Origin of the sequence: Bacillus sp. AFS040349 (assembly GCF_002577655.1) — a bacterium.
Taxonomy (GTDB): Bacteria; Bacillota; Bacilli; order Bacillales; family Bacillaceae; genus Metabacillus.
On sequence record NZ_NUMC01000029.1, the window covers coordinates 1 to 57,304 of the forward strand.

The following is a 57,304-nucleotide window of genomic DNA, read 5'->3' on the forward strand; positions in this document are numbered from 1 at the left end:
AGACTTTTGGGTCAGCCCCTAAAATTTTAATATTATATAGCCTCTTTCACGTCAGTTACATTCTTTAGTAACTTTTGAATTCCTTTTAGTTCTAAATCCTTAATAATAGAAAATGCCTTTTCTTCGTCAATTTGAAAAATAGCATCTTCAAGTAAACATTCAAGAGGTGCTTGACAATTAATTTCGGCCAATTTTCTTGATAAAAGTAACATATCCAAATCATTTTCTATTTTTGTTTTTTGACCTTTGGTTAACTCTGAAACATTTTGCAACAGCACATCAATTGATCGATATTGAGTAATTAATTTAAATGCTGTTTTCTCTCCTATTCCTTTTACACCAGGATAATTATCACTCGGATCGCCCATTAACGCCTTAACATCAATTAACATTCGAGGTTCGATTTGAAACTCTTCTATATATGAATTCTTTGTATAATGTTTGTAATTACCGATTCCTTTTTGAAGGATCAATACGTCTACAGAATCATTTAAAAGCTGGAGGATATCTTTGTCACCGGTTATAATCGATACTTTCATATCATTTTCATATGTTTTTGCAAGTGTTCCAATGCAATCATCAGCTTCATAACCTTCTATTCCCACGTTCGGAATATTTAATGCCGCTACAACTTCTTTTGCAAGGTCAAATTGTGGTTGAAGCTCTATTGGTGCCTCAGGTCTATTTGCTTTATAATCTGAAAAAATGTCATTTCTATAAGTTTTACTTCCCATATCCCAGCAACAGATAACATGTGTTGGTTTTGTATATTCTATAACAGAAATCAAGTGCTTTAATAATCCTGAGATTGCATTTGTAGGTGTTCCTTTACTATTAATCATAAATTGCCCGTAAACAGATGTCGCAAAAAAAGAACGGAATAAAAGCGCCATCCCATCGACAATTAATAAGTGTTGTTTGTTGTTTTCCATTGAAATCTCCTTTCAAGCATATAAAAATAAATCGCTAGTTTCATCAGATTCATAGGTAAGTATAACATATATCTTTAAAGTAGGAGTTGGTACTTAGAGTTAATTTTGAGTGAGGTTAAGTAGGGGAAGTGGAAGTTAACACCACAAAGAAGCCAGTTGAAACTAAAAGTTCCACACTGGCTTCTTAGGTTAATCTTCTTTATTATCTCTACTAAGTTTTAATGCTTCGTGTTGAGCGTATGATTCAAACTCAGTATTAAAATCATTTTTCTTCTTTTTATTATTGTTGCGTTGTGCGTTTGCATTTCCTAATTTTGTGCGTCCCATTTCATTCACACCTTTCAATTTAATCAATCGAGATTAGTTTTCCACTTGAAAGGCATTTCAATCGGGTTTGCTCAAAATGGTAGTTGGAAATGCTAGGAAGCACCTTTATTTACCATATTTCTTTACAACAAATTCTTCAACCATTTTCTTAGTCACAAGCTTACGTGTTGGAACGATTCCCTTTGAAGCAAGCTCATTCATTTCTTTTGTTACAGTATTAATTTGCTCAACCTCAAAAGGCTTCGCATTCACACATAAGAAGATCGCTTCCTCAATTAGTGCTTCCCTTTTTTCTTCAAGCTTTAAAAATGCTTGAATATGGTGATGTTGGTTTTTACTATGCTGTGAAATGGCTTCATGTACATTACTCAATATTCTCACCTCGTTTTTCCATTAACCTCTTAACATGTTCCTTGGGAGTCCAGCAATTAAACGAATAAGTTGGCTTTGTCTCATATTTTAATCGAGTGCAGGTATAAAGCATAGTGTTGTTTTTTCGTACTGCCTCAAAATGAATGCATGTAGCACAAACTTGATACGTTTTATAATCCATGCTCCTTCCCCCTACATGTTTTTGTTTATATCAATAGATTGTATCATAAAATTCCCAAGATGAAGCATACTTAAGCTAAAAGTCCAATAACTTGACTAAGATTGGATTGCTCTTGTTTTAAGTAGCCTGTGTCTTCGAATTGAATGTCAAGAAGTGCCTCAAAGCTTTCTTCAGTTTGAACCGTAATTTGCTGAATTAAGCTTGATTGCATCTTCATCACTGTATGTTGATAATAGTCAGAAAACTTCTGATTATAGTTATCTAATACCATTGTAATAGGCTCATTAAATCTTTCTGTTAGGTCTTCCCCCATGAATTTCTTTTCATTTTTCTCAAAGAAAGATTTTGTATTCTTAAATAATTTTAACGAAGGTTTTAACTGAGCTATCATATCCTGAGAAAACTCAACCGAGATATCAGGTGTTAACATTTCTTCGAATTCAACACTAGACAATGTGATGGATTGCGATTGTTTCTTTATGAGTTGAGAAATTCTTATATATTCATCTTCAAAAGTCTTCTTGATTACATTTTCAATTCGTAAAGAAGTTGCTTGTAATTCTTGAACTAACTCAAACTCAACTGTACGAACTAAATCGTTTAAGCAAGTCTGTAAAGCCTGCTGTGTATCACTTGTTTGGTGAAAAACACTTGGATGAAAGCTTTCTTTAAAAAATTCATTAAAACGGAAGAACAATCTTTGCTTTAAATAAAAGACAAGTTCCTCAATTTCCTGTGTGACAGTTTTCTTTAGATGCTGATTTGTTACGTGTGTTAATTCTTCTTTTACTTTTTGTTTTTCATTTAGCAGATTGTTGCGTATTTGTTCTTTTTCAATTCCACTCTTTTCAGCAGCATCGATTAACGATTCGATTCGTTCCTTAGAGCGTTTTAAATCTTCCCTAATTGAAATGATTGTAGTGTTTGTAAGCTCTTCTTTAATAAAAGTATCAAATTGCTGTTTAAAAGTGGAATAGTCTTTTTCATTACTAAGGTTCTCAGAAAGAATATTTAAACTTGAAACTCCATAAAGACGAACATTTCGTATTTCATGCTTTAAGAATTGATCTTGAATATACGCTTTAACTAATTCAACTTCTTCTTCATCTTTCGCTAAATCAACTGCATTTATAATGAAGAACATTTTGTCTAATGTAAAAGAATCCTTTACCCTGCCTAGTTGCCTTAAAAATTCACGATCTCCTTTTGAAAAAGGATGGTTATAATATGTCACATAAAGAATGGCGTCTGCCTTTTTAATATACTGAAAGGCAACATCTGTATGACGTTTATGCAGAGAATCAGCACCAGGAGTATCAACTAATGTAATACCTGCTCTTGTGATTGGACAATCAAAGTAAACAATTACCTCCTCAACCAAACACGCTTTATTTTCATTCGCAACAAAATCTTTAAAGGTTTCTTTTGAAGAAGTAATTAGCAAACCTGATGTTGTTAAATTTTGATAATCAGGAAGAGCCGTTTTATATTTAGTTAACTGATCTTTTTCATGTTGATCTTTTCCTTGAAGATTTAGCACACTGTTTACAAATACATCAAATGTAGAAGTGTTCTTCTCACTTAAGGAAGGAATACTTTCTATTACTTCCTTTTGTAATGCTTCTTTAGACTTTAGTTTTACTTCCACTAAACCATGTTGCTTTTCATTTGTAACTGGTGCAATTTTATTTATTGTTGCAGTAGTTGGATTAGGAGAGGAAGGTAAAAGCCTCTCGCCAATTAATGCATTTGCAAAAGAAGATTTACCTGCACTAAAAGCCCCAAACAACGCAACTGTGAATGATCTGTTTTTATAGCTCTTAATTTTTCCTTCTAAGGAGTCAGTAAATTGCTTGAAGCCTCGAATATTTTCGAGTGCTTTTAACATATTCTCTGCCTGTTGAATAAATTCATCTCGATTCCCTAAAGACTGCTCTGCCTTTTGGACTTCTAAAACTGTCTCACTATCCTGAACTATACCATCAACAACTTCCTCAAGCTCAAGAGTTCTTACACTTTTCTTATAAAATTGGTTTTCTTCCAACCATTTTTGATCATCTAATGATTCAACAAGTTTTCCATGTCTAATCTTCAAGATATTTTCTTCATAGTTTGCCAGATTCTCAAATCTACATACTAAATCTTCAACTTTAGCCATCTCTGCTTTACAGTTAGTTAAATCCTTATAGACTGTGTCTAACTCACTTTGTCGACTATCTCTTACATAATCAATAATTTTCTGAAACAAGCTCATGACTTGTTGTTTACTATGTTTTTTTATTAATTCACTAACATCAGATGAATAAGTTAATACGTATTGGTTATTGTAAGAAGCCCCTGCTTTCATTGCATCCGTTATTATTTGCTCTGTTACTTTAACTGCAAATGATTGTACTTGTTGAATGACCTCTGGATCATGGATTTCATAAGTTTTTAGATAGTCTTTTAGTAATGACTGAAAATGCCAAGATATTTGAGTTTCGATGTTTTGTTTTAAACTTTCATACAACTCATTCTTTCTTCGTTCACGTTCTTGATCTGTTTTGGATTTTGAGAATAAAAACCCTACCTTAAATGCAGGGTCAACCGACTCTATATAGGCCGCTGCTTTCTCTCTTGTTTCATAAGGAATTAAATTTGCACTTTTTAATATAGCTGACACTTTATCATTTGTTTCAACAGATAATTTTTCAATTATTTTTTCTTCTTCATTTACTTTTTTCTCGATCGTTTGTTTTTGCTCTTGAAGTGTGTTTAAACTATCACGAATTTCCTTTTCATCTACATCAGTTAAATTTAACTGATCTTCATACTTCTCTAAATGTTCTTTTATGACTTGTGTAACAGAATCATGAACATTTTGATCAATATAGCGCTTTTTATCCTCAACAATAACCTTAATAAGATCTTTTACTTGTTCCAATTGATTTGCTGGATGTTGGTCATCTTTTAACGTTGTAAAAAAGACATCTTGCGGATGTAATCCAACTTCAGCAAATGACTCTTCAATATGCTTTTTAAAGTGTTTAAATTCTATTTCCTTTTCAACATGCTTATCAATTTGGTTTACAATAAGGAAAATCATCTTATTTCGGTCTTTCATTTCTTTTATGAATGAAAGGTTTTCCTCAGATTGAACATGGTTATAGTCTGTTACATAAAAAATAGTGTCGGCAATATGAAGCATGGATTCGGTCGATAATTTATGGGCAGCATCTGTAGAATCGATTCCAGGCGAATCCATAATTACAATATCTTCTTCAATGTTTTGGTAAAGTCTTTTAATGGAAATTCTTTCTATTTCGTCACCCTGCTTACAATATTCTTTCACTTGCTCAATAGAATAGTCTCCCGCTAATTCGATACTTTCTTTTGCGGATGAATAAAGCGTTACTTGCTCTTGGCCTTTTTCTAATAGAACTAAATTAGCACTAGTTGGAATAGGGCTTGTTGGGAGTATTTGTTCATCTAAAAGCTTATTAATCATAGATGACTTTCCCGCGGAAAAATGGCCAGCAAAGGCAACATATAGCTTTTGATGATAAAGCTTGTTGGCAAGCTCAACTAACTTATGAGCATTTTCAGTATCATGCTTTTTTATTTCATTATGAAGATTTATAACGATTTGCATTAAGTCTTTTGATTTCACAGCCGTTGTCATGATAATCCCCTTTGTCTCTATGCATTTAATACTTTTTATTTTACAGAATTTTATTATATTTTTCTATGCAAACTCATTTGTGTTTCTTACAAATTAATATTTTGGCTTTTCGAAATACATTAGCAAAAAAATAAAGCCCACAATTCTGTGGACTTTAAGCTTTTTGGGCATCTATATTCTTTAATATGTAACCAATCAATACACTATAAGTAACAACGGTACAACCGACAAATAACATAGTCATATTCTCAGCAGACCTCCAAATTTTGAGAATGATTTTCATTATAAATTTATTCTATCATCAATGATAATCATTTTCAATATCTCCTCTAAAGTTTTTTGAAAAATCTGCTGATTATCTTTTTCTAGGTAAAAACCTTGATTTTACTGTGAATACTTCTTGATAATTCGTATATGTTTGAAGCGCTTTTTCTTCAGCGGGGATTCTAATTGTCATCATGAATATATTGAGCATGGTAAACACTAATGATGTGATATATGCATCAAACAACAGAGGGATTATCAGAATTTCTACTGCTACTACAACATAATTCGGATGTTTGATAAATTGATATGGACCTTTTGAAACAACTATATCATTTGGAACGATAATGATTTTTGTATTCCAATAATTCCCGAGAGAAATAACCGACCAATACCTCATCAATTGTGTTAAAAGTAACATTGGAACTAACACAAACCATAGCTCAGTTAATTCTTTTCGAAAAAAAATTACCTCTGATAAAAGCGAGATAAGAAACAGCACATGAAGAGATACGATAAATGGGTAATGCTCATTCCCATGCTCTACTCCCCCCCTATTCATCATCCACTTTTCATTCTTTTTCGCAATAAATAGCTCGGTTAGTCGTTGAAAAATCAATAATGAAAATAAAAGATAAAACAACAATTATTTTCCCTCCCAATTAACGAGTAACATTTCAGAACTGAACCCTGGACCAAGTGCACCAATTAAGCCATAGTCACCTGGTTTACCAATTTCACGTTTTAAATATTGTTCTAAAACATACATAACCGTTACCGATGACATATTTCCGTGCTTGACTAAGACTTCTTTTGAAATATGCAAATGATGCTCATTGAACCCTAGACCATCCATATACGCATCAAGCACCTTTTTACCACCAGGATGAGCGATAAAATGATTAATATCTTCTACTTCAAGGTCGTATTCTTGTAAAAAATCTAATACTTGCGGTTTCAACCATTTTTTAATAATAGATGGAATGTCACGAGAAAAAACAACATACAAACCATTATTTTTAATATCCCATCCCATTACATCTTCAGAATCTCTCATAAATGTCGATCTTGTCCCCAATAATTTGGGCAGTGAAGATAAATTTGATCGTCTCTTCCAGTTCACATGACTTCCTGTGATACATGTACAGGCAACTCCATCAGCAAACAATGACGTTCCAATTAAATTACTTTTCGTCTTATCGTCATGCTGAAAAGTAAGACTACAAAGCTCAACAGATATAACAAGTACCATTGCTTCTGGAAACGCCAGACAATATTCATATGCTCTGGACAATCCTGCGGCACCCCCAGCACATCCTAACCCCCAAATAGGAATGCGTTTAGTTGTTTCTTTAAAGGGTAAGCAATTCATAATTTTAGCATCAATACTGGGTGTCGAGATTCCTGTTGTACTAATGAAGAAAATCGCGTCTATTTCGTTATAGTCAATGTCCTGCTGTAATAATGTACGATTAGTTAAGCAATTTTTCACTGCTTCAACTCCATATGTTACAGCTCTATCTATATACAGTTCATTCTTTTCTTCAAATGAATGTGTTTGCTTATACCATTTGAGTGGTTCTACAAATTGTCTTTTTTCTATTTCACCGTTTTTAAACACGGGTAGAAGCCGTTCTATATCTTTAAAAGAATCATGAAATATCTCTTTTGCAAACTCCACAGTAGTATCCTGACTCATTTCATATTGTGGAATTGCCTTTCCTACTGATAACGCATAGACCATATTGGTTTTCACCTCATTTTCATTAAGGTTACTATGACCAACTTTGACTAAAATTATCCATTAATATAGGTTTATATGTAAATTATTTGGAAGTTTGTTACATAATTGCCAACACATTCTACATAATAAAAAAAGCCTTTCCCAATTAAAGGGGAAAAGCTAACGTTTTAAAGGAGTTGTTGTTGTTGTGCATCTTTATTATATCTCATTTTTAGCTGTCACTCATTGAGAATTGTTGGTAATTACTTAAAGAAATAAGCCATAAAAACCTCGTCATCATATTTTCCGTTAATTTTGACTTGATCCTTTTGTATACCTTCTTGTACAAATCCAAATCTCTCGTAAAGTTTATGAGCTAATCCATTTGATGCAAAAACGGTCAAACATAGTTTATGTAATTTATGGGTCTTACACCATTTAATCGTATAATTTAAAAGTTCTGTTCCAATTCCTTTTCCTTGAGCTGCCTCAACTAACCATGTACGAAAAAGTCCAGTGTGGCTTTTCATTTCCAATTCTCCCCTAATAACTCGTGCAATACCTACTATTTGATGATTTATCTCTACCGCAACATACATATTATCTTGGAGAGCCATATGCTCTATAAATTTGATTTCATCCTGTATAGATCTAGCCGCTTCCTTTTGGATATAGGAACCAGACTTAATAATCTGTTCCACTGCATTAACAATTGATTCTGCATCTCTCTCTTCTACAGGTCGAAGGATAACTGACTCGCCTGTTTTGGAGGTAAACTCTATTTTTAATGCTTTCTTATCCACAGTAATGCCACCTTTGCTTTCTCCTACTTTAGAAAGGCTGACAACATTTGTCAGCCTCTTTTCTTTCAACTCGAGAAGTAATTAAGTACATTTAAGCTACCCTTATCGCCTTTCCAAATGGTACTTTTGGGACAAATTCATCGGGAACCAACCAAAAAACTTCATTGTTTACCTGAAGTTCATCATAGAAATATCCAGTTACATCCGTTATATAAAAGAGGGTGTCTATTTCTTCTTTTTCAGCCCACTCAAGCACTTCTGTATACGAGGACTTTCCATGAGTATAATAAGTTATTTTATCTTCCTTAATTGGAGTAATGCTTCTTATCTTAAAGTCAGCTTGCACTAGTAATGCATTAGGGGTTACTTCTCCAAATAACTTAACAATATTTTGTATTAACAGTGTGTTCGTTTGATTTGTAGAAGTATCAATCGCTAGAGCTATTTTCTTTCCGTCTCGTTCCTTTAATTTAGAAAGTAATTGCTTTTGCCATTTCATTTCATATCTCCCCCTCACATTTTTTGTGAAGCCAAATCTATTTTTGCTCAAAAATCAGTTTACTATCCATTCTTAACAACTCATTTACTGATATTGGTCATTATTACCATTCCAGTCTGCATATTGTCCAGTACCATTGCAACCTGGACAATCAAACACAGCATCATATGTTGGTGTATAAACACTTGTTAAGGATGATGTAAAACCTCTTCCCCTACAATCAGGGCACCTTCCTAAAGATTCCATATCAGCGCGAACCTTCTCGATTCTCGCTTGCTTCCATTCTGATAATCCACGAAGAAAATTCAATGGGCTCACCTCTTTTTCCTTAATATTCCTTACTATTCATCAAGAGGTGACATTTTAAACCTTTTTTCCCATAAATTTTTAAAGAATCTGTTCAGAATCAATTTTAGTCTCTAACATTGGTGTAATTGGTAGCATACTTTTGCTAAATACAACATAAAGTTGATCCGAAAGTGTAAAATATACGAAAAATGATCTATAAAAATATCTACATACATAACCGATTTCTTATTAACATTTGTCGATTTTTTTTGTAAAATAAAAGAGTTTATTAATTCAATCTGTAGGAATAGAAGAGGGGATTATCGTGGCTGAATTAGCATTTAAAGAATATATGTTTAAAAAAGGAAGTAAAACAACGATCTATATGTACCAAAACAGTATCGAAATGATACATGGTGGGTTTTTAGGGAAATTTAACAAAATAAAATTAGTACAATATAAAAATATTGTAAATGTGTCAATGAAAGAACCGGGATTTGCTTCAAATGGTTACATTATCCTTGATTGTGGTAAAAATGATCATAAAAGTGAAAGACTTGAAAACACAATTGAGTTTTCCAAGCAAGAAAAAGAAATGGCAATTGAATTAAAGCAATTAATTGAAGAAAAGGTTGTTGAAGTAAAAAATCAAAGAGTTGATTCTGCTGTTGATAATTTTGAAAAATTAAAGAAAATTAAAGAATTGTATGATTTAGACATTCTTTCAGAAGATGAATATCTTGACCAGAAGGAACGTCTTTTAGAAAAAAATTAATTTATATGTAAAAGAGTGCCTGACCTCTCCTACAATACAATTGTTGGAGGGGTTGACACATTCTTTTATACTTAAGTTATCTATTATTTTCCCATACTGCGTACTCTCCTGTACCTTTACACGTATAACACTCTATATTACTCCCAATATAATGCATCGGAACAATAACAACTCCATATCCACGGCAATCAGGACATTTACCAAGATCCTTCATTTTTTCAATATGATTTTGTCTTCTTTTCTCCATCCACCTAAACATCATGAACTTTTTCACCAAATGTATTCACCATCCTTGATGTTTCCGTTTTTATAGAGTATTCAAGTTCTACGGACAAGGTGAATAAAAAAAGGTGTTTCCCTATTCAAGAATTTAATAATTACACTTATAAGAAAAGCTTTATGCATTCCTTTATGGCTTCTTCTTCATCCTCTCCAGCTGCTACAATTCTAATATTTGTTCCTGTTTGAATGGTTGCTAATAATCCTAATAAACTTTTAGCATCCGTTTTAAAGTTTGGACCTACAATAAAGATATCTGATTCAAATTTATTTGCATGATTTGCCACTTCAATAAATGTGTTAATTGTGAAAAGACGTGTTATTGTTAGATCTTTAACTCGCATGATTGTCTCCTTTTTTTAGTTTATTAAATATTATTTTTCAGTTTAAATATCCATGACAGGATTTTGCATAAAAAGGCCTCCCTCTATAGTTAATGGGAGACCTGAATGAACTATTAATAATAGATTATTTTGCTACATAAGATGCTAACGCTTTTTGTACATCATATATGCTTTTATCTTTTTTAAATTGCTTCGAGACTGGATTTGCTGTACCAGAAATCCAAATTTTTAATTCTGCGTCTAAATCAAAGCTGCCAGCGGTTTCTACGCTAAAATGGGTGATACTTTTGTATGGAATAGAATGGTATTCCACTTTTTTCCCTGTTACTCCTTGCTTGTCAATAAGTATTAATCGCGTATTTGTAAAAACAATTAAATCACGAATTAATTTATAAGCTTTTTCAATATTTTCGTTGTCAGTAACAATTACTTCTAATTCTTTTTCAACTGAACTGATATCAACTTCTGAGACATTACCCATTAAACCATCTAATAAACCCATAATATCCCTCCAATATTTTGTAACTGAATGTAATATTCTTTACAGCCTAAATAGTTTCCTGCAATTTAAAGGAATTTTTTCCAAGAGAAAAACACTCCAATCTAAAGAGTGTTAATCCATTAAGCCTTCATCAATGTATACTTCCATTCCCTCTTCTTCTAAGCATTCACCAAAATATTTTACAGCTTTTTTGAATTTATAGTTGAGGATATTTAAATCTTGATCTTCTGTATCATACACAGCAATTACAGCATCACCTGCGTATAAGTTTATATAATCTTCTCTACCAGTTATGTGTGCCTCTACACTGAATTCCTGGCCTTTTATAACCTGTTTATTTGTTTTTAATGCCTTGGATAACAAATGTTGTATTTCTTCCATTGTGTAACCTCCTGAAATTAACCCTTACTAGGTTGTAACATATATATTATTTAAGCACAATTCATTAATAATCTAACCTAATTAAGATTTTATTTTTTCCTTATTTGCTTTTCCAAAAATTATCTGTTATTATAAAGAAGAATTATTTTTGTTCGGTCTGTAAGGAAAGAATAAGTGTTTAAACTTTTCGCCTTTGATATCTAATTGAGCAAGGATAGTAATAAATTGTGGTATTTCCACACAGGAGGCAACAATTATGCAACAAGGTACAGTAAAATGGTTTAACGCAGAAAAAGGTTTCGGTTTCATCGAAGTTGAAGGTGGAGACGATGTATTCGTACATTTCTCAGCTATCCAAGGCGAAGGATTTAAATCTTTAGACGAAGGTCAAAAAGTGACTTTTGAAGTTGAACAAGGTCAACGTGGACCACAAGCAACTAACGTAAACAAAGCATAATTTCAAATAAAAAAGGATCCTTTATTAGGGTCCTTTTTTTATTTGATCTGTTTTACTTTATATAAAAAATCCCCATTCAAAAATGAATGGGGAGCTAAAATTGCTAAAAGGTATTTCAATGGTTAACTTAAGCATAGCATACTATTTGTATAATACCTAATTAAATTAATAAAATAATACAAATTTTCTTATGTTCCTAGCATTACTCTCTACCTTACTTTCTAAATTACTAAATCTTGATTACATAAATACATACTTGAAAAATAAATTATCAAAAGTATCAATTTATTTAGTATTGTGCTATGCTTGACTAAGAAGCGAGGTGTCAAATTTGGCAGCATATAAAGCAAAGAAAAGTAACCTTAAAGAACTTTTAACCAAAAATAACACTAAGCTCGATGTTCTGGCGGATAAAACAAATATTCCAATAGAACAACTACATGACTATCTAGATAAAAAAGTCATGAACCTTAATAATGCAATGACAATTTCTAAAGAACTAAACTGTACAGTTGAAGATCTTTACGTTTGGAAAGTTTCCGGAGAGTGATTAATAATCGCTCTCTTTTTATTTGTATTTGTTTAAGATGTTAGTTAAGTAAAAATATTGCCTGCATTTTCATATCTATGTTACAAAAGTGCAGGCAACGTTTTATAGTTCTTTTCAGAATATATTTATAGCATGGTTGTTTACTATTATTTTAAGAAGCTTGACTTTGTAACACAGCCTCTTGTTCTTGCTTTTGTTTTTGACTTGAAGGAATAATATTAAAAATGATATTCAATAATATAGCTGTAACACTACCTGCTACAATGCCACTATTCGTTAAAATTTTCACAGACTCTGGCAGTCCTGCAAATATTTCTGGAACAACTGTAACACCAAGCCCTAATCCAACCGAACAAGCCACAATCAGTAAATTTTCTTGCGATGCAAATGAGACTTGCCCTAACATTTTAATTCCATAAGCAACAACCATCCCAAACATCGCGACCATTGCACCACCTAGTACAGACGAAGGAATGATTGTAGCTAATGCAGCAATTTTGGGAACAAGTCCTAATCCGACTAGCATAGCAGCTGTAATATAAATCACGCGATTGGTTTTGATTCCTGACATTTGAACAAGCCCAACATTTTGGGAAAATGCTGTATAAGGAAAAGCGTTAAAGATCGCTCCTAGCATATAAGCGATACCTTCTGCCCGATAACCACGTGCTAAATCTTTCTCATCAATCTTTTTCTTACAGATATCTGATAATGCAAAATACACTCCTGTTGACTCAACCATGCTAACGATGGCAACGATTGTCATTGTTAAGATTGGAGCTAGTTCAAATGTTGGTGTTCCAAAATAAAAAGGTTTTCCTATATTAAACCAAGATGCTTCTGAGACAGGCTGAAGATCGACCATTCCCATTAATCCCGCTGCAACAGTACCTGCAATTATTCCTATTAAGATTGAAATTGCTCTAATAAAACCTGTAAAAAAACGATTCAAGAGAATGATTAAGATCAAAACACCAAAAGCTAAAAGAAGATTTTCAGTAGACCCAAAGTCAACACTACCCTCTCCTCCAGCCATATTATTCATCGCAACTGGTATTAACGTAATGCCAATTATTGTTACAACTGATCCAGTTACAACAGGTGGAAAAAATCTTACTAGTTTACCAAATATAGAAGATATTAAAATAACGATAAGTCCTGACATGAGTATCGCACCATATATAGATGAAACACCGTACTCTGTTCCGATTGCTATCATTGGCCCTACAGCTGTAAAGGTACAACCAAGTACAACAGGTAATCCGATTCCAAAAAAGCGATTCTTCCACACTTGTAAAAATGTTGCGATACCACACATAAAAATATCAATGGCAACTAAATAGGTTAACTGTGCTCCCGTTAAACCTATTGCACTTCCAACAATTAATGGTACAACAACTGCTCCTGCATACATCGCTAGAACATGTTGAATTCCTAAAGATAGATCCTTTAATGAATGCTTCAAGATGTAACCTCCTCAAGTTCTACAACAAAACTTACTTTTCCTTCTGTTAATGATGCTATTCTTGCTAATGATTCTACTCGGTAACCTAATTCTTTTAATTCATCTGCTCCTTTTTGGAATGACTTTTCAATTACAATTCCAATTCCCTTTACAGATGCACCTGATTGTTTCACGATGTTAATTAATCCTTTTGCAGCTTCACCATTCGCTAGAAAATCATCAATAATTAACACATTATCGTTTTCATTTAAAAATTGATGTGATACAGAGATTGTATTTTCTTCTTGTTTTGTAAAAGAATAAACAGTTGAAACCAATAGATTATCTGTTAACGTAAGTGACTTCTTTTTTCTAGCAAATATCACTTTCACACCAAGTTCCAACGCTGCCATAACAGCTGGAGGAATTCCCGATGATTCTATAGTAACAATCTTTGTAATTCCTTCGTTTTTAAAGCGCCTGGCTAACTCTAAACCTATTTCTTTCATAAGCTCTGGATCAATTTGATGATTAAGAAATGAATCAACTTTTAATACACCGTCAGAAAGAACAATACCTTCATTTTCGATTTTTCTTCTAAGCAGCTCCAATTATTTTCCTCCTAACGTCTTTCCATCCATAGACTCTTTTTCAAGATAACGATCATAAATTTGGCTCCATACATCTTACCTAAGATTACTGAAAGCAAAATAAAAAAGCGGCATTGCCTTCACTATAAGTGAAGCAATGCCGCTTTCATTACATACTAATACATCAAATGAAATGTGCAACAAGAAACTTCACTCATAGTCGAACAATTTACGGTTATTCGGTAGAAACTTGCAAGCCATATCCCTGCGATTATATGAGTGCTATGTAATTAATTCAAATTATAACAATATATCATTATTTTGCAAACACTTTTTAATTAAAACACGAACTTTTTTAAGTATTATTATAAAAATATTCGTAAAACGAACAAAGGAGCGGTAATCTCCGCTCCTCTTTTTTATCATGGCAACTTATAAATTGTAGATTCCTCTATATTTTTGTTCAAGATAGTCAATTAAATATTGAGCATTTAGTTCTTCACCAGTAACATCTTTTAGGATTTCCAAAGGTTGTTTTGTACGTCCGTATTGATGAATTCGCTTTGTTAACCAACCTTTAATAACTTCAAACTGACCTGTTTCAATTAACTCATCGTAATTTGGCAGATCTTTTAACATTGCGTTTTTAATTTGTGCAGCATACATATATCCTAATGCATAGGATGGGAAATAACCAAAGCTTCCTCCAGCCCAATGTACATCTTGCAAAACCCCTTTTGCGTCATTTGGCGGGACAATGCCAAGGTATTCTTCATATTTTTCGTTCCAAATCTTAGGCAATTCTTCAACACTTATTTCATCATTAAACAATGCCTTTTCGATTTCATAACGAACCATTACATGTAACGCATAGGTTAATTCATCAGCTTCTATACGAATCAATGATGGCTTTGATTCATTTATCGCCTCATAAAATTCATCTAGACTTATTCCTTCGAATTGCTCAGGTGAAAAATCTTTGAGACTTTGATAGTAACGTTGCCAAAAACGTTTATTTCTTCCTACAAAATTTTCATAAAATAGAGATTGAGATTCATGAATACCCATAGAAGTACCACTACACAATAAAGTACCTTCTAATTCTTCTGAAATATTTTGCTCATATATAGCATGACCACATTCGTGAATCGTTCCAAAGATCGCTGTACGAAAATCTTTTTCATCATACTTTGTTGTTACCCGTACATCATTTCGATTAAGGGTAATTTCAAAAGGATGAACAGTTTCATCTAATCTACCAGCTTCAAAATCATATCCAATTTCTTTTAATAAAAATTCACTTAATCTTCTTTGATTTTCTTTCGGAAAATGATTAAAGAGAAAATCTGTCCTAGGCTTATATTCAGAATCAGAAATAGCTTTTACTAAAGGGACGATACTTTCTCTCACTTGCGAGAACACTCGGTCCAATACTTCAACCGTTACCCCTGGTTCATATTCATTTAGTAGCGTATTGTACTTATGTCCTTCATAGCCCCAATACTCAATTAGTTTTTTGTTGTAATCAATTAGCTTTTGTAAGTAAGGTGCAAACATTTGGAAGTCTGATTGTTCCTTTGCTTGTTCCCAAACAGATTCAGCCTTTGAGCAAAGAATAACATATTCTTGGTATTCCTTAGGTGGTATTACTTTATTTTTCTTATATTCCTTTTTTAATAACTCTACTGCCTTTTTTGTTACAAACTGAAGGTTTTCATAAACATCTTCCTGTGACAGTGTTGTGAGATACTCGTTCATTTTATCTGAAACAAGCATTTCAAATGCTTCAGAAGAAAGCATACCAATTACTTCTGAACGCTGTTCAACACCTTTTTTAGGTGCACCCGTGCGCATATCCCAATACATAACACTGATTGCTTCATCGTATGCTTTCATTTTTTTTATGTATTCCAAAAACTCTTTTTCTATTTGTATCATTCCGCCACACTCCCTTTGTTTATGTACTATTTAAGCGTATAAAGCAGTTGAATGGTTGTCAACGAATTTTAATTTAAGGTTACACTTTAACTTTAATAGATAGGAAGAAGCTATAGCTCCCACCTATCCAAGTGCTGGAGGAACAGGTAAAACTGATTTTATATTATTCAAAATATCCTGATCTTGATCGTTATAGAATATTGTAATAGAGCCTTTATCATCACTAGTTCGAATTAATCTACCGATGCCCTGTCTCAGCCTTAATATCATGTATGGAAGATCAACTTCTTTATATGGATCTTGTTTATCTGATTTTTTAGCCTCAAATACAGGATCGTCCGGAGGATATGGTAACGACCAGATAATAACATTAGAGAGTGATGGTCCGGGAATGTCTAGTCCTTCCCATAAATGAACAGCACATAATACAGAGTGTTCGTTTTGCTGGAATTCTTTCACTAAAGAACTAATTTCCTGATCTCCTTCAAACAATAACGGATACGAAAAGCTATAATCAGCCACTCTTTCCTTAAACCATTTTATTTCTTTTTGAGATGTAAAGAGAATAAGACCTCTACCTTCTGTTTTATTCAATTCCTCTAAAGTTTTTTCCAATTTTTTCTCAAGTTGATTTTCCTTCAACATTTGGATGCTCATTTGCTCGTCATAATCAAAAGGAGAATCAACAGAAAGTGATAAATAATCGTGTACACCTATGCTGCTAGCTATAAAGTCAAATGATTTATTTTCAGATAATGTTGCTGAAGAAAAAACAATTGGCATTTTTTTAGAGAAGACTTTTTCCTTTAACACTTCTTCAACTTTTTTAGGCATAATGACTAAAGTATATTCATCACCTTTTACTTCCACCCAGCTTACTGCATTTGAGTTTCTATTATATAAAGATAATGAATACTCCATTTGATCAATAAACTCTTCAACAATTTTCAATTCATATTCCCCGATTGTGTACATCTCACCTTCAAAAACAAGGGCTTCACTAATCTCGGATAACTTAGCTTGTAATTGTTTAGAAGTTTTTTGAAGCTTTTCTTTTTGCTCAATCCGTAATCGGTTAGAGCCTTCAACAACACTTGTACATTGTTGTAAATCATCAAAAAACATATCATTTACAGCAAGTGCATCTTCTACTAAATAAGCTAATTCTTCACGAATTTCATTTTGCAGTAATCTCTCGAGAAAGATTTGTAATGTACTTTGCTTTACTCGATATGTTAATGCTTTTTGTGCAGCATACTCTAGTAAGTGACCTTCATCGAATACAACACTACTATAATCCGGAAGTAAAGGAATTTGACCTTCTCTTTTTCGGGAATCATACGTCCAAATATGTTCCATAAAATAATCATGTGAACATACAATTATGTCAGTTGCTTTTCGATAATAATCACGAGACAATGTTAACCCACAACGATGTCTCTGTGAACAAGTAGAACAATCTTGAAAAGGGTCCCAACCAACATTTTCCCATTCTTCATCAGAGAAATGACCAAACTCTTTTCGATCTCCGTAAGCCGAGAACTGCTGCATCCCTGCTTTTTCATGAACGAAGTCCGGCAGTGTTTGATATAAATTTAGATACTTTTCTTCTCCAGTACGTTGAATAACATTGTCCAATTTATTTAAGCATAGATATTGACTATGAGTTTTACTTAGCCTTACATCCATATTCAATCCTAGATGCTTAGATAACTTCGCAATGTCACCTTCTTGTTTAACAAGCTGTTCAATTAATGTTTCATCTGCACATGCTATAATCGCCGGTTTACCAGTATATCTAGCATAAGATAGGGCATAAAGCAGGTAGACAATTGTTTTTCCAGTCCCAACACCAGCTTCAGCAAACATGACTTTCTTCTCTTGAAATGCTTTTTCAAGCTGAAAAGCCATGAAAATTTGTTCATCTCTTAACTCAAAACCTTGATCCGGAAGAATATCATAAAAAACATCTCCTATCCAATTATTCAAGGCTTGGTAAAAGCTCTCATCCTTTGATATGGTAAAAGGCAAACGTGATGTTACCATAAACGCTACCTCCACATTCAGTTTCAAATTTATCGCAAATAATAATTATCATATTATACCGTTAAAAAGTCAATTCATATGATTATAATAGTATGTGAAAAAGAGGTAAAAAAAAGAGGCAGCCACTATGGCTACACAATGTTCCACTTTTTATGACTCTTTGTCAAAAAGCGATTCAATAATTATTTGATGATCAATTGATGTAGCAATTGAGAGCGCTCTAATCATATCTTCTTTCGCTTGACCTAACTGAAAAATCACATCTGAATGATCACTTACTTGGTTCTCCAGCGACTTTTCAGTTGAAGTAAGCGCCTTTGAAATTAACTCAAATTCTTGTTGGTCATACATTTCTTTTCCACCTCTCATTTTTAAATGAACTTTATTATATTTCACAATACTGAGAGGATTTATTCGGTTTCATATTTACTGTGGCATTTGTAAACCTTAAAAAGAAAAAACGAAGAGCCTTTTACTCTTCGTTTTCTACCTTTTTAAACCCCTGTTGAATTAATTCATTCGTTAATTCATCATGATTTACAATAAAGTATGTACTACCATCGTTAGTAATAATAATTTCTGTCGGACTTGCGTCAACACGAGCCGCCTCTATGTCAAAATACTTCTGACCTAGATTATCTGATATTGATGACAATTTGTCCACCTCCTTATAATCCCATTATAACAGGATCATTCAATTGAGTTATATCATTTTTCTATCCTTTTCTCGGTGGACGAACATTTGACCAATATTGATAAAAATCTGTTTTAATGAAGCCATTAAAAAGCTTACGTTTTTTTGTTGCAGGCTTACCATAAAGCTGTTCAAAGCCTTCATTGGACGTAAGCATATATATGCTCCAAGTATCTAAAGCTGCGAACGCTTGTCCCATTTCTTTATACATTTGTTCAACTTCTCTTTTTTCTCCAAGTCGTTCTCCATAAGGAGGATTTCCAACGATTACCCCAAATTCTTTAGTTGTTGTGAAATCTTTGACCTGCATCTGCTTAAATGAAATTATATCTGCAAATCCAGCTTCTTCCGCATTTCCCTTTGCAATGTTTACCATCCTGTGATCTATATCACTAGCTTGTATATCTAACGGTTGATCATAATTAGCTTTATCCTCTACTTCTTGTCTTGCAAGATCCCACTTGTCTTTTCCGATCCAATCCCAAGCCTCAGAAACAAATCCCCGGTTAAATCCTGGTGCAATATTTTGTCCGATAAGAGCTGCTTCAATTGGTATTGTACCTGAACCACAAAACGGATCTACAAACGGGCGATCTGGAGTCCACCTTGTTAATAGGACAAGAGCAGCAGCAAGAGTTTCCTTTAACGGAGCCCCCCCTTGGTCAATGCGAAAGCCTCGTTTATGAAGTCCTGTACCACTAGCATCTATCGTAATTGTTGCAACATCTTTTAACAGCGCAACTTCAACTCGATAAAAAGGGCCATCTTCGCTAAGCCACCCTTCTTTTTTATAATGTGATTTTAGCTTTTCAACAATCGCTTTTTTCACAATTCCTTGGCAATCGGGTACACTCGCTAATGTCGATTTAACTGATTTCCCAATAACAGGAAACTCAGCGTTTTCCGGAAGATAATCTCCCCAATTTAATGCTTTTGTTTTTTCAAAAAGCTCATCAAATGTTTTTGCTTTAAATTCTCCAACCTTAATTTTAATTCGGTCAGCAGTTCTAAGCCATAAGTTGGAGCGACAAATCGCTAATTCATCTGCCTCAAACGTTACCTTACCATTCTCAACAGAACAATCATACCCTAAGTCTTTTACTTCTTTACCAACAATCGCTTCAAGACCCATTGCCGATGTTGCAATAAGAGTTAATTTACTCATCTTTTGACACCCTACCTTATATCTATCTATTTATTCGTTTTTAACAATAACTACTATGTATATCCTGAACAATTTCATCCAATTATATCCAACAAAGTTATGTAAATAAAAAGGGACTGATATCATCAGTCCCTGTTGTTTACTGTTGTTATACTGATTTCCAATAACGTTCGATAAGCCATGTTTTGTTCCATCGTACTACAAACGGCATGAGCCTCGTACTCAGGTGGTAATCATCTATCTACAAAAGCAAATTGCTTTTGTCCTTCTCTTCGTTCAATTCCTCCAAGAAGGTGCCCCTACCATAATTTGGGTTTCTCGCTCGTGGGGTTTACCTCGTTCCACTCTTACGATTTCTCGCAAGACTCCGTCACTGTGGCACTTTCAAGGTATTCAAGCCATATCCATAAGGACTTAGGCTTTTTCCCTGCCGTCAGCCAAGTAAACTTGACTGCCCTAGCTTATGAATTCGCTAGGCACGAACACTACGGGCATCTCAGCACCGTGCGAGCATGGACTTTCCTCTACAATCCTAAAGACTGCAGCGATTACCTAAACGTTATTAACGAAACAGTAAACTCAGTATACCTAATATTCGAAGATAATACAAGTGGAAATAACTAGGAGAATTAATCGTATAGTTTACTTCCAAACACATGTTTTTCAAGGTTAGATAAACGTTTTAAAATATCGAAGTTTGTTGTATTTGTTTGTACTGGTGTTTGCTTCTTATATGTATCATCAAGCTGCTTTTTCAAACGCAAATTTTCTTGTTGTAGATCTTCATACTCTTGATGAAAAGTTTCATAATCTTTAATAACCAAATCCAAAAATTTATCAACTTCTTCTTGTTTATAACCTCGTACACCTGTTTTAAATTCTTTTTCTAAAATTTCTTTTGCTGTCAATTTCATTTTATCTGAAAGCATATCTTCACCTCATTATAACGAAGTAATCCACTTATATTTTTTCAGAAATCCTGTTACTTGTCAATTTCAATTATATTTTCCTTTAAAAATCATATGTATTCTTTCACCAAAAATCTTGTTTTTTTGAATTTTCCTCTTCTACTATTGTTTGTAGTTCAGAAAAATCAATCAGGCTTATTGTATAGGAAGTTGTTTGTTGCTTTTTACGGGCTGCTTCTAACAAGTATTTAGGAGAACCTTCTTTTTCTTCATCATAAACTAAAAGTACTCCATCACTTTTATGTACAAGAAATTCATTTTTCTGGCGAAACTGAAAAGGACTTTCATATTCTCTTTTTGTTATACTGTCAACAATATCTGCTTGTGAAAGAATAAACTCATAGTATTCCTGATTTGCTTCATTCCACTTTGATTCCTGATTTAAAAAAGGAGTTAATACAGCCAACTTGAGGTCAGAATAGTGAAGTTGCAAATCAAACACAACTTCCGCAGCCCACAACTCTACACCCATTTGTCCACTGATGATAACCCACTCTAATCCTTCCTCGACAAAACCTGTTAACGTTTTTTCTATTGCCTTTTTAATATAACCAACGGCTTGGTCATCATTTTTAAAAATACCGAGTTCAAATGACTTGTAACCTGATATTGTTAAGACCTTCATTTTTACCACCTAATCATTATATAAATTAATAACCTTCATTATACTTATATTTCAGATTGAAATGAATAAAAGATGCTATTAACCTTATATTGTAAAAATAAATCTTTTGTTAAGTAAAAAGGGAGCTGAATACAGCTCCCTAAAGCTTCAAATTATTATCCAAAGAATGGACCAGGGCCAAATCCTGGACGTGGACGTGGACCAAATCCTGGTGTTGGACCATAAACGTTAAAGTGTTGGTGTGATACCTCATTCTCAAAAGATTGAGTTTGTGGGAAATAGTGCTGATGCTTATAGAATTCATGATTTACATTTGTTGTGTGTTGTGGATGAATGTGTGGTACGATCGTTTCAGAATAACTATTATTTACACAATGTTTTGTCGGGTGTACAATTGGTGCCATAACTTTTGGTTTGCAATGCATGTAGCATTTCTCCTTTCATCATTTATCATGTCTTACACTTTTAACCTATGATGAAAGTTACCTACATGTACTAAGGCAAGCACCTAATTTTTATAGAAAAGTATAGAAACTGTCTCTAAAATTCGTAAAAATAACAATTGTTAAGACGATTACAATGAAAAATAAGTATAAAACGCTTTTGTACAAGTTGCTCTTCTCCCTTGTTAAGAACTAATTACAATCACTTATTTTACATGGTTCACCATAATCCTACAATTGTTATTTAATAATTTAGGTAAAATTCATATCTTTGTCAAAAAAATGGCGAAATTACTCAGTTTCTGCGCTTGCCCGGGGAATATTTTTAGAAAATTTCCTCTTTAAGCGATTTAGTCTGTTTAAGATGTCGTTTTCATCGATAAACGACAGCGTATCTTTACATTCTTTGAATAGAATATACATATCTTCAGTATGTTTTGTTGCTTTTTGCAAGTCTTTTTCTTTATGTTCATAATACTTCGCAAGTTCTTCAAAAGCCTTTATTGCCATTTTCCCTCTTGATTCTACTACAACTTCATTCCACAGGTTGATTGCCCGATTCCAATCCTTTTGCTTTTTATAAATCAAGGCTAATGCATATTTTGCTTCCACATCTTGGTTTGTGGATTTTTCCATAAGACTGGTATAAGCATTTAATGCTGAAGATTGATCCCCTACATAATCTAACCATCTAGCAATTTCATAATGCTCTGAATCTGTAGCCTTATCATTTGTGCTCAACAGTTTATAAGATAAGTGGATATATAATGTGATAAGAGAAAGCACATCTATTTCATTATGCTTTAATACTCCCATTATAATTTCAGGATTCTGCTTTTTTACAAACTCGAAATAAATCATTGGAGCTAAAAAACCGGGAATGTCATTTTCTCGATAAATCCCAAGAATCTCGTTTTCAACCTTTGCTAGTCTTACTGATTCGAGTTCATTTTTCCAAAGCCTCCGTGCAGCATGAAATAAATCAAAATGACCAAATGCGGGAAGTTTTGGTACCAACTCTCTAATTAAAGTATGACGGGTCTTCACCTGAGGCCAATCAAAGGCTTTTCCATTATAGGTGACAAGTGTTTTGCTATTAATCCCCTGCAAAAAGCTTTGATAAAGTGCTACTTCATTTCCTGGCTTTGGTAACAAATATTGTTTCACAACCACCCGGTCCTCCAAAACTTGAGCTTGCCCTAACAAAAAAATGGTGTTTCCCGCTCCCCCACCAAGTCCAGTTGTTTCCGTATCAAAGAAAAACAAATCACTTGCCAGGTGATTTCTAGAGGAAAGCGGATGCTTTAAATCGCTTTGATTCCACATAGAAACAACCTGTTGAAATTCTTTTAACTGATATTTTCCGTGTTGATAATCTAGTGGATAAACAACTTCTCGAATGAAACAAGCTTGTCCATCATAATGAATGATTTGTGTGTTATGTTCATTCCATAATAATTGTTCTTGGTCATGAGATTGCTGTTGAGCATTTTCAGAATTTTGCTCAGTTTCATCTCGGATGACATGCTTCTTTAATCGATTTAGTTTATTTTTTAACGACATTTGCCTCATCCTTTAATTTCCTTAAAAGAAAATGGGTATCTTTTTTTATAGATTCAGTTGAACTTTCAACACCTATACACGAAGGGCATCCAGCATAACATGGACAAGTTTCTATTAATTTAATTGCTTCTTTCAAAACATCATTCATCGTTTCAAAAATTTTTTTAGATAACCCTACTCCACCAGGATATCGATCATATAGAAAAATTGTTGGTTGATTATTATGAACTGCTTTTATTTGAGCGATCACATGCAAGTCACTTGGATCACACATTACTTTTAACGGTGCCACGTGTTGGAGAACATGTGCTGCAGAAACTAAAGCCTCCTCCAACCTTTTTTCTGATAACTTGTCTACAATATTCGAATGAAGGCTCATCCAAGCTGAATTTGTATGAAGCTCTTCTTCTGGTAGATGAATAGGGCCTGATCCAATATTTTCATGAGTATCAAATTTGATTTTTTTGAATATGGTTGCCATAGCTTGAACTGTCACATCACCATAGCCATAGTCGACATCCTCCAGGTGTTCATGCATGTCTTCTTCTAGTACTTTTAATTGAACCGCAAGATTGGCATCAGTGAAGTAATCAACATCCACTTCTCGTACAAATGCCTTTTTTTCCTCCCAATCAAGTTTTTCCACTTGAAATTGAACACCTTGATGTAAATAAATTGCTTCATCATGCAGTAATGTCATTGCGCTAAATCGATCCATCTCTCCAATTACCTTCACTTTCGCAATATCAGATTGATCGATGATAATCACGTTTTCTTGTGAAGCAGACCTGAGACTTATATTGTGAGCTGGGAATGAATCGTTCATCCAATGATAGGTTTCATTATTATAATAAAGAACTCTTTCTTCAGCTAAGAACTGCAGGATATCTTCTAACTCTAACCCATCGAATGTATCACCTTCTCTAAACGGAAGCTCAAATGCTGCACATTTTAAATGATCTACAAGCACAACTAGATTATCAGGGTTAATAATGGCTGTTTCTGGATTTTGTTCAAAAAAGTATCGTGGATTTTGAATTATATATTGATCAAGTGGACTGGAGCTTGCAACCATGATAATAACTGCTTCTCCTTGCCTTCTTCCAGCTCTTCCAGCCTGTTGCCATGCACTTGCAATAGTTCCAGGATATCCAGTCATTATACAAACCTGTAAACTACCTATATCTACTCCTAATTCAAGGGCATTGGTGCTAACTACACCTAAAATTTCGCCATCCCGCAGTCCTCTTTCAATTTCCCTCCGCTGTTTTGGTAAATAACCTCCACGATAACCGCGAATTGATTTTTTTGTCAGTTCATTTTTTATCAGTTCTTTTAAATAAGTTAAGATGATTTCAACTCGTACTCGGCTACGAGCAAATACGATTGTCTGAATCTTATTTTCAAGAAATTCTCCTGCTAATCTTCTAACCTCTAAAGTTGCACTTCTTCTAATATTAAGAGGCTTATTGACAATAGGAGGGTTATAAAAAATAAAATGCTTTTTACTGGCTGGAGCACCATTTTTTGATATAAGTTGCATAGTTGTTCCAGTTAGTGTTTCAGCTAATTCTTTTGGATTAGCAATTGTTGCAGATGTACATATGAACTGAGGGTTACTTCCATAAAATTCACAAATTCTCTTAAGTCGTCTAATGACATTCGCAACATGGCTGCCAAAAATTCCTCTATAAATATGAAGCTCATCAATGACTATATATTTTAGATTTTCAAACAGAGATACCCATTTTGTATGATGCGGTAAAATGGCTGAATGAAGCATATCTGGGTTTGTAATGACAATATGACCTGCTTTTCTTACCTTTTGACGTATTGCCGGTGAAGTGTCTCCATCGTATGTATAAGAATTCAACTGAACTCCCATTTCTTCGATGATTTCATTGATCTCAGACTTTTGATCTTGAGCCAGTGCTTTCGTAGGAAAAAGATATAATGCCCGACTATTTTCATCTTTCAATATGTTTTGTATTACAGGCAAGTTATAGCATAATGTTTTTCCTGAAGCAGTTGGAGTAACGGCTACAAAGTTTTCGCCTCCACTTGCAAATTTATAGGCTTCACTTTGATGTGTATACAATTGTGAAATCCCTCTATTTTCTAATGCTGTTTTTAAGCGGTGATCTAGATCAACCGGCATATCAACAAGTTCCCCTTCTTTAGGGGGAATCGTATGCCAATGAACAATTTGATCTTGAAAATCGTCATTTGTTTTTAAAACATTTAAAATAGTTTCTAATGATTTTCTAAATTCCATTTTATTCACTACCTTCTACATTCTGTAGCTTCACTTCTATTTTAGCGAATAAATGTTCGGAATTAAAGTGGTATTGATTTGAAATTTTTATATCTAGCTTTTAGCTAATATCTTGCGTAGTTTCAAAAGGAAAATAATCCCACTTCTAAATAACGTTTCTAATCACCTTTTCATATAATACTCTGTCATCACATGTGTAAGGAGGAGTATAGATGAAAAAGAAAAATGAATTAAATAATAATGAAAATGAACAGACCTTAGAACAGCTGGATTTTTTCCAAATTGTAGATCATTTTTTTTGTTCGGAACCATTAAAGCAATTTATGAGTGAGTTTGATTCTATGTTTGAGGGGGCTTTTCCGCATAAAGCTATTCATGTAAACACTTATGAAACAGATAATAAATGTGTTATTGATTTAAAAATTCCTCCTGTTAAAAAAGAACAGATAAAACTTGAGCTTTATGATCAATATTTAACTATTTCTGTTACAAATCGTGAGGAAATTAAAGAATATAATGAACACGCTTCAACTTTCAGAAACTATACATCGTTAGATAGCTTGTCAAAAACCATTCTCCTACCATACCCTGTTAAAGAACATGAAATAAAAACTACTTATAAAAATGGTTCATTACTTGTTACTATACCTAAAAAATCAAAGCAAATCTTAATAGAAGATGATACACAATCATAACAAAGTTAAGGTCTTGATGACCTTAACTATTTTTGTGTGATTTACTTCCATACTTCGGATTCTCTTCAGGTGTAGGATCCTTTGCTAAATCTTTTGCTGATGCAGTAACTTCCGCTTTACTTCCATTTTTATTTTGCTTCAACTTTATCACCTCTCTTTTATGATGACTTAATTTTTTATAATTTACGCGAAAAAAAACCAAAAATTTACGAGAAATTATTGTGTTTGATAAGAAACAATAAGAATGGAGGTGTTTTTAATGACAAAGAAAAATCAACGACTTCCTGATTTTAAAGAGTTAAACGATCGCATTATCGCCGAAGCATCGTCTTCTCCTTCGATTGTAATTAAAACTAATTTGGATGAAGAAGATGTGTCAATAGACAATCCATATTCAAATAAGAACACTGGAAACTCTGATGAATTTAAAAACTTTTTTAAGGAATGATGAAAATGGATTTTACGTTAGGATATTTGCGAGAAGCTTTATCAAATTATGACAGAAGTTCAGTATGCCATAGGATTTATCAAAAGTTGGAAAAAGGTTCGTATGTGAGTGAAAAAGATTTTGTATTAGCGCTTGAGGATGATGAGGTTCAATTCTTAAATAACATCCTACCCGATGAAATAAAATATGCCTTTGACGAACAAGACTTTATACGTGGAAATCAATTAAATGAGGTTTACGAACAGTTAATATAAAAGATCACTGGGGGCTATTATGAACAGAAACAGCAATCATTACATCAACATTAAATTTCAAACAGGTGCCATTGATCGTGAAGGCGTAAATGGTTGCCAAGTTGAAGATGTTATAAGTGTTCTTGTTGACAAACTTAAATCTCATCAAAATGGTGAATTTGCTTGTCCAGAAAACTCGATGGCCATTTCAAATCTTCAAACTGCTAATTATGCATTAAGAGTAAGAAAAGAAAGACTGGAAAATAATGAAAGAGGAACTGAAATCCATGATACCTTTTAACACAAAAAAATATTCTAACACAGATGTTAAAGAGGTCAAGCGCTTAAATGCTCAGTCTGGTTTATCATATAATGAAGTAAAGCAGCTTTTAGCACAACAATATCAGAAAGAGAACAAATTAACATAAAGCAGAAATGACCCAGTTTGTTTTCATACAACTGGGTCTTTTTTTGATTATTTAAACATAGATGTTACTCCCTTAAAAAGCCCACCCATTTGATTGACAGCGTTCATCATTTGTCCTGCTGTATCCATCATTTTGTTAAAGTCTAATTGTCCGTCAGATTTTTTGAATTGTGAAAGTACATTTTGAAAACCTGATGGTTGCTGCTGTTTAAAATGTGGCATAGGCTTTGGATACGGAGTTGGATATGGATTATTCATATATCCGCCACCATTCACGCTTCCTCCGTAACCACCTCCATAGGGTTGGTATGATTGTTGAAAGCCAGGTTGAAACCCTTGAAAATACGGATTTACTGATTGATTTGAATACGGGCTATTGTTATAAACATTTTGGTAACCAGGCATTTGCTGTCCATAAGGTGGATAGGATTGGAAATACTCATTATCTCTTCTTTGAGATCTTCTGTTGAAATATGGATATTGTTGTTGCATCCAAGAAACCTCCTCCCAGTGATTTCCTTAAAGTTATTACATCATATGATGCAAATGCCTATTAGGTGATAATTTCTAATGCATTCTATATCAGTTAAAAGGATTCATACATGAAGAGTTACAATTTTGCTCATATTAGAAATGAGACATTAAAGGAGGTTTTGACTTTGGCTAGAGGAAAACATTTTAATCATAAAGAAAAAGGACATGAGCCAACTATTCCAAAACATGGTCAAGAAGTGGTTGGAAAAGATACTGAACGTGTTGGCTATGATATTGAAATCGTTGGAACTGACACTGAACGTCCTGTTAGTATAAAAGTCGAGGAGTAAGGCTTCTAACTAATAAAAATTCATTATAAACGTAAAAGGACGTCTCTATTTTGAGTCGTCCTTTCTATCTATTTGCTCAATCATTCCATTTAGAATATATTCAACAGAATGATGTAGGTTATGAAAACGCTGCTTATTAACGTCTTTGTAAAATGATTGAAGAACAACTTGTTCAATATTTTCCATGGCTGAGTCAATTTGAGTAAGATGTATATACTTAGGTTTATAATCTGAGACCCATTTAACAGCTAATGGTTTCCATTCGTTCGCTATATTCATAACCAACTCAAAATTTGGCTTAACATCCTGATAAAAATATTCTTCTGTTTTTTCCGGTTTTTCATTTAATTGTTCAAATCGCTTTTTGCATTTCTCTAAATGCTGAAGAAGTTGTTGAGAAGATATTAATAGTAGTTCCAAAGCTTTCACCTCGAACTTATCATATCAAAACTCTCAAGATAAAGCACATAAGCACCCCTTATAAATTTGTCGCGACGATAGGGAATGGATAATGCTGATATTTATCATTTTTCAAAGGTGTCTCTTGTTTTGTAGGGACTTTTGACATTATATTTGATAATTGACAATCAATCTTAACCGCTTGTTTCATCAAATCTTCTTCAATATTTTTAGATAAAAGCCGGTTATCCATTTCTTGTTCCAATTTCATAAGCTCTTGTTCTAACTCCTCTAACTTCTCTTCGATCACACTTTTTTCAATGATATTTTTCATTATTCTCCCTCCTCATAATGCTAATATTCTCTCTCATTCCCCCATCCCCTTCAAACCTGACAAAACTAGTTTTCATTCGGCAAAGAAAGTGAAAAAATACAGTTTTCGACAACTTCCTGTGTGTTGAATGGAAATACGGGGTTTCGCACAAAATAAAAGTAGGAGGTGCTGATAATGGCTAAAAAACCAAAAGGTAAACAACAATCTGCTGAAGAAAAAGCAAACATTCCTAGTGATAAAAAACTTGATGGACCTAATCGCCCTTCAACATAATCGATCACAGGAAACAATAATGTCTAAATACTTAAGTTAGCAAGGACAAAAGGTCCTTGCTCTTTTTCATCCATTTCTCCAATATTCCTGCAAAACTGTAAATAGGTGAAGTTGATCCTGCTTATGCTTAAACCAATCTGTTATTTCATAGTTTTTCGGTATTTTTCTTCTCTTAAACAAATGTTTTGTACTTTGTCCATGAAACCAATCCTTTCTTAATCCGTCTAATGTATGGGGGATAATCGGATAAGCTGTTCGTAATAATGGTGTTTCTCTTTTTCTTTTATCGGCAAAGTATTTTTCATAATCATGTCTGGATCCTGTGTGTGGAACTGTTTTTGCAAAGGTTTCAAAATGTTGATACATTCCCGAATCAAATAAAAGCCATCCTAATCGTTTTCCTAATTCAATTCGGTTTGTAAGTTTTTCAAAGTTGTAAACTGAAAATCCAAATAACTTTCCATGTAAAGTTGGGAAAATTACTGTACTAAAATGAAAAAGATCTTGAAATTTATAGGGGGCAGATTTAAAAACATGACGTCTATATGTTTCGTTCATAATGACAGGCTGATGAATAACATTTTGTTCATTAATGATTAAAGCAGTCATTAACCGATCTTTTTGACGCTTTTCCCAAAAAAGCCACCATTCTTTTTCCATAAATTCTGAAACCTGAAATTGTGATAAAAGGTGAAAAAGTGGTTTGTTTACTTTCTTAGAAAATTGGTAAATAAGTAATTGGGGAAATGCATCATAAAATATTGTCCAATTTGCTCTTTCATATGTCATAAAGAGCAGGCTTCTTTTTTCTTGATTTAATGCTTTTCGAAACCATCTACCCTGTAAGTCTGTCATACTCCAACCTGCGTTTCTGGAAACCATGCTAGCTAAAAATGACCACTTTATCTCAGGGTGTTTAAAATAAAATTCTTCGTAAGCTTTAGTTCTGGAAATATTATCAATATTTTTTGCTTTTGTTATTTGTAAAATTTCCGAAACTAATTTTTGTTCATCAAGATTCATATGCAAATTATTTGTTCTAGACTTATTAAACATTGGTACACCTCATATTTATAGCGTAACCTAAATAACTGAAAGTACACACATTAACAAAATTGAAACTTTTTAATCATTCCTTTTCAAATTTTTTTGGTATGATAAGAAGTAGTTTTGAAGAGGAGGTAAAATATGATTTTTCGTTATCCTAACGGAAAGCCCTATCAGCCTAAGAATACACCTAAGAAAAAGCAACAACCTTCTATCGTATATAGCAACAGAGGTATGACTCTTGAAGAAGATTTAAATGAAACAAATAAATACTACTTAGAAAACCAGCTAGCTGTCATACATAAAAAACCAACACCTGTTCAGATTGTAAACGTAGATTATCCAAGACGTAGTGCAGCTGTTATAAAAGAAGCGTACTTTAAACAAAGCTCAACAACTGACTATAATGGAATTTACAGAGGGAAATATATAGATTTTGAAGCGAAGGAAACAAAGAACAAAACTTCTTTTCCATTACAAAATTTTCATTCACATCAAATTGATCATATGAAAAGTGTATTAAAACAAGATGGAGTTTGTTTTGTCATTTTATCCGCTTTTAATGATTTTTATTACCTTGATGCAAAGCATTTGCTGGTTTTTTGGGAGCGACAGGAAAATGGTGGTCGAAAGTCGATTACTATGGAGGAAATTAAAGATAAAGGTCATATTATTCCTATTGGATATCAAGCAAGGATTGACTATCTTAAGATTATAGATAAACTATATTTTTAAGATACTTTAATTTTAAAATAGTTTATTTTAGCAGGAAGCTTTTTCTAAAAGCTTAAGATGAAAGGTTGGAATTACATGACTGAACAATATAAGAGTCGTGAAGAACGAAGAAAAAAACAGTCTCAAAATAATACTAAGAAAAAAACAAAGAAAAATAAACCAGGGCTATGGAAGAAAATTTTATTAAGTCTTTTGGCAATAGGAATTGTAGGAATGGTTGCTGGAGGAATTACATTTGCAGTTATAGTATCTGATGCTCCACCACTTGATGATAAAAAATTAAAAGATTCATTTTCATCAAAAATATATGATATGAATGGTGAGGAAATTACCGAGTTTGGCCAAGTAAAAAGAACTTACGTCCCATATGATGATATACCTAAAGTACTCGAAAATGCAGTGTTAGCAACTGAGGATGCACGGTTTTATGAACACAGCGGTGTTGATTTTATTCGTATAGGTGGCGCATTTGTTGCAAACGTTCAAGAAGGCTTTGGTGCCGAGGGTGGTAGTACTATCACACAACAAGTAATCAAAAACTCTTTATTAACGAGAGATAAAACAGTTACTCGTAAAGTACAAGAATTATGGCTTGCATTTCAATTAGAACAAAAATATTCAAAACAAGAAATTCTTGAGATGTATCTTAACAAAATTTACTTTCCTGGTAATATATACGGCGTAGCTCAAGCAGCTGAATCATTCTATGGTAAAGAATTAAGTGAATTAGAGCTTCATGAAGCTGCTATGATTGCCGGAATTCCACAGAGTCCAAATAACTATAATCCGAGAACAAATCCGGAAAAAGCTGAAAAGCGACGCAATATTGTTTTAACATTAATGGCAAAACATGGATTTATTACAGAAGCTGAGGCAGAGGAAGCGAAACAGGTTCCTGTCCAATCCACTGTAGTTGAACCTACAGAAAAAGCAAATCCTTATCACGCCTTTGTGGAAGAAGTAATAGAAGAAGTAAAAGAAAAAACAGACCTTGATGCTGGTTCTGCAGGATTGGAAATCTATACAACACTTGATCCAAAAGCACAAGATGCTGTAGAAAATGTCTTAAACGGTGATGTGATGGACTTTCCTGATGAGGAACTTCAAGCAGGTATCACACTTCTAGATACTCAGACAGGAGAAATTCGGGCAATCGGCGGCGGACGCGATCAACCAGTTGGCGGTTATAATTATGCTACAGATACAAGACGTCAGCCTGGTTCTACAATTAAGCCGGTACTTGATTATGGACCAGTTATTGAAGATAAGAAATGGTCTACCCATCATCAAATCGTAGATGAACCATACACATATAGTGACGGAACAAAAATTAATAACTGGGATCGATCCTACAAAGGGCAGATGTCAATTCGACAAGCATTAGCTGATTCAAGAAATATCCCAGCTTTAAAAGCATTACAAGAAGTTGGATTAGATAAAGCGAAGGAATTTGCTCAAGGCCTTGGCATTCCACTTGATGAGATTTATGAGCCTTATGCAATTGGAGGATTCCGAGATGGAGTCTCCCCTCTTCAAATGGCAGGTGCTTTTAGTGCATTCGGGAATAATGGAATTTATATTGAACCACATGCTGTTAAGAAAATTGTTTTAAGTGATGGAACTGAAATCAGCTTAGAACCTGAGCCTGAGGCAGCAATGAGTGATTATACAGCATTTATGGTCACAGATATGATGAAGTCTGTTGTTGAATACGGAACTGGTAAGTCTGTTCAAATATCTGGTGTAAATATTGCTGGAAAAACAGGTACAACTAATTTTAGTGAAGATGACAAAGCAAAATATAATGTGCCTTCTGGTGCAGCAAAGGATGCATGGTTTGTAGGTTATAATCCTAATTACACAGCAGCTGTTTGGACCGGATACAATATATCAGCAGATAGCGAAAAGGTTTATTTAGATTCAAGTGATCAAAAACTAGCAAGAGCAATGTTTAGAGAGGTCTTTTTAGAAGTTGCTAAAGGTGATACTTCTGATTTCGAACAACCTAACAGCGTTGTTCGAGTAGCAGTTGAAAAAGGCTCAATGGACGAAGTTCTTGCAAGTGATTATACTCCTTCTAATCAGATTGCTTATGAATATTATGTAAAAGGCTTCGAACCTAAAAAAGTCTCTAAAAAATATGAAAAGCTCGATAAGCCTTCTGATTTAAACATTAATTATGACCAGGTAACAAATTCAATAAGCATAAACTGGGGTTATAATGAAGATGCATTAGATGATGTATCCTTTGAAGTAAGACAGTCTATTGACGGAGGAGCATATGTAGTTGTTAGTCAATCAGCATCTACTTCATATCAGATAGCAGATGTTTCACCAGGATCTACTTATGCTTTCCAAGTAGTTGCAGTTAGTGGTAATAATCGAAGTGATGCCGCTGCCACTCAACTACAGGTACCAGAACCTGATGTTGACGTACCTGAACTTCCAGGAGATGACGAGGAAGGCCAAAACGAGGATGAACAACAAGAAGATGAAGATTCTGAAGAAGGTAATGGAAATGGGAATGGCAACGGGGGGCAAAACGGTAATGGAAATGGGAATGGTAACGGAAATGGGAATGGGAATGGCAATGGAAATAATAACGATGATGAGAGTGAAGATGACTCTGATCAGGATATAGAAGGCGAACAAACCAATCCTGATGTAGAAACAACTGTACCTCCTACTGAAAACACTGGACAATAATTGTATAGACTATATCGAAAGAACCGATCATTGGGTCGGTTCTTTTCTTATGTAATAAAAAAGGAATTATCCGTTTTCATAGCGAATAATTCCTACAGTTTATTCATTGCAAGAGCCTTGTAAAATGATTTTTCCAGTTCCGCAAAAAGTTGCTCTAACTGAACAAAAGCATGATATTGATATGGGTTATCGATTATAAATTGAAGTCTCTCCTCACAATTTACCGGTTTAAATAGCATAGTATTTATACTCATCGCATTAACTTTAATTGCTTGAACTGATCTTTTGTTCATCCAATGTAAACAAACAATATAAAGTGATAAACATTTTAAAAGTGATTTCTTTTGCAAATCACTTTTATCTCGTTTCATAAATCCTTCCCTAGCCTTTAACATCATTTGTTTCCAAACATTAAACAAAACCGGAACAGATTCTTTCGGATGTTTCCAAGGCAAATTCTCTACTTCTTGTGCTTGTTGTATGGAGAGCATGTCAAAATAAAATGGTTCTTCTAACAAAATTTTTTCATTTACTTCATTGTATAGCTCATAAAAGTGTGTTTGATTTTGAAAAAAAGGTTTACCTCGAAAAACATCAGGTATCTTGTACATTTTATTTTGCATGTGTAGCTTTTCCTTTTTTCATTCTTTTTTGCCCTTCTCTACATAAATGGAGCAGTGGACAAATTTCACATTGTGGAGATTGAGCCTTACAATGGTACCTTCCGAAGAAAATTAATCGATGATGTGTATCTGACCATTCTTCTTTTGGTATTTTTCTCATCAAAGTCTTCTCCACTTCTAATACTGAATCCTTCCATCTGCAAATGCCCAGGCGTTTACTCACCCTTTCTACATGTGTATCAACAGCAATTGCAGGAACACCAAATGCAACTGACATTACAACATTTGCTGTTTTTCTTCCAACTCCAGCTAACTTGGTTAATTCTGTGTGATCATTTGGCACTTCTCCATTATAATGTTCTAACAAGGTTTCACAAAGTTTACGAATGTTCTTAGCTTTATTTCGATATAAACCAATTGACCTGATGTCTGACTGTAATTCCTCTAGTGAGACAGCAAGGTAATCTTCAGGTTTTTTATATTTTTGAAATAAATTTTTTGTTACTTTATTTACTAAAGCATCAGTACATTGAGCAGATAATGCTACCGCTATGACTAATTCAAAAGGATTGTCATGAATTAGTTCACAATGGGCGTCAGGGAACATCTCTGTCATCGTATCTAGACATTCACGTATTTGAACTTTTGTTAACATCTTCTCACCTACTTTTTTACTTGAATTTTTTCATTCAAAAACACTAGAACGTAAGAAAAAGAGCTAAAATTTTAGCTCTCAAGCCAGTTATAAAAGGGAACTTTTCTTTCATAATTTTCTGGATTACTTTGAGTTTTTGACGAAGTGCCCTGATTTTGACGGAACTTTTTAGCATAGTTTCGTGCTTGCTCAATTGTACGAATTCCGTTCTTTTTCCACTCAAACAGAATTCGATCAATATATCTAAAGTTCAATTTTCCTGACATAACTGATTCTCTTAATGCGGCTTTAATAATAACAGGGTCATAATCGTCTTGATCAATCCAGATAGCTAGAGTTTCACACTCAAATGGAGATAGAGGTCGTCCGAATTCATTTTCGAAGATTGTATATAAACTCTCATCCTCTTTTTGATTTTGTTCCTGAGCTTTTTTCTGGCTTTCATTAATTAAATATGTGTATAACTTATCCCATAGTGGTTTAAGCGAATAATATTCAAATAAAATTGTATCTTGTTCACTCTCTTCAATCATTAAGAAGCCTTTTTGTATTAATGTTCTTAAGATAGAAGTACATTCAGATGTTGAAATAGACATATTCTGAGATAGTTCTGTTGGAGTAGGAAATTGGTTCCCGTTCTCCTTATATTTTTTCACTTGTAGAATAAGCATAAATTCAAGTTCATTTAAGCCTAATTTTGCATAATAATTAAAAAGCATAGCCGGAATGCTAACATGTCCTGCTTCTTGGAGAAAAATGAATTGTTCTTTATTCATATTCACACCCCTTACCTTAGTGTAGTATACCATGACAAGTTACTACATTGTATAAAATCAGCTTCGGTTGTTTTTGCCATATAAGGGAATCAACAGCTTTCTTTATTTTATTGTATTTATTCAATAAGAATGAAAAAACCGACTCAGATAGAGTCAGTTTTTTATCTTCTTATGGATAAAGTCTGTTTAATAAGCGAGGGAATGGAATTGTTTCACGAACATGTTCAACTCCACTTAACCATGCTACTGTTCTCTCAAGACCTAGGCCAAATCCAGAATGTGGTACAGAACCATACTTTCTAAGCTGCAGATACCATTCATAAGCTTGTTCGTCTAATTGATGCTCTTCTATGCGTTGTTTAAGTAACTGCTCGTCATGAATACGCTCAGAACCACCAATGATTTCACCATAGCCTTCAGGTGCAATTAAATCTGCACACAGCACAACCTCTTCACGGTTAGGGTCTGGTTGCATATAAAAAGGTTTTAAGCTTGTTGGATAATGTGTGATAAATACAGGTTTATCATAGCTTTCTGCAATTGCTGTTTCATGCGGAGCACCAAAATCGTCTCCCCATTTAATATCTGTAAATCCTTTTTCTTGAAGAAACTTAATTGCATCATCATACGTAATTCTTGGGAAAGGTGCCTTAATTTTTTCTAATTTAGATATATCTCTTCCTAATGTATTAAGTTCAAGAGAACAATTTTCTAGAACACTCTGGGCAATAAATGATACATACGCTTCTTGTACTTGAAGATTATCTTCAAATTCATAAAAAGCCATTTCAGGCTCAATCATCCAAAATTCAATAAGATGGCGGCGTGTTTTTGACTTTTCTGCTCGGAACGTAGGACCAAACGAAAATACCTTTCCTAACGCCATAGCTGCTGCTTCCATATATAATTGACCACTTTGAGATAAATAAGCATCCTCATCAAAGTATTTTGTATGGAATAATTCAGATGTTCCTTCCGGTGCACTTCCTGTTAGAATTGGAGGATCAACTTTAACAAAACCTTCTTTATTAAAAAACTCATATGTTGATCTAATGATTTCGTTTCTAATTTTCATTACTGCATGCTGACGTTTTGAACGAAGCCATAAATGACGATGATCCATTAAAAATTCTGTTCCATGCTCTTTTGGTGTTATAGGATAATCAACAGATTCAGAAATAACGCGAATATTTGTAACTCCTAATTCATAACCAAAGGGAGAACGTTCATCTTCCTTAACGATACCAGATACATAAAGAGAAGTTTCCTGAGTAATAGACTTTGCATTTTGAAATACCTCTTCTGCAACCTCAGCCTTTACTACAACGCCTTGAATAAAGCCTGTACCATCTCTTAATTGAAGAAAAGCAATTTTACCGCTTGAGCGTTTATTTGAAAGCCATGCTCCAATTGTTACTTCTTGTCCAACATATTTTCCAACTTCTGCAATTGTTGTTTTCACGTATAAATTCCCTCCATCAGCTACGATGTCTACTTACTATGTATTTTTCTTCATCATTTAATTATACGTTTTTTATAATATGGTCGCAATGTTTCCAAAATAAGCCGAAACTTTCCGATTATTTCTACACCTTTATTAAGATGAAGTTTTTGTTTTTAATGCCATATGTTTAATAATTTCACCATCATAAAAATTCACATAATCAAATGTATAGCGATCAGATTTGTCTTTGTACTTCACTTCCCAAATGGGTATTTCTTCATCCATACCTAACTGAACACTTATGATTTCTGATGGATCATATTCATTATTAACTATCTTAATGGCTTCATCTAGTGTAATACCTGAAGACCTTTTTTTCACTAACATTTTATCTTCTTTTTCCTTTTTGTACACCCAGACATATACACCCTCATTATTAGCTTTTTCACCTGTTAATACATGATATTGTTTATCACTATTAAACGTCGTAATTTCCGTTATCGTCGAAAGATTCGCTGACTCCATGGCTTTTTTCTTTGACTGCTCATGACCATTCGTGTATTGTTCTCTTGCAGCCTGATATGTTGCTGTAAAGATCCATACAGCTGCAATAAAGATTACTGAGAAGACAGCAATGAATATCCAAGTTTTTCTTCCCATATCGTTTACCCTTTCTTAAGTTCGGTATATAGTAAATACTGCTTTTGATTTATCTTCCTGATCAAGAGCAAGACCAAACATTAAATCATTTCTTTTTAATGTACGATTCAGCAAGTCAACAATTTTATATAAATCATCAGAATGATCTACAGTTACAGTTGATACAATTTCAATTTTACTTTCCAAAGCTTTTTTCCTCCCACTTAAAAACAAATATTGTAACTTATATGTCTGCCTAGTCTGGATACAATAACATTACAACAACATCTACTTGTTGTAACCACGATTTATTATAACAGGTGTCATTAAGTAACGTGAAAATAAATTTCTCCTAGCTCACACCAAATCTTCGTGGCTGATTTAGTATAATCAGCCACCCTTTTTGTTGTTGATCCAATTATCAATAGAATGTGTAAGATGATGCATTGGTTTTGACTCCATGTCTATAGTTGGAATTGATGTTAAAAAATCTTTCCCATATCTTGATGTAATAATACGATTGTCCAATACAAACAGAATACCGCGATCATCTTCATGTCTAACTAAGCGTCCTAAACCCTGTTTAAATCTTAGAATGGCCTCTGGCAGTGAATATTCATAAAAAGCATTCGCACCTTGCTCTTCCATATATTTACTCGTTGCAGCTACAACAGGGTCATCCGGTGAAGCAAATGGAAGTCGAACAATCATAAGAGCCTTTAGATCCTCTCCAGGGAAATCAACTCCTTCCCAGAAGCTGCTTGTCCCTAACAAAATGGCCTTATCGAATTGTTTGAAATTTTTCGTTAGTCTCGATCTACTTCCACTTCCTGTTCCTTGCCCCATTATGGCAAAATCATCTAATGTTACATCTTCTTTTACAATTTGATACGTTTTTCTCAACATTTCATAAGAAGTAAATAAAACGAGCATTTTTCCATTGGAAATTTGAGCTACAGTTCCAATATGTGCTGCAATCGCCTCTGAGTATTCCTTTATAGAAACCTCATTTACAATCGGCATATCAGTTGGAACAAACAATTTCACTTGTTTTTCATAGTCAAACGGTGATTCTAGTACAACCTGCTTCGGGAAAAAATCAGTTAGTCCAATATTATTAATGAAATAGGAGAATGATTTTTTTACCGTTAAAGTGGCAGAAGTAAGCACTGCACTTTGTACGTTAGCAAAGAACTTATCTGCTAAGTAGTCAGATACTTGTACAGGCTGAGCGTAAATATATACCGCATTTTTAGCACCTTTTGATTCAATTTCAATCCATTTAACAACCGAATCATATTCTCCAAAAAATAAAAACTCAATATTTTTCTTATACACATTCATTTTTTCGATTACTTTTCTTACGTTTTCAATTGTTAGCTTCTCTGTAATCGATAATTCTTTTGTTGAGATCCCATTAAATTTTGCAAGTTCTTTATCCAATAACTTCAAAAGATCATGGATCATAAATTGAATTCTATTTGCTAACTCTAGGATCGAGTTCCACGTTCGATTGTTTTCTTTTTCAGTTTGTAATCGGTAAGAGGTACGATTTAATAATGAATCTTTTTTTCTTTTTAAAACATAGGCGTGTAGACCTGAAAAAAATTGTTGTGTTTCTTCTTGTAATTCCATTAGGTTCTGCTCTATTTTTTGTGAAAAAGCAGAGCTTTCAAGATGAAACTTTTGCTGACATTGAATAAATTTCTTTAAAAGACCATTTGTATTCAAAAATCCTAATGAATTCATCATGTAGTTAAGCTCTAAATAGTGTAATTTGATTCCAAGTTGTTCAGTCGCTACATGCTGAAAATGATGTGCTTCATCAATTATAACTTCCTGATAATCAGGCAAGATTTTTTCTTCTCTTTCAATATCAGATAGCAGCATTGCATGATTCGTTATGATAACATTCGCTTCTGATGCTTTTGCCCTTGCTGTTTGATAGAAACATTTCGAAGAGAACGGGTTATTATGGAAGGATGAATTGTCTACATGTAGGTTCTCCCATAATGTTCTTCCACCAGATGGAAGGTTTAACTCGTCCACATCACCAGTTTCTGTTTGTGTTAACCAAATTAATATTTGGGCCTTCGTCAATATAAAGTCATAATTATCATCTAAGTCTTTTAGTGATTGTTCAAACTTTTGCAAACATAAATAATGGCGCTGCCCCTTTAATATCGTTGCTGTAAAAGGAAACGGTAAAACCTTCAGTAAAAAAGGAATTTCTTTTTCAAGTATTTGCGTTTGTAAATGATTTGTATGTGTGCTGACAATTAACGGTCTTTTCTCTTTTATTGAGTGTATTAAAGCAGGTACAAGGTATCCAATTGTTTTTCCACTTCCAGTACCAGCTTCAATGATACTATGTTGATGCGTTGTTAATGCGTCCAATACTTCACTCATCATTTTAAGCTGCCCAGATCGTACACGATAGGTTGGTAATACTTTTGAGATGCTTTCCCGTTCTTTAGTAAAGATATTTAAAATGTTATCATGTTCTAATTCAACCCTTTTTTCTCCCAGCTCCATAGTGTCATTTTGCTGTTTGATCGCAATTGTTCGAACAATTTCTACATTGGGATTTACTTGTTCTTTTAACGTTAGAAGTTTCTTTGATAGAAAATCTTCAAGTATTTCCTCTACATCGCTTATAAAAGAGCCTGCCAGTTTTATTAGCTGCTGTATGGTAATAGTTGGCAAGTCATTTAACTTTTTAAAAATATGTAATAATAATAATGCTGTTGCTTCAGCATCACTATCAGCTCGATGAGGATTAACATGCAGCATATTAAATTCATCACTTAGATCAGATAATTTATAGCTTTTTTCAGTAGGAAAAGCCATTCTCGTTAATTCCACTGTGTCAAGAACTGGCCCTGAAAAATAATAACCATAACTTTTAAACTCTTCTTGTAAAAAAGACAAATCGAAATAGACATTATGGGCGACAAAAAAGGCATCAGATAACATGTTATGTAGTTCTTCGGCAATTTCACCAAATGTAGGAGCACCTTCCACCATATTATTTGAAATTCCTGTTAGTTGTTCAATAAAAGGTGGGATTTCTTGCATAGGATTAACAAAGCTCATATAACGATCAACAATTTTGCCATTCTCAATTGTTACAGCAGCAACTTGAATGATTTTGTCCCCTTTTTTAGGTGAATTACCAGTTGTTTCTATATCGATCACAACATAACGTTGTTCTTTCATAAAAAACACCTCAATTTATTTCAAAAACGTAAAACCGTCTTATTCATACTCTTTGCTGACTATTAGTTTACCCCAATACGTGCGAGTTTTAAATAACTTTACAATATACTAGGCTAATAACATTCATTTTTTTGGGTATTTCAATAAAATAAAAAAGACCTACTCATATAATGACTTCTCTCATGGAAAAAGTTAAAAATATTGAAAGTCATTTTGAGTCAGGTCTTTTTTGTTTTGTTATAGAATTGTTGCAGCTGGTTCTTGACCTAAAATTTCTACAATTTTATTATTTTCATCCATAATAGCAATCTTCGGTTGATGAGTAGATAGTTTCTCTTCTTGTACCATTGTATAAGTAAGAATAATAACTATGTCTCCTTCTTGAACAAGCCTTGCAGCAGCACCATTTAAACAAACAACTCCACTGCCTCTTTTACCTGGAATGATATATGTCTCAAATCGTGCACCGTTGTTATTATTAACGATTTGCACTTTTTCGTTTGCAACCATACCGACAGCATCGATAATGTCTTCGTCTATTGTTATACTACCTACGTAATTTAAATTAGCCTCTGTTACACGAGCACGATGTATTTTAGCATTTAACATTGTACGAAACATTTGGCTCTCCCTCATTTCATATATTTATCTCTCTATTTTCACACTCTAACTGAGCTATTCATTTTAGCAATTAAACTTCAATCGTTATATTATCAATTAGTCTTGCATTTGTAAACTTCACAGCGACAGCAATGATAATATTTCCATGAAGTACCTCAATTTCCTCTAGCTTTGGATAATTAAGGATTTCAATATAATCAATCTTTCCTGATGTATTAGCTGAAATAATGGAAGTAACAAGTTCAATTACTTTTTGTTTACTTCGTTCTCCATTTAAGATCAATTCCTTTGCTTCACATAAGCTTTTATATAAAGCTGTTGCTTCATTTCTTTCACGATCATTTAAGTTAACATTACGTGAGCTTTTTGCTAATCCGTCTTCTTCCCTAATTGTCGGAACAGCTACTAAATCAATTGGAAAGTTAAACTCACTTATCAACCCGTCTATAACCGCTACTTGTTGGGCATCCTTCATGCCAAAATAAGCTCTGTCAGGTTGAACCATGTTAAATAATTTCGTTAAAACTGTTGCAACTCCATCAAAATGTCCTGTTCTTGATCTTCCACATAATACATCTATCCTCTTTTTAACAATGACCGTATAAGCAGTTTCATCAGGATACATCTCTTTTACAGGTGGAGTAAAGATAAGATCAACACCTGCCTGCTCTGCTAGTTCCTGGTCTCTTTCGGCATTTCTTGGGTACGAATCAAAATCTTCATTTGGTCCAAATTGTAGAGGATTAACAAATATGCTTAACACGACAATATCGTTCTCTTTTCTTGCTTCTTCTAAAAGCTTTAAGTGACCTTCGTGTAAATAACCCATTGTTGGTACAAAACCGATTGTTAGATTTTCTTGTTTAAATAAACGTATTTCATTTCTTAATTCCTGGATTGTACTGACAATGTTCATTTCTTTATTCCTCCATATAAGCTGTGTAGCTCTTCCTCCTTCATGTTAAAGGAGTGTTTCTCCTCCGGAAAGCTTCTGCTTTTCACCTCTGCAACATATTGTGAAATTGCAGATATCGTTGTTTCAGCTATAGAGGCATATTGTTTTACAAATTTCGGAACATAACCTGAACCGTACCCTACTAGATCATGATATACTAACACTTGACCGTCCGTTTGACGCCCTGCACCAATACCAATTGTTGGGATTGAAAGTAATCTTGTTATCTCAAGCGCTAACTGCTGTGGAACACATTCTAAAACTAGAGCTATTGCCCCTGCAGCTTGACATTTTTTAGCATCTTCAATTAGCTTTCGAGCTGCCTCTGCATCTTTTCCTTGAACTTTGTATCCCCCTAGGACATTAACTGACTGAGGTGTTAACCCAAGATGAGCAACAACTGGTATTCCACCAAAAGTAAGCGCTTCAATTATAGGAGTAACACCATCTGCACCCTCTACCTTTACAGCATCTGCTCCACCTTCCTGCATAATTCTTGCAGCGTTTTTTAAAGATTCATCCTTTGAAAGGTGATAAGACATAAACGGCATATCTGTTACAACAAATGTATCTTTTGCTCCTCTTTTTACTGCTTTCGTATGATGAATCATATCGTTAACAGTAACAGGTATTGTGGAGTCATACCCTAACACAACCATTCCTAATGAATCTCCAACAAGAATCATATCAACTCCGGCGATTTCAGCTTGTTTTGCACTTGGAAAATCGTAAGCCGTCAGCATTGAGATTGGTTCATTTTTTTCTTTCATTTTCATAAAATCTTGTCTTGTTTTCATAATTTCCCCTCCAGATTTAGCATGTAAATCCATTCTTGTATAAAGACAACATTGGATTACTTATGATAAATGGGTAGTTCGTAATGAGAAAGCATTGGTAGGAGAGAGAATGAAATATCCGATTTTAAATTTATCATGATTGTTATAGGTTTGTTTTACCTCAATCATTAAACATAAAAAATCCTTCATATCGACAAAGATAGAAGGATTGTAGACTATTCGTTCGGTTTCATCCCTCTGTCCTAGTCCTTCTTGGATCAAGGCAGATAATTTTCAAAATTTTATTTGACCTTATTATTACTATTTACATTAATAAAGGTCTTCAACAAACTATTCTTTATCACAAGGTGTAGTTCATAAGATACTACCCAAAAAAAGTATAGCAGAAAATTTTACTAATTACTATCGTTATCTATCATAGCAAATCACACAGGTTAAGCTGTCTATTTCAACTCAATATCAGCTGAATAAATTTCTTTAATACTTCCATCACTAGTCTCAATTAGTAGAACACCGTTATGATCAATACCAATTGCCTTCCCTTCTACTGACCCATTAAGAGTCCTTGCCACCATTTTTTTATTCAAACTAATGGCATAGCCCTCCCATAACAGCTTAATTGGATGAAAGCCCTGCGAAAGGTATAACGAATATAACCCTTCAAATTTCAATAATATCGTTTGAATAAATAGAGCTCTTTCCCAATGCTTTCCTGTTTCAATTCCTATTGATGTGGCAATCTGCTGTAGTTCCTCAGGAAAGTCTTCAACCTTTTGATTCACATTAATACCCGTTCCAATAATTACGGAGTGAACTTGATCTGCCTCCGCCTGCAGTTCAGTTAATATCCCCACAACTTTTTTCCCGTTAATTAATATATCATTAGGCCATTTAATATCCGGCTTAACCGGAGTTAGTTCTTCAATTGCTTGAACGATAGCTACAGCTGTTAAGAGAGTTAATTGCGGAGTAGAATGAATAGGAATGTTTGGTCTAATAATCAAACTCATCCAAATACCTGTACCACTTGGAGAGTACCATTCTCTTGCCATACGGCCTCTTCCATTTGTTTGTTGGTCAGCAACAACAATAGTCCCTTCCGGAGCTCCATTACCTGCCAATGTTTGAGCAATCTTCTGTGTTGATGTAACAGTTTCTTCAAAATGGACGTGACGCCCTAATGTTTTTGTCTTTAATCCAATTTGAATTTCATTGCTACTTATTTTGTTTGGTTTTTTCGTGATGCGATATCCCAAGCGCCTTACAGCTTCTAACTCATATCCATCTTTTCTTAACTCTTCTATATGTTTCCAAACAGCCGTTCTTGAGCAGCCAATATATTCACTTATTTTTTGTCCAGATACGAATTCTCCCTCTGCATTTGAAAAAGCTTCTAGTAATTTTGTTCGAAGTTCTGATTGCATTTTAATACCCACTCCTTTATTGCTGACCTTTCATTTTCTAAATTATCTAGTATAATTTCTCTTTCTATTTCTGAAATAAGTTTTGCTACCCAAGGACCTGGTTTCTTTTTCATGATTTTAATTAATTCATGTCCTGTAATATCTAATTGATTCTTATTTTGAATAGGCAGCCTATGGAGTGAGTCTTTCACAGCATTAATATTCTCGTTTAACATATTCGGGTCATCTATAATAGAGCGAATACGTTCAACAGAGAGTGCACAGTCAGATCCAGCTTCATACAATAACAAGCTTGTCCATGATTTCTCTTGTTGAAGTAATATTAGAAATTTTATATTTTTTTCAACTATTTTAATCAGCTTAACCGGAAGTTTCCATTTTCTTAAGTATTTCTCTACTGAGGGAGGTTCGACCTTATATGTAATCATTGTCCATAAGTCTTCTCTTGTTGAAAGAAAGTCTAACTGAAAAGATGCTAAAATTTTTAACTGCTGCTCTTTTTCAGTCATACCAGGCAAATAGTTATTCATCTGACAATCAATTAGTGTCTGTATGGCAGCTTTATAATGAGCACCTTGAAAAAGCTTTTCAATTTCTACTGTTTTTCTTTCTACTGAAATTGCATCTAACAGATAAACAAGCTCTTTTAAGGCTGCTTTTGTCTCTTGACATAAAGTAAATCCTAATTGACTAACAAAACGAACCGCTCTAAGCATTCGAAGTGCGTCCTCAGAAAATCTTTCTGACGGAGAATCAACGGTCTTTATTACTTTTTCTTTTAAGTGCTTTCTTCCATCAAAATAGTCATAAATAGTGCCCTCAATATCCATCGCCATCGCATTAATGGTAAAATCCCTGCGTCTTAAATCTTCTTTTAATGAAGATATAAATGAAACAGATTTTGGCCTACGAAAATCATCATAGCCTGTTTCAGCTCTATAAGTTGTAACTTCGAATGATTTATTATTATGTAGCACGATAATCGTTCCATGTTCTGCTCCAACATCGACCGTTTTAGAGAAAATTTGTTTAATTTCATCAGGCTTAGCTGAGGTTGCAATGTCAATATCTCCAATTTCTCTTTTTAGCAAGTAATCACGTACAGCTCCACCAACATAAAATGCCTCAAAGTCTGAGTTATGTAAATTTTCTAATATGGGTTTTGCTTCATAAAATGGGGTCTCCACTTTTTACACCTTCATTTAATAGTTCATAGTAAATTGATTCGTATTGCGTTACAACCTTATCTGAATGAAATAATTGTGTCGCACTATTTTTTGCGTTTTCTGACATAGACTTATGTAATTCACTATTTGATAAAAGATGTATAGCGTGAAAAGCAACCGTATCAATGTCACCTACTTCACAGATGTATCCTGTTTCACCTTCTTTAATGACTTCAGGAATTCCTCCTGCATTTGTTCCAATACTAGGAACACCACATGCCATTGCTTCAAGTAAAACCAAACCAAAACTTTCCTTTTCTGAAAGTAATAAGATAAGATCACTAATTGAATATAAGTCTTCCAAGCTATCTTGTTTTCCCAAGAAAAGAACTTTTTCAGATAACCCTAATTCTTTAACTAGCTTATTTACAAAAGACATTTCTGGGCCATCACCAACTAGAAGAAGCTTTGCTTTTACTTTTCTTTGGATTTTCTGGAAAGAATAAATCACATCTTGAACACGCTTCACTTTTCTGAAGTTTGAAACATGAATAATTACTTTCTCTTCCTCGAGGATCCCATACTCTTCCTTTAGATAAGAGGCATCCTTCTTATAATAAACACGATCATCGATAAAGTTGTAAACTGTTTCTATTTCTTTCTTAGGTTGAAGTAGTTCATAGGTTTGTTGAACGAGTGCATTAGATACAGCTGTCACTCGGTCTGATGACTCAATTCCAAAGCGAATCATATCTGCAAGCGATTGATCATAGCCTAAAACAGTAATATCAGTACCATGAAGTGTAGTAACTATTTTCAAATCTTTGTTAACCATTTGCTTAGCTAAGTATGCACAGATTGCATGTGGTATTGCATAATGCACATGTAATATATCAAGATCTTCTCGGTTTGCAACCTCAGCCATTTTACTTGCCAACGCTAAGTCGTATGGTGGGTATTTAAATACCGAATATTGATTTACTTCCACCTCGTGAAATGTGATATTGCAATACACCTTATTTAACCGAAATGGTAAGCTTGAGGTGATAAAGTGAATTTCATGACCTTTTTCAGCTAAGAGCTTTCCAAGCTCGGTAGCAACAACTCCAGAGCCTCCAACAGAAGGGTAACAAGTAATTCCTATTTTTAATTTTTGTTTCATTCGTTATCACCTATTAAATCCTTTGAAAGTAAGATTGGTTTTTTCGTTATAAATCCTTCTGCATACATTACACCAACCTCTTTTCCATATAATCTTTCTCTACTTTCAACAGCTTCTATATAGCCATTAGTAAGGGGTGTTTCTGTTGAACCTTGAACTTTTTCAAACTGACTGGAATATGCTTTTAAGCTTTCTATTTTTTGTTCAATTGTTTCTGATATGTTAATAACGAAATCGGGTTTATGAAATCCATTGATCATATAAAAATAGAGATTCTTTACTCGATGAGACGACTGTCCTAGAAGATCTTGATAATTTTTAATTCCTGCTGAAAAAACCGCCTCTTCAACTAGCCTAGAGCAATGTCCATGGTCCGGGTGACGATCATCAAAATATGGGGCAAAAACGACTTTTGGCTCATATTTTCTAATAATCGTTACAATCTCTTTAATAGAAGAATCCAGCATATATAAACCTCTATCAGGAAGTGACAACTGAATTCTCTCTGATAGTCCAATAATATCTCCAGCTCTTTTTGCTTCTTCTTGGCGAATGGCTACAGTTCCATTGGAAGATAATTCCGCTTTGGTCAAATCACAAATTCCAATTTTCAAGCCAGCTTTGGCATACTTAGCAATTGTACCACCCATACCTATCTCAACATCATCAGGATGAGCACCAATTGCAAGAATATCTAATCTATTACTCATTTTCTTCTCCCTATTCATATCTAAAGGAATGATTATTTTTCAAATCATTCTGGTTATTTGAATTACTTTTTATCATGAATAACATTACGCCATTGAAAATCCCCACGATCTAAACCCCGAACTAATATTTCAGCTGTCCCCATATTGGTAGCTAGTGGAATGGAATATACATCACAAAGACGAATAAGTGCTGTGATGTCCGGTTCATGAGGTTGTGCAGTTAAAGGATCTCGAAAGAAAATAACCATGTCCATTTCATTTTTTGCAATTAATGCACCAATTTCCTGATCTCCTCCAAGTGGGCCTGACTGAAAGCGGTGAATAGATAAACCTGTAGCCTCCTGAATGCGGAGACCTGTAGTACCTGTTGCAAACAATTCATGTTCTTTAAAAATCGGTTGATATGCCATAACAAATTGTACAAGATCTGTTTTCTTTTTATCGTGAGCAATTAGCGCAATTTTCATTTATATTTCCCCTTTTACTCAATAATATTTTCAAGTCCATACACTAGCAAATCGATTTTCATCACGTTTTCAACTGCTAATTTCACACCAGACATAAATGAAGCACGATTATATGAGTCATGACGAATTTTTAACGTCTGTCCATCTCCTCCAAATAGAACCTCCTGATGGGCAATTAATCCTGGAAGTCGAACGCTATGTAGACGAATTCCATTTAAATTAGCTCCTCGTGCTCCTTCAATAATTTCTTTTTCATCCGGATGTCCTTGTTGCTTTTCTTCACGTACAGCTGAAATCATTTCTGCTGTTTTGATTCCTGTACCAGATGGAGCGTCTAATTTTTGATCATGATGTTGTTCAATAATCTCGACATCTTGAAAATATTTCGCAGCAATCTGTGAAAATTTCATCATTAAAATAGCACCAATTGCAAAATTCGGAGCAATAATTGCACCTATTCCTTTTTCTTCTGTTAATTGTTGCAGTTCATTTAGATCCTTTTCAGAAAAACCAGTTGTACCTACTACTGGTCTAACACCATTCTGTAATGCTTTTTTTGTATGTACTTTCCCAATCTCAGGTGTTGTCAAATCAATGAGTACATCGGGGTTTGTCTCAAAAAAGCATTTATCAATGTCTGTATAGATTGGTACATCAGCAGTGAAACCTTCAAGCTCATTAAGTCTCATACCTTCATATTTATGGTCTATTACACCCACTAGCTGGAAATGTTCGGTTTCTTCAACAAGCTTTACAGCCTCGCTTCCCATTCTTCCACGAGCACCAGCAATAACAATTTTCACTTCTGACATTTTTAAAACTCCTTTATTTTTCTTTTCTCGTCCATCGATCTTTATCTCTAGTATTGAATTTATTCATCACCATATCATGAGCTTCTTCCAAATCTATGTTTAATGAATTTGCTAAACAAATAAGAACAAATAAAACATCTCCGACTTCTTCTTCGATCTTTTTCTCTTCTTCAGTTGTCTTTTTCGGTTTTTCGCCATATGTATGGTTAATTTCCCTAGCAAGTTCACCTACTTCTTCTGTAATCCGAGCCATCATGGCTAATGGTGAAAAATATCCTTCTTTAAATTGACCGATATAATCGTCAACATCCTTTTGAAGGTCCTTCATTGTTTTATGTTCCATTTTATTCACCTCATCTTTACAATTCAATGTTAGCTAATACCAAATAAATTTACAATTATTTCGTCACGTTTTTATCAAAATTTGCACCTTGACATTCTATCAATTATAATATTAACGCTAAGAATGAATTGTAGGGGTGGAGTATGTTTCAGGATTTAAGATTAAAAAACATTATTTTTATTCTAATTGGCTCGGGTATTTTTGGATTTGGTCTTGTTCATTTTAATATTCAAAATAATTTAGCAGAAGGTGGATTTACAGGTATTACACTTTTGCTTTATTTTCTATTCAATTTTGATCCATCCATTTCTAACTTAATTCTAAATATACCATTATTTTTTATAGGCTGGCGTGTATTGGGTAAAACATCCTTCATCTATACGGTTATCGGAACAGTCAGTTTGTCCGTTTTTTTATGGATTTTTCAACGCTTTCAAATTAATATGCCATTAAATGACGATCTAACTCTTGCGGCCCTATTTGCTGGAGTTTCCCTAGGTATTGGTTTAGGTACGATATTTCGGTATGGAGGAACAACAGGTGGAGTGGATATCATTGCCAGATTAGCTCATCGTTATATAGGTTGGAGTATGGGGAAGACGATGTTTTTATTTGACCTTTGTGTAATAACTATTTCCTGGATTGCTTATCTTTCCTATAAAGAAGCAATGTACACACTTGTGGCTGTATTTGTAGGTGCACGTGTGATCGATTTTATGCAAGAAGGAGCATATGCTGCAAAAGGAGCTACAATTATCTCAAATTACCCTGACGAAATTTCTTCTAGAATTATGAAGGAAATGGATCGTGGGGTAACAATATTGAAAGGACAAGGTTCTTTCTCAAAGCAAGATCGAAATGTTCTTTATTGTGTTGTAGGCAAAAATGAAATTGTCCGCTTAAAAAATGTTATTACTTCCGTTGATCCTCATGCCTTTGTGGCCGTAAGTGATGTTCATGATGTTTTAGGAGAAGGATTTACATTAGATGAAAATAAAAAGCCGATTTCAAGATAAAGCTAGATTTAATGGACAAGAAGAGCGTGAAAATTTCTACGCTCTTCCATTTTTATTGCTTTTCTTTTTCACGTTTTGGCTGCTTCTCTTTCTCTCCTCGGTACTTTTTCCAGCCAGAATATGATAGAGCTAATAAAATGACACTTCCTGTTGATATCATAACCCAAAGTAAAGAGGGATCTGCTTCATCTTCTTTCACTCTATCAAAAATAGCTTTTAACTCTTCCTCCATTACAGTAAGTTGCTTCACTCTACTCGTAACTGGTATTTCATGAAATAACCGATCCTCAACTACCGATATATGGGCATCCATACGCTTAATTCGTTGAAAGTCTAGGTCAACTTGGATGCTTGGATAAATTACCTCATAAAGAGATAAGAATTCGTTAAAATCATGTTGAAATGACTCCTTATCACCTTGTTCAACATCACTTTTCATTTGTGAGAATGTTTCCATGATTGATGTTTCCATTGAACCCCATAATGGCTGATGCTCAGAAACCATTGCATCAACTACTAAACGAAATTTGGTTAATGATCTGACTTTCTCAATTGTACTTACTTTTTCGTTTAACAATAGATCTTGAGCAGTTTTTTGTGTATTAGTTATGGTACGGTAATGGTCTAAAGACATAACATTTCGATCAATAGGTATTTCTTCGAATTTAACTGTAAAGTAATTAAGTAATTGGGCAGACTCTTCAAAGCGCTCTTGCTTAGCTAGTTGTAGGGCCGTATCGGAAATTTTATTTAAAGACTTCCAATCATATGTTTCGGCTGCAAATACTGGTTTTATATGAAACAGCAACATACCAATTATAATAGTGAGTAATAATTTCTTCATCCTTGTCCCCCCTAGAACTTCTATTAAAAATCGTATGACAGTGTGGACAAGGATAGACCATATTTTTTCTATTTAACGTAATTTAGAAAATAATTAGATATAACTCAAACACTATAACAACCTAACGTAACTTACTATTCAAAATTCTACTCTATTAGTAACAAAAAAGCCTAGCAAATAAATGCTAAGCTTTACAATTGAAGTTTTCCAGAAGATTTTCTGATAACAAAATAATAGCCTAGGAAAATGGAAATTAAACTTAGCCAAAATGTCATATAACCAATTTGATTCATATAATCCATTAACATGCTGTAACGTGGCATCATCTCAAACACATAGTCAATTACATCATTATGTAAGGTCCATATTGCGGCAACAATTAAGTGCCAAGCTTTAAAGCGATAGTATGGAGCATAAAGTAAACCTTGAATTGCCATACCAAAGTGAGAAGCAATTAACATATATCCTTCCCATGGAAGTGAGCCATTTACTAACAGAACAAGAAGGTTCATAATAACAGCCCAAATACCATATTTAAATAATGTTACAATAGCCAGGGCTTCAATCAAGGGTAAATTTTTCTTCATTAAAAAAGCTGCCACAACGATTAAAAAGAACAGGCTTGCTGTTGGACTATCCGGAACGAATATGTAGAAATGGGCAGGAGTATCAGCTAATTGATACCTATACCAATAGTATCCATAAACTGTCCCAAAAAAATTAATAAGTACCATTATGAAAATAATCGGCTTTTGACCTAATAAATATTGAAACCATTTCATTTTTCACACACCAGACTTATTAGATTTCGATAGCTAGTATAGATCGTTTTTTTAATAATATAACACAATAAAGCTCTCAACAAAAAAAGCTGACATAAGTCAGCTTTTTACTTAGATGTAACACCAGAAATAAATTCTGATAGTACTTTTAATTCTTCGTCAGTACCTTTAAAGACTCCAGCAGGCATGCTACCTTGACCATTTTTAGCAATATCAGCTATAGCATCCGGTTCTAATCCGTTATCGACAAGAGCTTTACCTGCAGCTCCACCTTCTAGATTATCACCATGACATGAAATACAGCCTTGCTCCTGGTAAATAGCATATCCTTCAGATTCTTTATCAATTTCTGCTTCAGCCTTAATTTTCCCTTGTTCAGCTGCTGCTTCCCAGTCATGTGTAACAACAGATTCCCAAGTAAGGAAAAACGTTGCTGCAATACCAAGAATCATCATACCAACTGCAACAGGACGCTTTGCAGGACGACGCTCAGGACCACGATCTAAAAATGGTGCAAGCATTAATCCACCAAAAGCAAGTCCTGGAATAACAATTGCTCCAATAACTGTGTATGGACCAGATGCAAAAGAGTATTTTAATAATTGGTATAAGAATAAGAAGTACCAGTCTGGTAATGGAATATAACCTGAATCAGTAGGATCTGCAACACGCTCAAGTGGTGATGGATGCGCTACTGTTAAACATAAAAAACCGATTAAGAAAACAGCACCTACTAACCACTCCTTAAGAAGGAAGTTTGGCCAGAATGCCTCTGTTTTCCCAGGATATTCAGAATAATCCTTCGGAATGTTTGGTTTTCTCTCAGCTGAAATACGAGAGTCACCGACAAATTTCATACCTTTTCCGCGATGCATGATTTCCCCTCCTTACTAAGGTGGTTTCCCGTTAACATTACAATAAGATTTTAATCAGTAAATCTTATAGAGGACCAGAAATACCTTGTTTACGTATCATCACAAAGTGTGCTGCCATTAAACCAAATAGAGCAGCCGGTAAGAAAAAGACATGGATTGCAAAGAAACGAGTAAGTGTTTGAGCACCTACAATTTCCGGATGTCCAGAAAGCAATGTCTTAACCGTTGGTCCGATAAGTGGTACTGATTCTGCAATTTGCAGTGTAACTTTTGTTGCAAATAGAGCTTTCATATCCCAAGGTAATAAATAACCTGTTAAACCAAGACCAAGCATAACAAAGAAAATAAGTACGCCTACTACCCAGTTTAATTCACGTGGTTTTTTATAAGCACCTTGGAAAAAGACACGTAGTGTATGTAGGAACATCATAACGATAACAAGACTAGCTCCCCAGTGATGCATACCACGTACAATTTGTCCGAATGCCACTTCGTTTTGTAAGTAGAATACAGATTCCCAAGCATTTTTAATATCCGGAACATAGTACATTGTTAGAAACATACCAGATAAAACTTGGATAACTGTAACAAAGAATGTTAATCCGCCGAAGCAATATACAAAGGCAGAAAAATGGTGTGCAGGGTTTACGTGTTCAGGAACTTCATGGTCAGCAATATCGCGCCACATAGGCGTAATATCTAAACGTTCGTCAACCCAATCATAAATTTTGTTAAGCAATTGATTACGCCTCCCCTCGTGGTTTTGCTTTACCTAAGAATAAATAGCCGTCTTTTACTTCATGTACGTAGACATCAAGTGGTGCAAGAGGCGGTGTTCCTGGAACATTTGTGCCGTCTTTTTCATATAGCCCGTAGTGACACGGACAGAAAAATTTGTTCGGATTTGAAGGATCATTGTTCCAACCGACAGTACAGCCTAAATGCTTACAGATTGGTGATAAAGCCGTAATTTTGTCACCTTCTTTAAAAACCCAAGCTGATTTTGTTTCTTCTGATTCGTACCAAGCATCTTTTTGTTTGATTTTAAAGTCAAAGCGTTGAGGTTCTTCCGTTATTTCGTCAACCTTTACAACTTGAACTAGGTCTGTTTCCTCTGCTGGTCGGAGCACAGGGTCAAGTGCGAAGCGAACCATTGGCATAAGCATACCTGCAGCCATGAAACCGCCTACACCAGTAAGCGTGTAGTTTAAGAATTGACGTCTAGAAACTCGATGTTTTTTCTCGCTCATCATTTTCCCCCCTCTATCTTAAGCTCTGTCCGGTACGTACGGACATACGGAAATAACATATAAAACTAGGACATACTCATGATATATCAATCTTCTCATGAGGTCAATAAAATCCTGATTTCTAATCCTGGAAATGAAAAGGTTTTTATGATTTATTCCAAGATTGTAATAAAATGTTCAAAATTTGTTCGATTTGGTCTTGTAAGAGCTTCCTTTTTAACTGATCATCCATGTGTTCCAACGGCATAGAAGGGAGCCAAATAAGTTGTCCATTTTGATCATCCCCTCCTTTATCTTTTAATTTTTCATCGCTAGTTAGGAAAATTACATGTTTAAATTCCTTTTGTAACTCCTCTCCCCACTTCGATAAATCTTCAACAACAGTAGATGAGTTTTGCAGATATGAAAAACTAGGAAAGAGAAACACTCTGCCTTTCAATTGTCTTTCTAATTCAGTACTAACAAGACTAATAAATTCTCCTTTAGATACCGTGTGTTTAAAATCTGAATCTACCGAAACTGATATTAATGGGATAATGGCCGTATCAATGTACTCTTTTGATTGATTATATAAATCTACATCACTTGAATTCCACTTCAATTCATTCAACTCCCTGCAATAATTTTTTACTATGTACATATTATAATGCTTATATAATAAATTGTTAAATACTGAATAAGTTCAATAAAAAAACCCTCTTATAGAGGGCGTGTATTTGTATAGCTACTTACTGTTTAATTGATTTAATTGATAAGTTAACTTTTGAAAGCTCTCTTTGTCTTGTCGATCCAATGCCTCATCAATTAATTTTAGAAGTTTTTCTTTTTGAAAGCTCTGGATAGAATGTTCAAGAACTTTCTCTGCAATTTCCCGGTCTTTTTCATTTTCATTTAAATGCTCAGGCATATAAGGATTTGACTCAAGAACTGCTGCATATTGTGGTGATTGGTAAGAAGATCTGAAATTTAGTTGAATAAAAAGCTCTTCCTCTTTATTTAATCGAATATCATGAAACGATTTTTCTGCATCAGTTGTCATGACATTCTCTTTGTAAAAGCGAAATGGCACTTCTTCAACACAGTGAGTTGACATAATAATTCCTCTTGGACAATATTGAGCTTGCTCAACAAAATGTACTTTTTCCATTAGAGTGTCATGACTCATTAAATAATTTAAGATCCACACACATTCTCTTCTCTTTAGTTGATAATGGTTTAAAAACCACCTGATGAAGTCTTTCTTTTCATGGACAGATACAGGGGCCACCATACAATTCCCTCCTCTGCAGTTCAGATTATTCTTACTTTGATAATTCCACAAAATAAAAATAAAATCCTTCTCATTTCCATTAAAACTCATCTTCTAATTGTAGCAAAATCTCACCGTATTCGACATTTGAAGGATCTTGCTTTAATAATTCCTTAAAAATATTCTTCGCTTGTTCTCTTAGACCTTCTTCTAATAAGAAGTACCCATATTCCTGTAAAAAATCTCGTTGTTCCTTGAAAAAATTATATGCAAGTTGATAATGGTTTAATGCCTGTGTATACTCTTCTTTTTGATGATAAGCTCGTGCTAAATTCCATTCAAACTGCGGGTCTTCTTCTCCATATCGTTTACTTTCATTTATAAGGTCAATCACATCATCATACCTTTCGTCTTGAAGAAAGATATGTGACAGTGTAATCGCTGCTTCAATATGTCCAGGGTCGATAGCAAGAGATTCACGTAATAATTGTTCAGCCTCTTCCATTTGACCAGATTTTATAGCTACTTTTCCTCCAAATAAGAAAAGATCTTTATTATACTCATCTACCTTTATTCCTTCTTGTACAGTTTCTAAGCTTTCTTGTAATAATTCTTCATGTTCATAAGCCTTCGCTAAGTATAAATATAATGATGAATAATATGGATCGGCTTCCTTTAGTGCAAGAAATTGTTGAATAGAAGTTTTGTAAAAGCCTCCTTGAAAGGCTGTAAAACCATATCCAAAAAGAGTATCTGCATCTTCCTGTATGTCTATAGCTTCCTTATAATGCTCCAAGGCATCCTCAAATTCCCCATTTGCGCTTAAACATTCTGCCAACCTTTGATGAATAATAACGCCCGAAACTGTATTATGCTGTTTTACAAGCATTTCGAAGTAAGGAATTGCTTGCTTGTACTTACCCTGATGAAAATAAAGTTCTCCAAGAGCAAAATCAAGAATAGGCTCCTGCGGTAATAACAGCTTAGCTTCTTTTAGCTTTTGTTCACTTACTTCTGCTAGTCCTTGCATTTGATACAAATCTGCCAATAGAAGAAGTGCCTGTGGATAGGACTCATTATCATTCGTGATCGTGTTAAGCAAATCAATGGCTTCTTCCTCTTTTTCTAAATCTAACTTTAGTTCAGCTAAAAACAAGGTTACTTGCGTTTCCTCGGGATAAAGGAAATGAAGTTCTTCAACCATTTCATGTGCACGGTCGACAATACCCCATTGATAATATTGATCAGCTAAATGCAGTTTTTCC

68 protein-coding genes, 1 other RNA gene and 1 riboswitch (1 of these 70 cut by a window edge) are annotated in these 57,304 nt (G+C 34.0%); of the genes, 13 read left to right on the plus strand and 56 right to left on the minus strand.

Going from position 1 to position 57,304, the window contains the following annotated elements:
- Positions 1-32: 32 nt before the first annotated feature.
- The 10 genes from COD11_RS07170 to COD11_RS07215 form a co-directional block, all read right to left on the minus strand.
- Positions 33-932 (minus strand): 5'-3' exonuclease, encoded by a 900-nt coding sequence (locus COD11_RS07170; RefSeq protein WP_098796081.1) that lies wholly within the window; start codon positions 930-932, stop codon positions 33-35.
- Between the two features lie 189 nt (positions 933-1,121).
- Positions 1,122-1,259, minus strand: a complete 138-nt coding sequence (locus COD11_RS26735; protein ID WP_098796082.1) for a hypothetical protein — start codon at positions 1,257-1,259, stop codon at positions 1,122-1,124.
- A gap of 105 nt (positions 1,260-1,364) precedes the next feature.
- On the minus strand, positions 1,365-1,631 hold the full coding sequence (locus COD11_RS07180; protein WP_098796083.1) for a DUF2533 family protein: 267 nt from the start codon (positions 1,629-1,631) through the stop codon (positions 1,365-1,367).
- A complete protein-coding gene (locus COD11_RS07185; protein WP_098796084.1) occupies positions 1,624-1,812 on the minus strand; it encodes a hypothetical protein in 189 nt (62 codons plus the stop codon). The genes COD11_RS07180 and COD11_RS07185 overlap by 8 nt, the downstream gene beginning before the upstream one ends.
- 70 nt (positions 1,813-1,882) lie before the next feature.
- Positions 1,883-5,473, minus strand: a complete 3,591-nt coding sequence (locus COD11_RS07190; protein ID WP_098796085.1) for a dynamin family protein — start codon at positions 5,471-5,473, stop codon at positions 1,883-1,885.
- A gap of 355 nt (positions 5,474-5,828) precedes the next feature.
- Positions 5,829-6,383 carry an isoprenylcysteine carboxyl methyltransferase family protein gene (locus tag COD11_RS07195; protein ID WP_098796086.1) on the minus strand — a complete coding sequence of 185 codons (555 nt, stop codon included), beginning with the start codon at positions 6,381-6,383 and terminating at the stop codon, positions 5,829-5,831.
- Positions 6,384-7,481, minus strand: coding sequence for a type III polyketide synthase (locus COD11_RS07200; protein WP_098796087.1), 1,098 nt, complete (start codon positions 7,479-7,481; stop codon positions 6,384-6,386). It abuts the gene before it with no gap.
- Positions 7,482-7,723: 242 nt separating this feature from the next.
- On the minus strand, positions 7,724-8,263 hold the full coding sequence (locus tag COD11_RS07205) for a GNAT family N-acetyltransferase (RefSeq protein WP_255301557.1): 540 nt from the start codon (positions 8,261-8,263) through the stop codon (positions 7,724-7,726).
- A 91-nt stretch (positions 8,264-8,354) separates the two neighbouring features.
- Positions 8,355-8,762, minus strand: coding sequence for a VWA-like domain-containing protein (locus COD11_RS07210; protein ID WP_098796088.1), 408 nt, complete (start codon positions 8,760-8,762; stop codon positions 8,355-8,357).
- An 84-nt stretch (positions 8,763-8,846) separates the two neighbouring features.
- Positions 8,847-9,071: a methionine aminopeptidase gene (locus COD11_RS07215; protein ID WP_098796089.1), complete on the minus strand. Its 225-nt coding sequence runs from the start codon at positions 9,069-9,071 to the stop codon at positions 8,847-8,849.
- A gap of 304 nt (positions 9,072-9,375) precedes the next feature.
- Between COD11_RS07215 and COD11_RS07220 the strand changes: the two genes are divergently transcribed.
- Positions 9,376-9,825 carry a hypothetical protein gene (locus COD11_RS07220; RefSeq protein WP_098796090.1) on the plus strand — a complete coding sequence of 150 codons (450 nt, stop codon included), beginning with the start codon at positions 9,376-9,378 and terminating at the stop codon, positions 9,823-9,825.
- 76 nt (positions 9,826-9,901) lie between these two features.
- Here the strand turns inward: COD11_RS07220 and COD11_RS07225 are convergent, their stop codons facing one another.
- From COD11_RS07225 to COD11_RS07240, 4 genes are all read right to left on the minus strand, one after another.
- Positions 9,902-10,087, minus strand: coding sequence for a methionine aminopeptidase (locus COD11_RS07225; RefSeq protein WP_098796091.1), 186 nt, complete (start codon positions 10,085-10,087; stop codon positions 9,902-9,904).
- A gap of 121 nt (positions 10,088-10,208) precedes the next feature.
- A complete protein-coding gene (locus tag COD11_RS07230; protein WP_098796092.1) occupies positions 10,209-10,448 on the minus strand; it encodes an HPr family phosphocarrier protein in 240 nt (79 codons plus the stop codon).
- Positions 10,449-10,572: 124 nt separating this feature from the next.
- The gene (locus COD11_RS07235; RefSeq protein WP_098796093.1) at positions 10,573-10,950 is read right to left on the minus strand and encodes a PH domain-containing protein; all 378 of its coding nucleotides are present in this window, start codon (positions 10,948-10,950) and stop codon (positions 10,573-10,575) included.
- Positions 10,951-11,061: 111 nt separating this feature from the next.
- On the minus strand, positions 11,062-11,331 hold the full coding sequence (locus tag COD11_RS07240; protein ID WP_098796094.1) for a hypothetical protein: 270 nt from the start codon (positions 11,329-11,331) through the stop codon (positions 11,062-11,064).
- 256 nt (positions 11,332-11,587) lie between these two features.
- On the opposite strand from COD11_RS07240, the gene COD11_RS07245 reads away from it, so the two are divergent.
- Both COD11_RS07245 and COD11_RS07250 read left to right on the plus strand, forming a co-directional pair.
- A complete protein-coding gene (locus tag COD11_RS07245) occupies positions 11,588-11,788 on the plus strand; it encodes a cold-shock protein (protein ID WP_098796095.1) in 201 nt (66 codons plus the stop codon).
- A gap of 331 nt (positions 11,789-12,119) precedes the next feature.
- Positions 12,120-12,338 carry a helix-turn-helix domain-containing protein gene (locus COD11_RS07250; protein WP_176551011.1) on the plus strand — a complete coding sequence of 73 codons (219 nt, stop codon included), beginning with the start codon at positions 12,120-12,122 and terminating at the stop codon, positions 12,336-12,338.
- A 151-nt stretch (positions 12,339-12,489) separates the two neighbouring features.
- Here the strand turns inward: COD11_RS07250 and COD11_RS07255 are convergent, their stop codons facing one another.
- The 13 genes from COD11_RS07255 to COD11_RS07315 form a co-directional block, all read right to left on the minus strand.
- Positions 12,490-13,806 carry a nucleobase:cation symporter-2 family protein gene (locus tag COD11_RS07255; RefSeq protein ID WP_098796097.1) on the minus strand — a complete coding sequence of 439 codons (1,317 nt, stop codon included), beginning with the start codon at positions 13,804-13,806 and terminating at the stop codon, positions 12,490-12,492.
- The gene (locus tag COD11_RS07260) at positions 13,800-14,393 is read right to left on the minus strand and encodes a xanthine phosphoribosyltransferase (RefSeq protein ID WP_098796098.1); all 594 of its coding nucleotides are present in this window, start codon (positions 14,391-14,393) and stop codon (positions 13,800-13,802) included. The genes COD11_RS07255 and COD11_RS07260 overlap by 7 nt, the downstream gene beginning before the upstream one ends.
- Positions 14,394-14,569: 176 nt before the next feature.
- Positions 14,570-14,671: riboswitch (purine riboswitch) on the minus strand.
- Between the two features lie 133 nt (positions 14,672-14,804).
- A complete protein-coding gene (locus tag COD11_RS07265; RefSeq protein WP_098796099.1) occupies positions 14,805-16,310 on the minus strand; it encodes a carboxypeptidase M32 in 1,506 nt (501 codons plus the stop codon).
- A gap of 123 nt (positions 16,311-16,433) precedes the next feature.
- The gene (locus COD11_RS07270; RefSeq protein ID WP_098796100.1) at positions 16,434-18,356 is read right to left on the minus strand and encodes an ATP-dependent DNA helicase; all 1,923 of its coding nucleotides are present in this window, start codon (positions 18,354-18,356) and stop codon (positions 16,434-16,436) included.
- Positions 18,357-18,506: 150 nt separating this feature from the next.
- Positions 18,507-18,707, minus strand: a complete 201-nt coding sequence (locus tag COD11_RS07275) for a hypothetical protein (protein ID WP_098796101.1) — start codon at positions 18,705-18,707, stop codon at positions 18,507-18,509.
- 121 nt (positions 18,708-18,828) lie between these two features.
- Positions 18,829-19,011 carry a hypothetical protein gene (locus COD11_RS07280; RefSeq protein ID WP_098796102.1) on the minus strand — a complete coding sequence of 61 codons (183 nt, stop codon included), beginning with the start codon at positions 19,009-19,011 and terminating at the stop codon, positions 18,829-18,831.
- 61 nt (positions 19,012-19,072) lie between these two features.
- Positions 19,073-20,215, minus strand: coding sequence for a THUMP domain-containing class I SAM-dependent RNA methyltransferase (locus tag COD11_RS07285; RefSeq protein ID WP_098796103.1), 1,143 nt, complete (start codon positions 20,213-20,215; stop codon positions 19,073-19,075).
- A gap of 169 nt (positions 20,216-20,384) precedes the next feature.
- Positions 20,385-20,775: RNase P RNA component class B (gene rnpB, locus COD11_RS07290), an RNA gene on the minus strand.
- A 69-nt stretch (positions 20,776-20,844) separates the two neighbouring features.
- Positions 20,845-21,144, minus strand: coding sequence for a cell division regulator GpsB (gpsB, locus tag COD11_RS07295; RefSeq protein ID WP_098796104.1), 300 nt, complete (start codon positions 21,142-21,144; stop codon positions 20,845-20,847).
- A 103-nt stretch (positions 21,145-21,247) separates the two neighbouring features.
- Positions 21,248-21,808, minus strand: coding sequence for an SLOG family protein (locus COD11_RS07300; RefSeq protein ID WP_098796105.1), 561 nt, complete (start codon positions 21,806-21,808; stop codon positions 21,248-21,250).
- Between the two features lie 155 nt (positions 21,809-21,963).
- Positions 21,964-22,233: a CotD family spore coat protein gene (locus COD11_RS07305; protein ID WP_098796106.1), complete on the minus strand. Its 270-nt coding sequence runs from the start codon at positions 22,231-22,233 to the stop codon at positions 21,964-21,966.
- A gap of 309 nt (positions 22,234-22,542) precedes the next feature.
- Positions 22,543-23,814, minus strand: coding sequence for a ribonuclease H-like domain-containing protein (locus COD11_RS07310; RefSeq protein ID WP_098796107.1), 1,272 nt, complete (start codon positions 23,812-23,814; stop codon positions 22,543-22,545).
- Positions 23,798-26,089 carry a DEAD/DEAH box helicase gene (locus COD11_RS07315; protein WP_098796108.1) on the minus strand — a complete coding sequence of 764 codons (2,292 nt, stop codon included), beginning with the start codon at positions 26,087-26,089 and terminating at the stop codon, positions 23,798-23,800. The genes COD11_RS07310 and COD11_RS07315 overlap by 17 nt, the downstream gene beginning before the upstream one ends.
- Before the next feature lie 212 nt (positions 26,090-26,301).
- Here COD11_RS07315 and COD11_RS07320 point away from each other — a divergent pair, with 212 nt between their 5' ends.
- From COD11_RS07320 to COD11_RS26740, 5 genes are all read left to right on the plus strand, one after another.
- Positions 26,302-26,784, plus strand: a complete 483-nt coding sequence (locus tag COD11_RS07320) for an Hsp20/alpha crystallin family protein (protein WP_098796109.1) — start codon at positions 26,302-26,304, stop codon at positions 26,782-26,784.
- A gap of 259 nt (positions 26,785-27,043) precedes the next feature.
- A complete protein-coding gene (locus tag COD11_RS07325; protein WP_098796110.1) occupies positions 27,044-27,232 on the plus strand; it encodes a hypothetical protein in 189 nt (62 codons plus the stop codon).
- Between the two features lie 5 nt (positions 27,233-27,237).
- Entirely contained in the window at positions 27,238-27,486 is a 249-nt protein-coding gene (locus COD11_RS07330) for a sigma-G-dependent sporulation-specific acid-soluble spore protein CsgA (protein ID WP_098796111.1), read from the plus strand.
- 19 nt (positions 27,487-27,505) lie between these two features.
- Positions 27,506-27,766, plus strand: a complete 261-nt coding sequence (locus tag COD11_RS07335) for an Acb2/Tad1 domain-containing protein (RefSeq protein WP_098796112.1) — start codon at positions 27,506-27,508, stop codon at positions 27,764-27,766.
- Entirely contained in the window at positions 27,753-27,893 is a 141-nt protein-coding gene (locus tag COD11_RS26740; RefSeq protein WP_176551012.1) for a hypothetical protein, read from the plus strand. The genes COD11_RS07335 and COD11_RS26740 overlap by 14 nt, the downstream gene beginning before the upstream one ends.
- A gap of 47 nt (positions 27,894-27,940) precedes the next feature.
- Here the strand turns inward: COD11_RS26740 and COD11_RS07340 are convergent, their stop codons facing one another.
- On the minus strand, positions 27,941-28,384 hold the full coding sequence (locus tag COD11_RS07340; RefSeq protein ID WP_255301559.1) for a YppG family protein: 444 nt from the start codon (positions 28,382-28,384) through the stop codon (positions 27,941-27,943).
- A 167-nt stretch (positions 28,385-28,551) separates the two neighbouring features.
- On the opposite strand from COD11_RS07340, the gene COD11_RS26745 reads away from it, so the two are divergent.
- Positions 28,552-28,716: a hypothetical protein gene (locus COD11_RS26745; RefSeq protein WP_176551013.1), complete on the plus strand. Its 165-nt coding sequence runs from the start codon at positions 28,552-28,554 to the stop codon at positions 28,714-28,716.
- A gap of 45 nt (positions 28,717-28,761) precedes the next feature.
- On the opposite strand, the gene COD11_RS07345 is transcribed toward COD11_RS26745, so the two are convergent.
- Both COD11_RS07345 and COD11_RS07350 read right to left on the minus strand, forming a co-directional pair.
- Positions 28,762-29,136 (minus strand): DUF1798 family protein, encoded by a 375-nt coding sequence (locus COD11_RS07345; protein ID WP_176551014.1) that lies wholly within the window; start codon positions 29,134-29,136, stop codon positions 28,762-28,764.
- 58 nt (positions 29,137-29,194) lie between these two features.
- Positions 29,195-29,449 carry a hypothetical protein gene (locus tag COD11_RS07350; protein WP_098796114.1) on the minus strand — a complete coding sequence of 85 codons (255 nt, stop codon included), beginning with the start codon at positions 29,447-29,449 and terminating at the stop codon, positions 29,195-29,197.
- Positions 29,450-29,623: 174 nt separating this feature from the next.
- Between COD11_RS07350 and COD11_RS07355 the strand changes: the two genes are divergently transcribed.
- Positions 29,624-29,722 (plus strand): spore protein, encoded by a 99-nt coding sequence (locus COD11_RS07355; protein ID WP_098796115.1) that lies wholly within the window; start codon positions 29,624-29,626, stop codon positions 29,720-29,722.
- A gap of 66 nt (positions 29,723-29,788) precedes the next feature.
- Here COD11_RS07355 and COD11_RS07360 read toward each other — a convergent pair whose 3' ends face one another.
- Entirely contained in the window at positions 29,789-30,745 is a 957-nt protein-coding gene (locus COD11_RS07360) for a DUF2515 domain-containing protein (RefSeq protein ID WP_098796173.1), read from the minus strand.
- 168 nt (positions 30,746-30,913) lie between these two features.
- On the opposite strand from COD11_RS07360, the gene recU reads away from it, so the two are divergent.
- Both recU and COD11_RS07370 read left to right on the plus strand, forming a co-directional pair.
- Positions 30,914-31,504 carry a Holliday junction resolvase RecU gene (gene recU / locus COD11_RS07365; RefSeq protein ID WP_098796174.1) on the plus strand — a complete coding sequence of 197 codons (591 nt, stop codon included), beginning with the start codon at positions 30,914-30,916 and terminating at the stop codon, positions 31,502-31,504.
- Between the two features lie 75 nt (positions 31,505-31,579).
- Complete coding sequence (locus COD11_RS07370) at positions 31,580-34,210, plus strand: penicillin-binding protein 1A (RefSeq protein ID WP_098796116.1); 2,631 nt, start codon at positions 31,580-31,582, stop codon at positions 34,208-34,210.
- A gap of 92 nt (positions 34,211-34,302) precedes the next feature.
- Here COD11_RS07370 and COD11_RS07375 read toward each other — a convergent pair whose 3' ends face one another.
- From COD11_RS07375 to COD11_RS07455, 17 genes are all read right to left on the minus strand, one after another.
- Positions 34,303-34,833 carry a YpoC family protein gene (locus COD11_RS07375; protein WP_098796117.1) on the minus strand — a complete coding sequence of 177 codons (531 nt, stop codon included), beginning with the start codon at positions 34,831-34,833 and terminating at the stop codon, positions 34,303-34,305.
- Entirely contained in the window at positions 34,823-35,488 is a 666-nt protein-coding gene (nth, locus tag COD11_RS07380) for an endonuclease III (protein WP_098796118.1), read from the minus strand. Before nth ends, COD11_RS07375 begins: the two co-directional genes overlap by 11 nt.
- Before the next feature lie 71 nt (positions 35,489-35,559).
- Entirely contained in the window at positions 35,560-36,264 is a 705-nt protein-coding gene (locus COD11_RS07385) for a DnaD domain-containing protein (protein ID WP_098796119.1), read from the minus strand.
- 169 nt (positions 36,265-36,433) lie between these two features.
- A complete protein-coding gene (asnS, locus tag COD11_RS07390; protein WP_098796120.1) occupies positions 36,434-37,726 on the minus strand; it encodes an asparagine--tRNA ligase in 1,293 nt (430 codons plus the stop codon).
- A gap of 135 nt (positions 37,727-37,861) precedes the next feature.
- Positions 37,862-38,368: a cell wall elongation regulator TseB-like domain-containing protein gene (locus COD11_RS07395; protein ID WP_098796121.1), complete on the minus strand. Its 507-nt coding sequence runs from the start codon at positions 38,366-38,368 to the stop codon at positions 37,862-37,864.
- A gap of 15 nt (positions 38,369-38,383) precedes the next feature.
- Positions 38,384-38,554: a YpmA family protein gene (locus COD11_RS07400; RefSeq protein WP_078432809.1), complete on the minus strand. Its 171-nt coding sequence runs from the start codon at positions 38,552-38,554 to the stop codon at positions 38,384-38,386.
- 183 nt (positions 38,555-38,737) lie between these two features.
- Positions 38,738-41,566: an ATP-dependent DNA helicase DinG gene (gene dinG, locus COD11_RS07405; protein ID WP_098796122.1), complete on the minus strand. Its 2,829-nt coding sequence runs from the start codon at positions 41,564-41,566 to the stop codon at positions 38,738-38,740.
- A gap of 237 nt (positions 41,567-41,803) precedes the next feature.
- Complete coding sequence (gene panD, locus COD11_RS07410; protein ID WP_098796123.1) at positions 41,804-42,187, minus strand: aspartate 1-decarboxylase; 384 nt, start codon at positions 42,185-42,187, stop codon at positions 41,804-41,806.
- A gap of 70 nt (positions 42,188-42,257) precedes the next feature.
- A complete protein-coding gene (gene panC, locus COD11_RS07415; RefSeq protein ID WP_098796124.1) occupies positions 42,258-43,103 on the minus strand; it encodes a pantoate--beta-alanine ligase in 846 nt (281 codons plus the stop codon).
- Entirely contained in the window at positions 43,100-43,939 is an 840-nt protein-coding gene (gene panB / locus COD11_RS07420; RefSeq protein WP_098796125.1) for a 3-methyl-2-oxobutanoate hydroxymethyltransferase, read from the minus strand. The genes panC and panB overlap by 4 nt, the downstream gene beginning before the upstream one ends.
- Positions 43,940-44,382: 443 nt before the next feature.
- Positions 44,383-45,363, minus strand: a complete 981-nt coding sequence (locus COD11_RS07425) for a biotin--[acetyl-CoA-carboxylase] ligase (protein WP_098796126.1) — start codon at positions 45,361-45,363, stop codon at positions 44,383-44,385.
- On the minus strand, positions 45,333-46,550 hold the full coding sequence (locus tag COD11_RS07430; RefSeq protein WP_098796127.1) for a CCA tRNA nucleotidyltransferase: 1,218 nt from the start codon (positions 46,548-46,550) through the stop codon (positions 45,333-45,335). Before COD11_RS07430 ends, COD11_RS07425 begins: the two co-directional genes overlap by 31 nt.
- Positions 46,531-47,691 (minus strand): N-acetyl-alpha-D-glucosaminyl L-malate synthase BshA, encoded by a 1,161-nt coding sequence (gene bshA, locus COD11_RS07435; protein WP_098796128.1) that lies wholly within the window; start codon positions 47,689-47,691, stop codon positions 46,531-46,533. Before bshA ends, COD11_RS07430 begins: the two co-directional genes overlap by 20 nt.
- The gene (gene bshB1 / locus COD11_RS07440; RefSeq protein ID WP_098796129.1) at positions 47,688-48,401 is read right to left on the minus strand and encodes a bacillithiol biosynthesis deacetylase BshB1; all 714 of its coding nucleotides are present in this window, start codon (positions 48,399-48,401) and stop codon (positions 47,688-47,690) included. Before bshB1 ends, bshA begins: the two co-directional genes overlap by 4 nt.
- Before the next feature lie 62 nt (positions 48,402-48,463).
- Positions 48,464-48,868, minus strand: coding sequence for a methylglyoxal synthase (gene mgsA / locus COD11_RS07445; RefSeq protein WP_098796130.1), 405 nt, complete (start codon positions 48,866-48,868; stop codon positions 48,464-48,466).
- A gap of 14 nt (positions 48,869-48,882) precedes the next feature.
- Positions 48,883-49,680 (minus strand): 4-hydroxy-tetrahydrodipicolinate reductase, encoded by a 798-nt coding sequence (gene dapB / locus COD11_RS07450; RefSeq protein WP_098796131.1) that lies wholly within the window; start codon positions 49,678-49,680, stop codon positions 48,883-48,885.
- A 13-nt stretch (positions 49,681-49,693) separates the two neighbouring features.
- Positions 49,694-50,023 carry a nucleotide pyrophosphohydrolase gene (locus COD11_RS07455; protein WP_098796132.1) on the minus strand — a complete coding sequence of 110 codons (330 nt, stop codon included), beginning with the start codon at positions 50,021-50,023 and terminating at the stop codon, positions 49,694-49,696.
- Positions 50,024-50,166: 143 nt separating this feature from the next.
- Between COD11_RS07455 and COD11_RS07460 the strand changes: the two genes are divergently transcribed.
- Positions 50,167-51,039, plus strand: coding sequence for a YitT family protein (locus COD11_RS07460; protein ID WP_098796133.1), 873 nt, complete (start codon positions 50,167-50,169; stop codon positions 51,037-51,039).
- A gap of 52 nt (positions 51,040-51,091) precedes the next feature.
- On the opposite strand, the gene ypjB is transcribed toward COD11_RS07460, so the two are convergent.
- The 8 genes from ypjB to COD11_RS07500 form a co-directional block, all read right to left on the minus strand.
- Positions 51,092-51,883, minus strand: a complete 792-nt coding sequence (ypjB, locus tag COD11_RS07465) for a sporulation protein YpjB (protein ID WP_098796134.1) — start codon at positions 51,881-51,883, stop codon at positions 51,092-51,094.
- Between the two features lie 191 nt (positions 51,884-52,074).
- Positions 52,075-52,665, minus strand: coding sequence for a lipoprotein heptaprenylglyceryl N-acetyltransferase LhaT (gene lhaT, locus COD11_RS07470; protein WP_098796135.1), 591 nt, complete (start codon positions 52,663-52,665; stop codon positions 52,075-52,077).
- A gap of 107 nt (positions 52,666-52,772) precedes the next feature.
- Positions 52,773-53,540 (minus strand): menaquinol-cytochrome c reductase cytochrome b/c subunit, encoded by a 768-nt coding sequence (locus tag COD11_RS07475; protein ID WP_098796136.1) that lies wholly within the window; start codon positions 53,538-53,540, stop codon positions 52,773-52,775.
- Between the two features lie 64 nt (positions 53,541-53,604).
- Positions 53,605-54,279 (minus strand): menaquinol-cytochrome c reductase cytochrome b subunit, encoded by a 675-nt coding sequence (gene qcrB, locus COD11_RS07480; RefSeq protein WP_072579407.1) that lies wholly within the window; start codon positions 54,277-54,279, stop codon positions 53,605-53,607.
- 4 nt (positions 54,280-54,283) lie between these two features.
- On the minus strand, positions 54,284-54,790 hold the full coding sequence (locus COD11_RS07485) for a Rieske (2Fe-2S) protein (RefSeq protein WP_098796137.1): 507 nt from the start codon (positions 54,788-54,790) through the stop codon (positions 54,284-54,286).
- Positions 54,791-54,935: 145 nt separating this feature from the next.
- Positions 54,936-55,391 carry a YpiF family protein gene (locus tag COD11_RS07490; RefSeq protein WP_098796138.1) on the minus strand — a complete coding sequence of 152 codons (456 nt, stop codon included), beginning with the start codon at positions 55,389-55,391 and terminating at the stop codon, positions 54,936-54,938.
- A 123-nt stretch (positions 55,392-55,514) separates the two neighbouring features.
- A complete protein-coding gene (locus COD11_RS07495; RefSeq protein ID WP_098796139.1) occupies positions 55,515-56,060 on the minus strand; it encodes a ReoY family proteolytic degradation factor in 546 nt (181 codons plus the stop codon).
- Positions 56,061-56,139: 79 nt separating this feature from the next.
- Positions 56,140-57,304, minus strand: the 3' portion of a protein-coding gene (locus COD11_RS07500; protein ID WP_098796140.1) for a tetratricopeptide repeat protein. 104 nt of this gene lie beyond the right edge of the window; 1,165 of the gene's 1,269 nt are visible here — the last part of the coding sequence; the start codon falls outside the window, past its right edge; it ends in the stop codon at positions 56,140-56,142.

What these genes read in the sequence shown, in the direction of transcription:
- COD11_RS07170 (WP_098796081.1), bottom strand. Translation starts at nt 932, where the DNA reads ATGGAAAACAACAAACAACACTTATTAATTGTCGATGGGATGGCGCTT.
- COD11_RS26735 (WP_098796082.1), bottom strand. Translation starts at nt 1,259, where the DNA reads ATGGGACGCACAAAATTAGGAAATGCAAACGCACAACGCAACAATAAT.
- COD11_RS07185 (WP_098796084.1), bottom strand. Translation starts at nt 1,812, where the DNA reads ATGGATTATAAAACGTATCAAGTTTGTGCTACATGCATTCATTTTGAG.
- COD11_RS07190 (WP_098796085.1), bottom strand. Translation starts at nt 5,473, where the DNA reads ATGACAACGGCTGTGAAATCAAAAGACTTAATGCAAATCGTTATAAAT.
- COD11_RS07200 (WP_098796087.1), bottom strand. Translation starts at nt 7,481, where the DNA reads ATGGTCTATGCGTTATCAGTAGGAAAGGCAATTCCACAATATGAAATG.
- COD11_RS07210 (WP_098796088.1), bottom strand. Translation starts at nt 8,762, where the DNA reads ATGAAATGGCAAAAGCAATTACTTTCTAAATTAAAGGAACGAGACGGA.
- COD11_RS07225 (WP_098796091.1), bottom strand. Translation starts at nt 10,087, where the DNA reads ATGATGTTTAGGTGGATGGAGAAAAGAAGACAAAATCATATTGAAAAA.
- COD11_RS07230 (WP_098796092.1), bottom strand. Translation starts at nt 10,448, where the DNA reads ATGCGAGTTAAAGATCTAACAATAACACGTCTTTTCACAATTAACACA.
- COD11_RS07235 (WP_098796093.1), bottom strand. Translation starts at nt 10,950, where the DNA reads ATGGGTTTATTAGATGGTTTAATGGGTAATGTCTCAGAAGTTGATATC.
- COD11_RS07240 (WP_098796094.1), bottom strand. Translation starts at nt 11,331, where the DNA reads ATGGAAGAAATACAACATTTGTTATCCAAGGCATTAAAAACAAATAAA.
- COD11_RS07245 (WP_098796095.1), top strand. Translation starts at nt 11,588, where the DNA reads ATGCAACAAGGTACAGTAAAATGGTTTAACGCAGAAAAAGGTTTCGGT.
- COD11_RS07265 (WP_098796099.1), bottom strand. Translation starts at nt 16,310, where the DNA reads ATGATACAAATAGAAAAAGAGTTTTTGGAATACATAAAAAAAATGAAA.
- COD11_RS07270 (WP_098796100.1), bottom strand. Translation starts at nt 18,356, where the DNA reads ATGGTAACATCACGTTTGCCTTTTACCATATCAAAGGATGAGAGCTTT.
- COD11_RS07275 (WP_098796101.1), bottom strand. Translation starts at nt 18,707, where the DNA reads ATGTATGACCAACAAGAATTTGAGTTAATTTCAAAGGCGCTTACTTCA.
- COD11_RS07285 (WP_098796103.1), bottom strand. Translation starts at nt 20,215, where the DNA reads ATGAGTAAATTAACTCTTATTGCAACATCGGCAATGGGTCTTGAAGCG.
- gpsB (WP_098796104.1), bottom strand. Translation starts at nt 21,144, where the DNA reads ATGCTTTCAGATAAAATGAAATTGACAGCAAAAGAAATTTTAGAAAAA.
- COD11_RS07300 (WP_098796105.1), bottom strand. Translation starts at nt 21,808, where the DNA reads ATGAAGGTCTTAACAATATCAGGTTACAAGTCATTTGAACTCGGTATT.
- COD11_RS07305 (WP_098796106.1), bottom strand. Translation starts at nt 22,233, where the DNA reads ATGCATTGCAAACCAAAAGTTATGGCACCAATTGTACACCCGACAAAA.
- COD11_RS07310 (WP_098796107.1), bottom strand. Translation starts at nt 23,814, where the DNA reads ATGTCGTTAAAAAATAAACTAAATCGATTAAAGAAGCATGTCATCCGA.
- COD11_RS07315 (WP_098796108.1), bottom strand. Translation starts at nt 26,089, where the DNA reads ATGGAATTTAGAAAATCATTAGAAACTATTTTAAATGTTTTAAAAACA.
- COD11_RS07320 (WP_098796109.1), top strand. Translation starts at nt 26,302, where the DNA reads ATGAAAAAGAAAAATGAATTAAATAATAATGAAAATGAACAGACCTTA.
- COD11_RS07325 (WP_098796110.1), top strand. Translation starts at nt 27,044, where the DNA reads ATGACAAAGAAAAATCAACGACTTCCTGATTTTAAAGAGTTAAACGAT.
- COD11_RS07330 (WP_098796111.1), top strand. Translation starts at nt 27,238, where the DNA reads ATGGATTTTACGTTAGGATATTTGCGAGAAGCTTTATCAAATTATGAC.
- COD11_RS07335 (WP_098796112.1), top strand. Translation starts at nt 27,506, where the DNA reads ATGAACAGAAACAGCAATCATTACATCAACATTAAATTTCAAACAGGT.
- COD11_RS26740 (WP_176551012.1), top strand. Translation starts at nt 27,753, where the DNA reads ATGATACCTTTTAACACAAAAAAATATTCTAACACAGATGTTAAAGAG.
- COD11_RS07340 (WP_255301559.1), bottom strand. Translation starts at nt 28,384, where the DNA reads ATGCAACAACAATATCCATATTTCAACAGAAGATCTCAAAGAAGAGAT.
- COD11_RS07350 (WP_098796114.1), bottom strand. Translation starts at nt 29,449, where the DNA reads ATGAAAAATATCATTGAAAAAAGTGTGATCGAAGAGAAGTTAGAGGAG.
- COD11_RS07355 (WP_098796115.1), top strand. Translation starts at nt 29,624, where the DNA reads ATGGCTAAAAAACCAAAAGGTAAACAACAATCTGCTGAAGAAAAAGCA.
- COD11_RS07360 (WP_098796173.1), bottom strand. Translation starts at nt 30,745, where the DNA reads ATGAATCTTGATGAACAAAAATTAGTTTCGGAAATTTTACAAATAACA.
- COD11_RS07370 (WP_098796116.1), top strand. Translation starts at nt 31,580, where the DNA reads ATGACTGAACAATATAAGAGTCGTGAAGAACGAAGAAAAAAACAGTCT.
- COD11_RS07375 (WP_098796117.1), bottom strand. Translation starts at nt 34,833, where the DNA reads ATGCAAAATAAAATGTACAAGATACCTGATGTTTTTCGAGGTAAACCT.
- nth (WP_098796118.1), bottom strand. Translation starts at nt 35,488, where the DNA reads ATGTTAACAAAAGTTCAAATACGTGAATGTCTAGATACGATGACAGAG.
- COD11_RS07385 (WP_098796119.1), bottom strand. Translation starts at nt 36,264, where the DNA reads ATGAATAAAGAACAATTCATTTTTCTCCAAGAAGCAGGACATGTTAGC.
- COD11_RS07395 (WP_098796121.1), bottom strand. Translation starts at nt 38,368, where the DNA reads ATGGGAAGAAAAACTTGGATATTCATTGCTGTCTTCTCAGTAATCTTT.
- dinG (WP_098796122.1), bottom strand. Translation starts at nt 41,566, where the DNA reads ATGAAAGAACAACGTTATGTTGTGATCGATATAGAAACAACTGGTAAT.
- panD (WP_098796123.1), bottom strand. Translation starts at nt 42,187, where the DNA reads ATGTTTCGTACAATGTTAAATGCTAAAATACATCGTGCTCGTGTAACA.
- panC (WP_098796124.1), bottom strand. Translation starts at nt 43,103, where the DNA reads ATGAACATTGTCAGTACAATCCAGGAATTAAGAAATGAAATACGTTTA.
- panB (WP_098796125.1), bottom strand. Translation starts at nt 43,939, where the DNA reads ATGAAAACAAGACAAGATTTTATGAAAATGAAAGAAAAAAATGAACCA.
- COD11_RS07425 (WP_098796126.1), bottom strand. Translation starts at nt 45,363, where the DNA reads ATGCAATCAGAACTTCGAACAAAATTACTAGAAGCTTTTTCAAATGCA.
- bshA (WP_098796128.1), bottom strand. Translation starts at nt 47,691, where the DNA reads ATGAAACAAAAATTAAAAATAGGAATTACTTGTTACCCTTCTGTTGGA.
- bshB1 (WP_098796129.1), bottom strand. Translation starts at nt 48,401, where the DNA reads ATGAGTAATAGATTAGATATTCTTGCAATTGGTGCTCATCCTGATGAT.
- mgsA (WP_098796130.1), bottom strand. Translation starts at nt 48,868, where the DNA reads ATGAAAATTGCGCTAATTGCTCACGATAAAAAGAAAACAGATCTTGTA.
- dapB (WP_098796131.1), bottom strand. Translation starts at nt 49,680, where the DNA reads ATGTCAGAAGTGAAAATTGTTATTGCTGGTGCTCGTGGAAGAATGGGA.
- COD11_RS07455 (WP_098796132.1), bottom strand. Translation starts at nt 50,023, where the DNA reads ATGGAACATAAAACAATGAAGGACCTTCAAAAGGATGTTGACGATTAT.
- COD11_RS07460 (WP_098796133.1), top strand. Translation starts at nt 50,167, where the DNA reads ATGTTTCAGGATTTAAGATTAAAAAACATTATTTTTATTCTAATTGGC.
- ypjB (WP_098796134.1), bottom strand. Translation starts at nt 51,883, where the DNA reads ATGAAGAAATTATTACTCACTATTATAATTGGTATGTTGCTGTTTCAT.
- lhaT (WP_098796135.1), bottom strand. Translation starts at nt 52,665, where the DNA reads ATGAAATGGTTTCAATATTTATTAGGTCAAAAGCCGATTATTTTCATA.
- COD11_RS07475 (WP_098796136.1), bottom strand. Translation starts at nt 53,540, where the DNA reads ATGCATCGCGGAAAAGGTATGAAATTTGTCGGTGACTCTCGTATTTCA.
- COD11_RS07485 (WP_098796137.1), bottom strand. Translation starts at nt 54,790, where the DNA reads ATGAGCGAGAAAAAACATCGAGTTTCTAGACGTCAATTCTTAAACTAC.
- COD11_RS07495 (WP_098796139.1), bottom strand. Translation starts at nt 56,060, where the DNA reads ATGGTGGCCCCTGTATCTGTCCATGAAAAGAAAGACTTCATCAGGTGG.